Consider the following 54,875-nt stretch of genomic DNA (forward strand, 5'->3'; position numbering starts at 1 on the left):
GATTGGTCAAAATTCGTACGAAAAACTCCAGAGCCCGCTATCAAACTGAATAAATGATTGTGAAAATGATATTGGATTTCAGTTTGGTAGCCTTTAATCCTTTTATTGACAAGATTGTGCTGGAGACTTACTACGTTGGTGATGTCTTCAAATTTTTTATCATTAAATTGACCGGATAGAATAATATACTGGTTGGTTGATAGATCATATTTGGCACCTAAACGGGCGGCGTCGTCATCAATTTTACGTCGAATTCTATTTTGTGCATCTCTGGGATTATTCGAGGGCTTATCGAAGTTTTGCAATAAATTTCCTTGATCCGATGAGCGTGTACGTACTTCAGCCTGGATATTCAATTTAGTGGTTAATGCATGTTGAACGAAGGCATTGAGAATATCATGATTCTGGTCGTTGTTTCTGCGAAACCCATTCGTTTCATAATGAAACTGCCCCAGACTAATTGATGTTCTCTCATTAAATTTTGAGAAAACCAGCTCATTTCCCAGGGTACTATTACTTCCAGCAATGCCTGAAGCGACAAATTGTGGTTTGCTGCGCTCCATCAATGGGGTAAATTCATTAAACCCTGCAGCGGAAGGGCCCGTGCCGGTAATGATATTAAGATCAGCTACAACCAAATGTGGTTGCACGGGATTGATGTTGATCGGTTGTAGCAGTTGTGCTTGCAAGAGCTCACTAACTCTGGCCGCTTCATGTCGTGGAGTATTTGCATATGTATCCGATAAAAACCGGTGTGCCGAATGATTCGTGGGATCGAAGCTCAGTGATTTAGCCGCTTCCATCACAGCACGTCTTTCAAATCCCAAGTTCTCGAAAATTCGTGCCAGGCTGGAGCCACGTGCCGCTTCATCGCGGTCCAGCAGAAACTTGGAACGGTATACCGCGCGGTTATTGTTTAGCTCAATCGATTTCTGAATATCCCGCAAGGCTTCCACCGGGCGATTCTGCGTTTGTTTTTGAATCGCATCATAAAACCATGGAGTTGGGTCTTTAGGGTCGCGTTCTTTAGCGAGATCAAACTGCGTGCTGGCAAGCGGATAGCGCTTTTCCTCAAAGTAGGCTTTACCAAGGTAACTGCGGATTAGAGAATTTGCCGGATCCAAACCGGCAGCATTTTCCAGCTCTATTCGACCTGCTTCCAGCTCCCCTTCGCGAATTAAGGTAAGTCCTAATCCAAGCCGTGGCATGGGATCGGCTTGATCCAATGCGATCGCTCTATGGAAAATTTCTTTCGCGGCTTGAGTGTCGATTTGCAACAAATGAGCGAAACCAAGAATCGTTTGGGTTTTACCCAAATGAGGATTAAGGCTTACCGCTTGGTTGGCTGATTCCAGCGCACGATCGAGATGACCGGTGGACATCTGGAGCTCCGAAAGACGCGCCCAAGCTAAAGCATTCTGGCCATCAAGCAGAATAGTCTCCTCTACGCTGCTTAAAGCTTCTTCAATCTGAAAATCAGCTTGTTGCGCATAGGAGAGCGCTAGCCGCGCTGTAGGTGAATTACGATCAACTTCAACGGCTTGTTGTGCGAGTTGCAATGCTGCTTTTTTATCATTCTGTACAACCGCGATGATTGCTTGTAAAGCATAGGCTGCACTATTATTGGGTTGTAATCGCAAGGCCAGATCGATATCTTTTTTTGCTTCTAGAATGCGACCAAAGGTCAGATAGAGTCCCGCACGGTATGTAAGTAGCTGGGGCGTTAACGCTTCAAAGTCAAGTGCTTTAATTAAAGAAAGTGCTTCAAACATCTTGTCTTGTCGATAGCGTTCCAGCGATTCACGAACATTTGTTTGTAAAACTTGGGGAAGCTGTTGTTCGATGACATGAGTATCGATAATTGTTGGGTAATATAACGCCCATTGCACTGCGTCAATGGGTTTGATATCGATTTTCGCATGTGGTGCTTGACCGATTAGAGCTTGCGCAGTTTCTCCTGGGCTTAGATTAACACTACCTTGCGTATTAAAGAATTTGACATGACCTTCATACACCCAGAGTAAAGCTTCTTGATCATCAACTTTGATGGCAAATTCGGTTCCTTCAGGACCTGCGTTGGCGATGGGGGTAGTAATTTCCAGGCGAGTCGGAGTGCGGCTTAGGAAATGTATGAATCCTTTTAATAGATCAAGCAGCGTGGGCTGATTGGCTGTGATACCTTTTAAGGTTAGAACCGTACCTTCATCGAGGCGGACAAGGATGTTATTGGGTAATCGAATCGAGGCGCGGCTATTATTACCTACTTTGACTCGACTTCCTTCGCATATCACATGATCTTGATTTACTAATTGCCATTCTCCAGTTCCAGCTAAGTCAATCCACAGTTCTCCTTGTATCGAAGTCAATTGAGCGAAAGCTTGATTTGTACATACGTTGACTTGTATTTCTGCAAAACAATTGTGTGGGAAGAAGATAAATAGATTTAGAAAAAAGAAAGATAAAAGTGATTTGAAATTATTTTTATTACGCTGAGTCATTTTTAGGCTTAACTTACTGGTAATATTCCTAGCCACATTAGAGTACGAGTGTAATATTTGCTATTTTACTTGTATTTTCCTAAAAAACTAAAATTAATTATATTGTTAGATATGATTGGAAAACTGCCTAATTAATGGAGGAGTCTTAATTTTATGAAAAATACATTTTGATTGAAACTGAGTAACTTAAAGCGTTTTATAACGAATCAAAGTTACTGGTGAAGCTAGGAACGAAAACTAAGAAAAATATACATGTAGGTGTTAAATTCTTCTGTGATAAAAGTCACAGGCTATTTGTGATGTTTCGCACCTATTATTAGTGCTTAAAACCGGTTTAATTTATGGAAACAGTTGATCTATTAAGAAGTAATGAGCTATTCAGTCATCTTGGGGATGCTGAATTAAAAATGGTGGCTGAACTCACTAAAATTAGAACTGTACCAAAAAATACCCTACTTATCAGTGAAGGCGATATGTCGGATGTCATGTATCTGATTAAAGAAGGGAAAGTGGACGTCATGGTTACCAATGAAAAGGGAGAGCAGTTTGTATTATCGACTTTGAAACAAGGTGAGAATTTTGGTGAATTGTCTCTGTTGGACAATCATCCTCGATCAGCCAGCATCATTACATTAGAAAAAAGTATATTGATTGCGTTACATAAAGAGGATTTTCTTCGCCTTATTGAACATAATCATACGATTGCAAAAGGTGTGATCAACTATCTCTGTCAAAGAATTCGTTTTGTGACCTCGATCGCCCAAAGCATGGCGCTACTCGATGTCTATGGTCGATTATGTAAATTATTACACGATCTCTCGAAACGAGATGAAGGAGGAAAAGGTATCATCGAATCGCCATTGACCAGGCAAGCAATGGCGTTACGTATTGGCTGTAGCAGGGAACATGTAAGCCGGATCTATAATGGCCTTCTAAAAGGTGGCTATCTTATTGAAGAGGAAGATCGAGTTATTATCGATAAAAAGTTACCACCGGCCTGGTAAGGTCTTAAATTCCTCCTTTCTCCATGTGATTGCTTCATAGGTGTTTTTAAAAAACTATTCGATCATTATTTACCTTCTAAAACGAGTGCACCATTCCAATTAGCTGGTTCATTTTGTTGATGTCGCTGTGCATTGGCCAAATAAAATTCGGTCGGCCCATCATTTCCATATTGATCTAAAATACTTTGAAAAATAATGATTGCATTTTTCCATTGACCCTTCTGAAATAGCTGTAAGCCTTCAGAAAAATTTTTATAGAGCGGGTAGTTGGGATGAGTCAACAGCTTGCCTATTCCAATAATTTCAAAAAGCTCTATCGGTTCATCCTTGCCAACTAGATGAAACCTCCCTACTGATCTGGACATAATATTGCTCAAGTCCGTAACGATAAGGCCTGATGCTAGGATACGTGTTTTGAGATATTTGTTAACGCCTTCGATTCGAGAAGCGGTGTTGAGGGTATCACCAAAAGGATTATAAAACAGGGATCCGGCAGATTTGATGCACATTAGATTGATGCTGCCTGCGTTTATGCCGATGCGAGTGGGAAGAGCGCTAATAGACGATGTTTCATTGAATTTATTTACTTCTTTTTGTATTTCTAGTGCAGCAATGCACGCCGCATATCGTTGCGTGGCTGGTGGTTGGTCGATCCAGATAGCCATCATGGCATCGCCTTGGATGTTTGCGATATAACCTTTATTTCCAGCAATCGGCTGCCCTAGCATTTGGTAGTAGGATTTCAGGAGTTGTCTTAGTTCTCCACTTTTTTCAAGTCGTTGTGCTGTTTTGGTATAACCTTGTATATCGGTAGCAAGGCATATGCTTTGCACATTTTGTCGTTCAATCCTTTCTTCCTGGGTATTCCAGAGCTGAGGTAACTGCGGTATCGAGTCAGCCCACTGAGGGAAGATTTTTTTAATAAAATTATAGATAAATTTTCTTTCTTTCAATAAGCCACTTATCTGCAAAAAGAAGTAAATCACGTAACTAGTCAATAACTGCCAAAAAGGAATTACGATTGGCAACCAAATTCCGTTGTTGAATAGATAAATACTGAATCCTGCATAGATGCAAAATGTAACAAAGCTGGATGATAATCCGATTGATCTTCGAAATATTACGAGCTGTAAGCTGGTGACAAAACCAAAGCAGACAATAATCAGGATCGGAGGGAAGGGGGAGGCGATAAATCGATCATCTAACAAATTGGAAAATTGCGTTGCTAAAATCTCCACACCTGACATTCTTCCCGTTTGATCATTAGTAAAAGGTGTGGGAAAAAAATCAACTTTTCCTTGTGCAAAGAGCCTATTTAATTTTCCGATAAATATAATCTTCCCTTGTAGATCATCCGCTTGGCCATTGTAAACTGTTTTATACGATAAAGTTCTGAAGCTTTTGGGAGGTCCATAATAGTTTAGATACCGCGTATCGCTATCACATATTAGCTGCTCTAGTTTGATTTTTAGGCTTGAATTCATAGTTTCACGCAAAGCAAACTGATGGGGATTCGATTTGCAGCTTGCTCTTTGTTCAGCAAGCCAGGCGGAAGCAGCTTGGTTTTGGGGAATAATATTCAGCAATAATCCATTTTTACGAAGGTGATTTATCCAGGCTACCAGTGGCAGGCTTGGATTCTCAGCAAGCGCATCAAAAAACAGCCAGGCTTCTTGGATGCTGGAATGCTGAACATAATCAGGGAGATAAAAGGGCGCGCGATCCAATGCGGCATCGGCAATAACATGAGTGGGAGCGATCTTACGCAAGCCAATCATCAGTGCATCAACTTGATCAGTCTCACCCTCCTTGTTGATGAAAGGTACTCTATACCTATTCGAGCAGTCGTCTCTTCCAGCAAAGATATTTTTGTCATTAGATAACGTAATTTTCTGGATACATTCACTCAGTAATACATTGCCTGCATGCTGCATCGCCGCTGCCATTATCTGATCTTGCTCCGGGAAAGATTGAATGAACTGCAGATCAAAGATGATTAGTTTGGCCGATTGTTTTTGCAGCTCGTTTATCAGCTTTGCATGAAATGGACGCCAGTCAATTAGCTGTTCTTGAGTTATGTTTGAGTGAGTCTCAGAAAAAAAGAACTCAGATGCTTCATCCATTGCCACTATCACGACATCTTCAGGTGGAACGCGAACACCGCGAATCTCGAACAGCTTGTTTAAACCATAGTCGCGGTCAACATCGGTTGCGAGGTGGATAATGCTTCCTGATAGAATTGACAGGAAAGCAATCAAGCTAAATTGTGCTAGCTTATGTAGCATAAATTTACTGATTAATTGATGATACCTTTTAGAGTGTTTCCTTCATTACAGTGGAAAAATGACCAAAGGGAAACAGCGGACAGAATACTCCGCATCTGTTGATAAGTCGATAAGTTTGAAGGGTTTCTCAGTTGCTTGGTTGTAATTTGGAGCTGGAGTCGCTCCCCTTTGAACGGGCACATTGCTTCTCTTTCATGATGGCTATTGCAACTGCTCGATAAGAATTCTGCGCGGTTGCGGTGAAACGTATTAGGCTGGTAAAGTCGGGTCTTGATTTTTACTATCAAGGAGTTTCAAGTGCGAAAAACTCGAATGATTATTACCTGTTTGCTGATTTCTATGTCGGCGATCGCAGCCGATAATGACAACCGGAAAATTCTATCGCTTTCCGAGGCGCAGCGCGGTCACGTGCTGGAAGAAATGCGGGCATTATTGTCGGGTACGCGAAACATACTGGCAGCGCTTGCAACCGATGACATGGTATCGGTTTCCAAGTATGCCCGTCCTTTGGGGCTGGGTATGGCGCATAAAGCTGAGAATCACCTCAAAGGCGTGTTGCCCAAAGAATTCATGCAGCTTGGCATGTCCTTGCATCAGGATTTCGATCAGATTGCCGCAGATGCGGAATCCAAGAAAGATCCCAAGCTTACGCTGCGGCAGTTGAGCGATGCGATGGCCAAGTGCGTTGCCTGCCATGATGCTTATCAAATTCGTGCGACTCCGGTATCTGAACAACCGGCGCAAACCCAGAAACATCAACACCATCATCACGACGACCATCCAAAGTGAGCGCAAACTTCAGATTTTCCCACTGATTGCGTGGTGCTGTGTCGGTGCTATCGGCACTTAATTATCGGGTATTTCCATTGTTTTATTTGGTATATTCTTGACTGCAAATTCAATTGATCGGGAGTCCGTTTATTTTCAATTCCCTTTTAGCCATTTGTTTGGGTGCATCGCTCGGTGCCGTGCTGCGCTGGCTGCTGGGGATGTCGCTTAACGCGTTGTTTCCGGCCATTCCACCCGGTACATTGGCGGCGAATCTGATCGGCGGTTACTTGATCGGCGTTGCGCTCGCTGTCTTTGCTCATCACCCGGGTTTAACGCCTGAATGGCGCTTGTTTGTCATTACCGGTTTTTTGGGTGGGTTGACTACGTTTTCCACGTTTTCCGCTGAAGTTACAGCACTGGTCCAGGAAGGGCGCATACTGTGGGCTGCTGGTGCGATCGGCGTGCATGTGATCGGTTCTTTACTGATGACGATGCTGGGGTTGGCGACTGTGGCCGCGTTTAAAACCGCCTGATTCCAAGGAGGATGCCATGAAGGGCTATCAACTGACTTTCTTCACGCAACAAGACCGCCAACACGATCATCAGCCACTCGGGGAATGGCTGCTGCAATCAGCGATGAAACTGGGTATCGGCGGTGCAACGCTGACGGTTGCAACTCAGGGATTCGGGCATGATCGTAAACTGCACTCGGCGCATTTCTTCGAGCTGGCGGATCAGCCGGTCGAAGTGGCAATGGCTGTCAACGAACAACAGGCGGAACGCATATTCGCGTATCTGAAGCAGGAGGGCGTGAAGGTGTTCTACGTCAAAACACCGATTGAGTTCGGTATCGCCGGGGAATCCTGATGTCGAAGAACGATAGTCAAGTAATTGTGGTTTAACCGTTTGTTACGAGTGTGCGACTGATGGAGCGTCTGACGCTCGAACGGCGGCAAGTCTGGATTTATCTTGCCGCTATGATTGGCGGACTGATGTTGGGTGCTGCTCGGTCTGGCATCGGACCGTATCTGGAGATGTTGCTGTGGCCTGTGTTAACTTGTGCTGCTTTATGCCACTTTCGTGCAAGTGCCGCTGTTGCATGTCCGTGACGTTTTCCGTGACCGGCGTTTCGTGCTTGCCAGTTTGATTGGCAACTTCGTGCTGATTCCATTGGCGATCTGGCTGATGTTGCAATGGTTGCCCGGTGATCCGGTTTTGCGCCTCGGCGTGCTGTTGGTGTTACTGGCGCCTTGTACTGACTGGTTCATTACCTTCACGCAGCTTGGGTGCGGCAACACGGCGCGGGCGATTGCGGTCACGCCGTTGAATCTGCTGGCACAGTTGCTGCTGTTGCCTTTTTATCTGTGGCTGATGCTGCCAGTTGTGGACTTCAACGTAGCGCTGCAAATCGAAGATATGCTGCCCACTGCGCTTGTTCTGATCGGTGTACCGTTGCTGGCTGCAGCATTTACGGAATACTGGATCGAAACAAAACTCGGGCGTTCGGTTTGGCGCGAACAGCTTGGCTGGTGGTCCGTATCTTTGCTCGCGGCGGCGTTGATCGCGCGCTTGCTCACCCGGATGCTGCGGTTGCCGATGAATTCCGGGCGTACGCTGGCACTCAACTTCGGTACGCGCAATTCCTTTGTCGTGTTGCCGTTCGCGCTGGCATTGCCAGCCGGATGGGAAATGACTGCGGTAATCATTGTGTTTCAGTCGCTGGTAGAATTGTTCGGAATGGTGTTTTATCTATGGTGGTTGCCGGATCGCGTATTCAAAGAAACATCCGTCGCCGTGATTGAAAGGGATTGTTCATGAATGCTGTTATTGCTGAGTCTGCATTGACTTGTCCGGTGTGCGGTCATGTCAAGATGGAAATCATGCCTACGGATTTCTGCCAATGGTTCTATGAATGCGAGCAATGTCATACTGTGTTTAAGCCGAAGCCGGGTGATTGTTGTGTCTATTGTTCCTATGGCACGGTGCCATGTCCGTTTATCCAAGCGCGGGGTAAAAGTAGCGGCGGTTGCTGCGGTTAGGCAATGCGTTGTGTTTTTATCAAAAACTCTCAATCAATGAATGATTGCAGGTCGTTTGCTCTCGCACAAAGCTAATAACTTTTCGATGCCGACCGGTTCTTCTTTGAGTAAGGGCACGACGGCGTAGCGCTTGGCGTGAATGGCCGATACCGCTTCGATATCAGCGAGTTCGTTACTCGCGCGTTGACACAAAAGCGGTGACTGAATGGTCGTGGCAGCGATGCTGTTATTCACGATCCAGGCCCACGGTTCGATACCGGCGCGGCGCAGGTCGTTTTGCAGACTTGCGGCCTCCAACACGGGCGTGGTTTCGGCCAAAGTTACCAACAGTATTTTGGTTTGCTTGGGGTTTTGCAGTTGCATCATCGGCGTGGTGTAGTTCGCGATGGAATGACTATCCATTTGTTTGGCGATTTCGCGATGATAAGCGCCGGTGGCATCGAGCAATAACAAGGTGTGGCCGGTCGGTGCGGTATCCATCACCACGAATTGCTTTCCCGCTTCGCGGATCATGCGTGAGAATGCCTGAAATACCGCGATTTCTTCGGTGCAAGGCGAACGCAAATCTTCTTCCAGCAATGCTCTGCCTTTTGCATCCAAATGCGCTCCTTTGGTTTTCAGAATCCGCTGACGGTAACGTTCGGTTTCCACTTGCGGATCAATGCGGTCGACCAGGAGATTATCCATCTCGCCGCTTAGTGTTTCGCTCAAATGTGCGGCCGGATCGGAAGTGGTGAGGTGGACGGATAAGCCTCGGTGCGCCAGATCGGCTGCGATGGCCGCTGCCAGCGTGGTTTTGCCGACACCGCCTTTACCCATCAGCATGATTAAGCCGCAGCCATCTTGGGCAATATCGTCGATCAAACCGGATAAACCGGGGAGCGGCATGGCTTGATGCGTCGTATTGCTATCACCAACGGTGGGTAATTCATCCAGCAGCAACTGCCGTAAAGCGGTCAATCCGACCAGATTGAACGGTTTCAACGCGATGTGATCGCACGGCAAAGGTTTGAGAATTTCCGGGATAGCCGCCAAGGTTTTCTGCTCACACTGGAAAATAGCGGCTGCCAAATCATCTTGCATTGCTTCCGATTGCGGTAATACGCCATTAATGACGAGATATTGATTAGTCAAACCAGTGGCTGTGAGCTCTTCATGTGTGCGTGCTACTTCGCGCAATGTGGTTTGCTGTGCGCGGGCGACCAATACCAGCCGGGTGCGCTGCGGATCAGCGAGCGCGTCCACGGCTGCTTTGTATTGCGCGCGTTGTTTCTCTAAACCGGCAAGCGGACCGAGACAGGACGCGTCGCCTTTGCCTTCCTCAAGGAAATCACTCCATGCACCGGGTAGTTGCAGCAACCGGATGGTATGTCCGGTTGGCGCGGTGTCGAAAATAATATGATCGTAATCCGCGGTCAGCGATGAATCGACCAACAAAGCGGTAAATTCGTCAAAAGCGGCGATTTCGGTGGTACACGCTCCCGACAATTGCTCTTCGATGCCTTTGACCACCGTATCCGGCAGTACACCACGCACCGGATTGACAATGCGATCGCGGTAAACTTGCGCCGCTGCCTGCGGGTCGATTTCCAAAGCGGATAATCCGGGTACTGTGCTGATCGGGATAATGGTATTGCCGATCGTTATGCCAAACACTTGCCCGACATTAGAAGCCGGATCGGTACTGACCAGTAAAACCCGTTGACCGGCATCGGCTAATGTGATGGCCGAAGCGCAAGCCAACGAGGTTTTTCCAACACCGCCTTTACCAGTAAAAAACAGGAAACGCGGTGGTTGATCGAGAAACTTGGTTCGCACCATAAAATTGACTCGGTTTTTCGTTAACAGCAACCACCGCAGCAACTGGATTCTTCCGCTTTTTCCTGTAGCGGGACTCCGGTCCAACGCGCCAGTTCGCTGCGGCTCGGATAACGTCCGGCCAAGGCGACTTCATTGTCGATGAGTATGAGTGGCAACGCTTCCGCACCGGAACGCTCCAGAAAAGCTTTCGCAATGGCATTATCCGCAAAAGCCGTGGGTTGCTGTGCCAGATTGAAACGCTCGATGGCGACATCGTGCTGTTTGAGCCAATCGACATCGGCGGAAAAAGCAGTCAATGCTTGATCAACATCGGTGCCGCAAACACCAGAGCTACAGCATGAGGCCGGATCGAATACTTGGATAGTGGCCATTTTGAATCTCCTTTCAAAGTAAATAAAATCGGATATTGTCTATCAACGATTGTTTTCAATGCAACAAATTTCACTCGAGCTGCGCGGCGTACCGGCACAGCAATTCTCGATCAAATAATGCAATGGCGCATTCATGGTTGCGAAATTTTCCGAATGATCAATGATAACAATCGTGTGTTTTACTCCGAGTCAATCAGAGGGTTGACTTTCGTTCGTATTTCCGCTTCGCTGAGTGTCGGGATGCATAGCTCGATAAAGCGGTAGGCGTAGCCGCGCAGATAATGATTGCGGCGGACTGAAATGAAGGTGGTATTTTTTTCAAACAAGTATTCGCTGTCCAGTTTCACCAGCGTGGAATCCTGGTCGCCGGTAAACGCTACTGAAGCGATGATACCGATTCCTAAGCCCAGCTTCACGTAAGTTTTGATCACATCCGCATCCAGCGCGGACATGGCGATATCAGGTATCAAACCCGCTTTGGCAAAGGTTTGGTCAATGCGCGACCGGCCCGTGAGGCCATGATGATAGGTAATGATCGGGTATTCCGCAATGGCTTCGAGCGTGAGCGGCCGGGCATGCTCCAACGGATGTCCGGCGGGAACGATCACAATGTGCTGCCAGGTATGGAACGGAAAGGAAATCAGATCGACGGCATTTTCCAATGCCTCGGTCGCGATCCCGATATCCGCGCGGCCATCGACCAGCATCGATAAAATGTCACTGGGTTTCGATTCATTCAGAATTAAATGGACTTTTGGGAAAACTTTCTTAAATTCGGTGACGACCGGTGGCAGGATGTATTGCGCTTGCGTGTGCGTGGTGGCAATCGTCAATTGACCTTGATCGTGATTGCTGAATTGCTCCGCCAAGCGTTTAATATTTTTAGTGTCGAATAAAATCCGTTCGACGATGGTAACGAGCTCTTTGCCGGGTTCGGTCAGGCCGACCAGCCGTTTGCCTTTGCGGATGAACAGCTCGATATTCAGCTCGTCTTCCAGATCCTTGATATGCTTACTGACACCCGATTGCGAGGTAAACAGGGCATTTGCAACTTCGGTCAGGTTGTAATTCCGCCGTACGGTTTCATTGATAATGCGCAGTTGTTGAAAATTCATTTTCTTTCTCTCGGGTAAGAATCCAACGACGAAAAGCTGTTAGACCGTGAGAAAAAATCACCGCAATCTTCGACCGGTCCACTCAATGTTCGATATTACTTTGAGAATGGCTTGGAAACAAATCGAACCACAGGGAGTGAATACTTGAGCACCTTTGAGCTGTCAATTTACAGATCCGATAGGGTGAATCCCAATGCAGTTATCATTGGAAATTCCGGTTCATTCAATCAGGTTGCCGGTAAATATCGATCACATGTTAGTGCAAATAAATTTGATCAAAATGTCCGCCGTCGATAAAGTGTGCCTTGTAGGCGTTTTTCCAGCCGCCAAAGGCGTCATTAATGCGGAATAACTCGAGTTTAGGGAATTGATCAGCATACTTTGCAGCGATTTTTTCATTAGTCGGACGAAAAAAATGCTTGGCGGCGATTTCCTGTCCTTCATCGGAATACAGATACTGCAAATAGGCTTCAGCAATTTGGCGGGTACCGTGTTTGTCAACGACGGTGTCGACGACTGCAACCGACGGCTCTGTCAGTATACTTAATGAAGGAATCACGATTTCAAATTTTTCCGTACCATATTCTTTCAGCGCTAAAAATGCTTCGTTCTCCCAAGCGATCAGCACATCGCCGACGCCGCGTTCGGCGAAGGTTGCCGTAGAACCGCGCGCACCGGAATCCAGTACCGGTACATTTTTGTAAAGACTGGTAACAAATTCTTTTGCTTGATCATCGCCGCCAAAGCGCCGTTTGCCGTATTCCCAGGCGGTCAGATAATTCCATTGTGCACCGCCGGAGGTTTTTGGATTCGGTGTGATGACGGTTATTTCGGAATGTGTCAGGTCTTCCCAATCCTTAATGCCTTTCGGATTGCCTTTACGTACCAGGAAGATAATGGTCGATGTGTACGGTGTGCTATTGCGTGCCAGGCGTTGCTGCCAATCTTCCGAGAGCAGCTTGGCTTTCTCGGCAATGGCATTGATATCGCTGGCCAGTGCCAATGTGACGACGTCCGCTTCCAGACCGTCGATGACGGAGCGCGCTTGCTTGCCGGAACCGCCGTGCGATTGTTGAACTTTGACGGCTTCATTGTTTTTGCTTTGCCAGAATTTAGCAAAAGCGGCGTTGAATTCCTGGTAGAGCTCGCGAGTTGTATCGTACGAGACGTTCAGGATGGTTTTTTCCGCCAGCACTTGCCCGCTGATGGTCAGGCTGGTAGTTAGAATGCTGATTGCAAGCCATTGTTTGATGTTCATGCTATTTTCTCCAGTAGAAGATTGGGGTGGTTTATAAAAAACTGATAAGTACCTCAAAGTAGAGGAAATCGGTATTTCCGGAGCGCTGGTCGACGCAGGGATAAACGTGGCCGCCATCGCAGTGCGGGCTTGCAGCAATACGGTTTTTTACGAATTCTCCGGCGGTAAAGTGGGTATAACCTAAGATAGTATTGATGCGAGGGATCGGTTGAAAGCGGATACGTCCTTCAAAAGCATGACCACCAAAATCACCGCTTCTGCCGGTGCGGTCACGATTGAATCCGGGATCCTTGATGGTATTGCTGATGTTACCGTCGAGGATGTCGAACATACGATCGGTGCTGCTGGCTAACCAATAGCCGCCATAACCCAATTCAAATCCCAGTTTCTGGGTCGGCTGAATGTCAAACCGGATTTTCGGTGCTTTCAGGTTTTCATAAATTACATAATGATCGGCGGACCAAGGGCGTGCAAAGCCGAAGAAGCGATCAAAGCGATTATCAACGTTGTCGTTGGGATCTTTGTCGCCGCTGGCGTAACCGTAGAAAAAACCGACTCGGGGTTTCCAGGGGTGATCAAAAGTTTTACCTACTTCAATGGTATAGCCATGAGCATCCTGCCGCCGAGGGCCGTTATAGCCGAGTTGGTGGTTATAGCTGACATCGAAATCGAATAAGCTGCTGATCTTGCCATAAATGCGGAATCCTGGCATGTGAATTTCCCGGTCCAAACGATTGGTGGCGGTAAATCCATTTGGATCAGCAGTTTGTTTTTGTCCCATGTAGTACGTTTGGATGGTGGCGATGTCAGACCATTTGCGCCAGGTACCGATCCCGCCGAAGAACCACAAATGATCATTAGCTTCGTCGAATTTGGTTTGCAGGCGCTTTACTGGTTGCATACCAAATAAATCCAGTTCCCAATCGTTCGCTTCACGGCCCAGATTCAGACGAAAGCCTTCGAACGAATTGGTCGTGTTTCGCCATTCATTACGCGCGATAAAACGCCGGTCGGTCGCTTCATAAGCCATTCGACCAACCCGGAACCGAACCGGGCGATCATTGCCCCGATCATCGGCACCGAGCGCCTTTTTGAAATATAACTCACCGTAAGCATTAATAAGATCGTACTCGTTTCTTTCTTGATCGGTAATCGCGTGCTTATTGTTTACCACCCGGGAGTCTTGGAATTCGACTGCAAAACGAAATGGATCCAGGATGTCTTTTATTCCTATCCATGCACGATTGCGTAAAAAGATCGGATTGTCTTCTCCGCCTTCGATGCGCCGGAGATCGTTGTTACGCCACTCGTAGCGAGTACGATGCTCGAGACCGATATCCAGCCAAGTGATATCCTTGAAAGCCGCAACTCCGATATCGCTTAGACGGCGCACATAACGCGGCGGATCCGACTCCGGATTAGTGGCGTAACTATCGGATCGGCGGTGATAGCTGATTGATTGCATTGCTGCCGGGGGCGTCGCTGGTTTTTGTGCTTGCGGTTCTATAGCCGGTAAATTTTTTTCACCCTCCTTGGCTTTATCCGTTGGTTTGCCAGACTCGGAAGCTTGTCGCTGCGCCAACTGAACAATACTTTTCTGTATGCTTTGAAAGTCTATGATGGACTTTTCATCCGAAGACGCTGCCGCCGGGATGATGGTCGATAAGCCGGCTGCCGCAATAAATAAAGAAGACCAAAGAAACTTCACTGTATGCTCCTAAGTAAACCTTCCGTTTTACCGGTTGAGTTACCGATGTTGTTTTTGCTCTTGTCTCCGACCTTGCGGGTCGGTGTATTGAGCTGATTGCTTTTATATGAAGGTGAAAGTTGTGTCATTACAGCAGTGGTCATAGTGATAAAGGCCGCAAATTTACACATCTTTCCTTATATTAGGAACTAATAGTTTTTCATTTGCTTATCACATTTTTATATAAAGGAGCTATGAAGCGCAATTTCAGCTTTCAGTTGAAATGATCGTTGCTGGAAAGCAGCAGATGTCGCGGATGATGCACCGCGATAAGGGTTGATGCTGCGATTTGGAAATCTGTCGTGATGCGCTGCAGTGACCTTCGGATGGAATGAGAAGATGACAGGTGATTAACAAACAGGGGTACGTGAACGAATGGGATCATCCGGCAACAGTGCAGTTATATCCTGACCGAGCAGTCGGCGCGATAATTTGGCAATTCTGGTGCTGGTGCGGAAATCGCGTGATGTCATGCCATTGCCGTAAACGTCCAGAAATTTTCCATCGATAGGATTGAATAAATGTTCGCGTAAGAAACTTTCTTGGATAAAACCCAGCGCCAATGTGTTTTCCTGGGAATAGGCGTTAGTTGTATAAACATTGGTGGTCAGTTTATTCAATTTGACCCGGTTAAACGCAAAATCAAGAATCAGTAAGGTGGCTTCGAGTGCGATTCCACGCGCGTGATCGCCGGGATTGGGTAACCCTATCAGAAATTCAGCGCGGCGATGCGGGAAGTTAATGTCCACGAGATTCGCGATGCCTAACGGTTGACAGTCATTGCTCCGAAAAATGACCCAATCGGCGGATTTCGTTTGACAGGGATGCAGTTCGTGCGTTTGTTGTAATTTTGCGGCTAGGGCATTGACCGATTGGTTGCGGGGAATATATTGATTGTACTGTGCCATAAAGCCATCATTTTGATGACAGTGGCTGATATACGCGGCGTCTTGCGCCTCAAAACGGCGAAGGTGGAGCTTTTTGCCTTCTAACGGTTCCAGCCAGTTGGAATCGACTTCGGCTAAGTTATGGCGAGCTTGCTTGAAGCTGGGTCTCCACTGTAACGCCTTGCGGAAACAGGTTCTGGCTTCATCAATCCTTCCCAGGCTTTTTAGCGCTTGCCCCAGATTATTGCTGGCTTCGGCATAGTCATCCTGCAATTCGAGTGCTCGTTGATAACAGGGAATGGCGTCAGCGGCATTGTTCATTTTTTGCAGCGCATTACCAAGATTATTGAGCGCATGAGGGTATTGCGGTCGCAGTTGTAATGCCCGGCGGAAGCATTCGGCTGCTCTCTCATTGAGATTCCGGGTCATATAAGCATTGCCCAGAATATTCAGTACTTCAGGTTGGTTGGCGTTAAGTGCCAGCGATTGCTCGCAATAACCGATCGCCGTTTCGATTTGATTCTGTTCCAATAAGGCATTCGCGTAGTTGCCGAAAAAATCCGCCCGTGCAGGCGCTTTGGCAATCGCCTTCCGGAAATAATCATTGGCTTCCTGATAACGCTGCGTTTGCGCGTAAATGATGGCCAATAGGTGCAAGGTGTCAGGTTGGTCCGGAATCGCCGTACAAATCTCGAGACAAGTTGCTTCCGCCTCGGAAAATTGTCCGGATTGCTGGTAGCGGACGGCTTCTTGGAGAGCTTCGGAAAGTTGTCGCATGCTGTTTGGTGAGATCAGTGATTCATACCCAAGCGATGATTTACAACTGGATTGTAACTTAGTTTACTCGAGTAAGCGGTGCGATCTCATCGCGATAACACCGCTTATTATCTGATTATTATACTAAATAATGGGGAAATTGGATCCGGCGATATCAGAGTCTGCCAATCCCGGCGATCCGATGATTACCGGACTGACAATCAGGGTTCCGTCATCAGCAGCCGTCGTGAAATTAAGCGCGGTATCATCACTGATTCCGGCGTAAGCATTTCCGTCCACATCCATAATGGCACCGCTATCGATCAGGACGCTGTAACCGGTGTTGGGAACGAGATCCAGAATCGGATTGATGGTAACTTTGCTGCCGTTAAATGTGATCTGGCTGGAATCATTAGCCGCGATTGTTCTGGTATCGGAACCGTTGGTGATAATGATGTTGCCCGCGCTACCAGCCTGAACCCACTCGTTGAAATACAATTCGATATTTTGGCCAACTTGGAAGTCGGTGTAATCGTCCCAAGGGTTGCTCCAGGATAACCGGGGTTCGGTTGTGATCGTGGAGAAATCAAGTGTGGTATCGTCGTTGATACCGGCGTAAGCATTTCCTTCTGAATCAACGATGGCGCCATTATCAATTTTGATGCTGTAGTGGGTGTCAGGAATCAAATCGGCAATTGGGTTGATGGTTACACCATTGTATCCATCGAAGCTCACTTGACTGGCGTCATTGATGGCGATGGTGCGGGTGTCGGAACCATTGCTGATAATAATATTACCGTTAGCGCCTTGTTTAACTGTTTGGTTGAAATACAACACAATATTCTGGTCGACTTGGAAATCCGTAAAGTCATCCCAAGGATTACTCCAGGACAACTGCGGTTCGGTTGTGATCGTGGAGAAATTCAGGGTCGTGTCGTCACTGATACCGGCATAAATGTTACCGGCTAGATCGGTGATGGCGCCATTATCGATGTGGATGCTGTAATCGGTAAATGGAACCAGATCAGCCAAAGGGTTGATAGTGACCATGCTGCCGTTAAAAGTGACTTGACTGCTGTCACTGATTGCGATGGTGCGCGTATCGGAGCCGTTACTGATAACAATATTGCCGCTAGTGCCAGCCTGTATCCCTTCATCGAAATACAGTTCGATATTTTGATCAATCTGGAAGCCGGTGTAATCATCCCAAGGATTGCTCCAGGATAACCGAGGTTCGCTTGTAACCGTGGAGAAATCAAGCGTGGTATCGTCGTTGATACCGGCATAAGCGTTACCGGTCAGATCGGTGATAGCACCGTTATCGATCTTAATGTTGTAATGCGTATTGGGAATCAGATCGGCTGATGGATTAATGGTGACCTTACCGCCATTGATTGTGACCTGACTGTTGTCATGGATGTCAATGGTGCGTGTGTCGGAGCCGTTGCTGATGACGATGTTGCCGCTGCTGCCAGCCTGAACCGCTTCATTGAAATGCAGTTCAATATTGTGATCAACCTGGAATTCCGTTGCGTTATCCAAAGGATCGCTCCAGGATAGTTGAGGCTCGGTCGTGATCGTGGAGAAGTTGAGTGTCGTATCGTCACTGATGCCAACGTAGGCGTTACCATCCAGATCGGTAATGGCGCCGCTATCGATCTTGATGTGATAATGGGTGCCGGGAATCAGATCCGCTGACGGATTGATAGAAACACCGCCATAACCATTGAATGTGACCTGGCTGGTGTCATTGATGGCGATAGTGCGGGTATCGGAGCCATTGCTAATGACAATATTACCAGTGCTGCCCGCTTGAACCAGTTCGTTGAAGTACAATTCGATATTCTGATCGACTTGAAAATCTGTAGAGTCATCCCAAGGATAACTTCCGGATAATCGAGGTTCGGTGGTGATAGTAAAGAAATCGAGTGTGCTGCTATCGCTGATCCCGGCATAGGCATTGCCATCCAAGTCGGTGATGGCGCCGTTGTCGATCTTAATGCTGTAGTGGGTACCGGGCACCAGATCGGTGAGCGGATTGATGGTGACAATACGATCACCGTCAAAGGTGACCTGGCTGGTGTCATTGATGGCGATGGTGCGGGTATCGGAGCCGTTGCTGATAATGATGTTGCCGTTAGCGCCTTGTTTAACTGTTTGATTGAAATACAGCACGATGTTCTGATCGGCTTGGAAATCCGTGAAGTCATCCCAGGGATTGCTCCACGTTAGCCGCGGCTCGGTTGTGACCGTGGAAAAATCAAGTGTCGTGTTGTCGCTGATTCCGGCATACGCATTACCGGCTAAATCGGTGATAGCGCCGTTGTCGATCTTAACGCTGTAGTGAGTGTTGGGAATCAAATCGGACGATGGGTTGATAATGACACTGCCATAATCACTAAAAGTAACTTGACTGCTGTCATTGATCGCGATAGTGCGGGTATCGGAACCGTTGCTGATGACAATATTGCCGCTGCTGCCAGCCTTAACCATTTCATTGAAAGATAGCTCAATATTGTTGTCAGCCGGGAAATCCGGCGTGTTGTCCCAAGGATTGGTCCAGGATAACCGCGGTTCCGATGAAACTGTAGAAAAATTGAGCACAGTATCGTCGTTGATTCCGGCATACGCATTACCGGTCAAGTCGGTGATGGCGCCGTTATCGATACGGATGCTGTAGTTGGTGTTGGGTATGAGATCGGCAGCGGGATCAATGGTTACCTTGCCGCCATTAAAAGTAACTTGACTGGTATCAGTGATGGGAATGATGCGGGTATCGGAACCATTACTGATGACGATGTTGCCGCTGCTGCCAGCCTGAACCGTTTCATTGAAACTTAGCACAATATTCTGATCAACCGGGAAGTCCGTGTAATCATCCGATGGGTTGCTCCAGGATAGTCGCGGCTCGTTTGTAATCGTGAAGAAATCAAGCGCGGTATCGTCGCTGATACCGGCGTAGGGATTACCGGCCAGGTCGGTAATGGCGCCGCTATCGATCTTGATGTGGTAATGGGTGCCGGGAACCAGATCGGTGGATGGATTAATAGAAACGCCACTATAACCGTCAAAAGTGACTTGACTGGTATCGTTGATCGCGATAGTGCGGGTATCGGAGCCGTTGCTGACGACGATATTGCCAATGCTGCCGGCTTGAATCATTTCATTGAAATACAACTCGATATTCTGATCGGACTGGAAGTCCGTGAAATCATCCCAAGGATTGCTCCAGTAGAGCAGAGGATTCGAAGAAATCGTAGAGAAATTGAGCGTGGTATCGTCGCTGATACCGGCGTAGGGATTACCGGCCAGATCGGTAATGGCACCGCTATCGATCTTAATGCTGTAGGAAGTGTTAGGGATGAGATCAGCCGATGGATTGACTATGACTTGACCGAAATCGCTGAAGGTAATCTGGCTGGCGTCATTGATTGCGATAGTGCGGGTATCGGAGCCGTTGCTGATGACGATATTGCCAATGCCGCCTGGTTTAACGGCTTCATCGAAGTAAAGTTCGATGTTGCTATCAACTTGGAAATCGGTGGCTTCATCTCCAGGGTTACTCCAGTTCAAAAGCGGATCCGAATTGGTCGTTGTAAAACTCGGTGCGTTACTGAATCCACCCCAGGCATTGCCCGAGGTATCCGTGACTGCGCCACTGGCAACCTGAATCTGGTAGGTGGAGCCGGGAATCAAGTCTTCCGTGGGATTGATAGTGACGAAGCCGTAGTTGACCGCGCCGCTGCTAAAGTAGTTGGTAATGGTTACCTGACTGGCGTCATTAATGGCGATGGTGCGGATATCGCTACCATTGCTGATGATAATATCGCCTGATCCTGCCATGATCTCTTCATTGAAGCTGATAGTGATATTGTCATCAAGCTTGAATGACGATCCATCGTATGGCCAGCTCCATGATACTTGTGGTGCAACGGTGTCGGCGATGGTGGTAAAGTTGAAAGCTGAAGGGTCGGTAATACCTGCGAAAGAATTTCCCGATGTATCGTTGATCACGCCGCTTGCAATCTCGACATGATACGTTGTATTCGGCACCAGGTTGGCACTTGGGTTGATGGTGATCTTGCTACCGCTGAACATTACCTGATTGCTGTCATCGACTGCAATTTCGCGAGTATCGGAACCGTTACTGATGATAATGTGACCGGTACCAGGTACAACCGCCTCATCAAAATTCAGAACAATATTATTGTTAACCGAATATGCATCAAAATCATCAAAAGGTTGTGTGGAAATCAGACTGGGCGGTATATTGTCCGAAAGGGAAGGTTCCAACGCGAACTGCAGGGTAGTGCTGATACTCCCGCCATGATCGTCGACAACGTCATAACGAAGTTCAATGTTGCCTTCATAGTTTGCTTCCGGCGTAAAAATCCATCCATCGGCGGTTTCCGTCAATAGACCATGCGTTGCCGTTAGATTGATAATCGATAATGCGTCATTATCCGCATCCGTGAATCCTTGCAGCAGATCGCTGGTAAGAATTTTATAATCGGCATTTTTTGTTCCGGTGGGAAGGATGGCAGCCGTTCCGGTCAGCTCTGGCTCATGATTCAAACCATTGAGTGTGACGGTCGCCTTAGCCCAATTCAGCGGACTATCGCCTTGACCCAGTTTCATGGCGTAAATGAAGGAATCAGTTAAGCTTTCATCAACCGCCAAGTCCTTTAGTTTTGACTGCAGCTCCGGAGTTATGACGTAAGATACTTTGCCGTCCTGAGTAATCGAGATTTGCGCGCCTAACTCACTGTTATCGATCGAATTGACACTGTCTCGATTTAATAAATCGGATGGTTCATTCCATGCACCGCTGCCTTCATCTAACGACCATAGAACTTTGGATTGACCGCCTTGATCGTTTTTCAGGACATCCAAGATGTAACTGCTCCGGTTATTTAAGCTCGAGAAATTATCATTTTGTGCCTTTGAATTTTGCGCAAATGAATTTGGTTCTTCGATCGTTAAATCAGCAGGCATAACATTTTCTCCCCAAAATGTGGCAGTAACTACTTTGTTTAACAGCGATGAGTTAATTTGTTTATATGAGACTGACCAAGCGTACGCTAAGAAAAATGATATTGATGTGAGAAAAATCACGTTTTAAATGAGCTAATTCTCGGAGTTAGTTGATTCAGATTCTGAATTGATTCTGAGGAATATGTCGCTGGTTAAGATGAGGTTGAACAAGATCCTTGGTTGATTCATTCATTAATTTGGATCTGCGTATAAGTATATAAATATTAATTATATTTTCATTAGTGATGAGCAATAATGCGGTTTTCTTTGATACCGGCGAAAGGATTCGAGTAACATTGCCCTCTTATCGTTACTTATATTTCTGAGACCGATTCCGTTCGATATGATGCGCCCGCCGCCGACGATTCAACAATCATTTCCCGAATTAGAGCAAGTCGAGGCGATTGTGCAGGAGGATCATGCTGGCTATTTGCATAGCCGGGTATTGTGCCGGGTGCCACATGGTGAAAGTGCATTGCCGGTTTATGCGCTGACATTGGGTAACCACGATCCGGGAGTGCCCTGTGTAACGTATGTTGCCGGTGTGCATGGGCTGGAACGTATCGGCACGCAAGTCGTCATTGCGTATCTCGAAGGACTGTTGGAGCGGTTGAAATGGGACCGGGTTTTGGCTGATATGCTGCAGCGGGTTCGGATTCATTTTCTGCCGATCGTCAATCCCGCCGGGATGTTAAACAACACGCGCGCGAATGGACAAGGAGTTGATTTAATGCGTAACGCGCCGGTTGATAGTCATGAAAAGACCATCTGGCTGGCTGGCGGACACCGGATTTCACCCGCTTTGCCGTGGTACCGCGGCAAAAGCAATGAACCGATGCAAGCTGAGGCGCAAGCATTATGCGATTTTATCGCGCAGCAAGTGTTTCCCGCACCGTTCAGCCTCGTGCTCGATTGCCACTCCGGTTTCGGTTTTCGCAATCAAATCTGGTTTCCATATGCACGAAGCCGGTTGGAACCGATCAAGCACCTGAAGGAAGTTTGTTATTTGCGCAGCTTATTTATGCAAACCTACCCGCATCAGGATTACCTGTTCGAGCCGCAATCGCAGCATTATCTGGTGCACGGCGATCTGTGGGATTTTCTGTATTTGCAGTCGTTGGAACAGAGCAATGTTTTTCTGCCGCTGACATTGGAAATGGGTTCGTGGCGCTGGATTCGCAAGAATCCGCTGCAATTGCGGCAATTGCTCGGGTTGTATCATCCGATCAAACCGCACCGGCTTAACCGGGTGTTAAGAAGCCATTTGATTCTGATGGAATTTTTATTGCACGCTACCTTGTCGTACCAACACTGGTTCGATCGCGGCGATGCGGCGCAGTTGGAGCAACAAGCGCTGGCATTATGGTATTCATGAATCGTTCGCCGCATTTCGTGTTGCTTCGCGGTTTGTGGCGTGAAGCGCGGCATTGGGGTGAATTCTCTATTCATTTACAGCAACAATTTCCCGGCGCGTTGATCAGCACGCCGGATATTCCCGGTAATGGTATGCGCTATCAGGAAGCCAGTCCAAGCACCATTGCCGGTATGACTGAAGCACTGCGTCAGCAGGTCGATTTAAGTCAACCGATCCGGCTGATTGCGTTGTCGATGGGCGGCATGATCGCCATCGACTGGATGACCCGCTATTCCGCGGAAATCGAAGCAGCCGTATTGATCAACACCAGCGCCAGACCGCTGTCGCCGTTTTACCACCGCCTGCGCTGGATGGCTTATCCGCAGGTTCTGCCTCTGATCTTTCGTTCCGCTGCGCAAAGGGAAGCGGACATTCTGCGATTGACTTCCAATCGCCATCCACACGATACAAAACTGCTCGAATCCTGGCAGCACTGGCAACGACAAAATCCGGTCTCGCCAGCCAACGCGAGAAACCAACTGCTCGCCGCCATGAAATTTTCAGTGACCACAAAACCGCAACAACCGCTGCTTGCCGTCACCAGCCGAGCGGACCGGCTGGTGGATTACCGTTGTAGCCAAAGACTGGCGAAAACCTGGAATGCTGATTATGTGGAACACGAATCCGCCGGGCATGACTTGCCGTTGGATGAGCCGGCGTGGTTGGTTGAAATTATTCAGCGATGGTTTGCTGCGGCAGTTGACTAATTAATCGCCCCGGATTTTCCGGGGATTCTTTGTCTTGAGTCAAGCTGTATCGGCTTGTCCCTCCAGTATGCCCGGTTTATTTCGCTTTCAATGCTAACGGATTTAGTGTCAGTTGCTGATAGTAATTCACCCACGAAGCGTATTTCTCCGGCATCGCCCAGACACGGTAGTGCAGACGCGACATGATGACCGGATCACTCAACAATACCAGACGGCGATCGTAGTTGAGTTTATCAGGGGTTTCATTCAGCGTCTGTTCAACGTGACGATCGCGGGCAACCTCAAGCACTTTGCTCTCGCGGTGGCGCGCGGTGGCTATCGCCGTCGCCAGCGCGTTGAATGATGGATGAAACACGGCATGCATAAAGCCATCGCCCAGCGTGCGGTTGCGATTCATCACCAGATAGTTGTTTGTATCCACCAGCACCTGAGGCGGCGAATATTCTTCCGGAATCAGGAACAGTTTCCAGCGTTTGGCGCGCAGGCCAACAGATGAGCGGCTGGAAATAACCGACACAAGCGGTGACAGAATCAGCGAGAAGACGATAGGTGCCAGCCAGAACAAGAAGCGCAGATCAAGCCACGCCATTCCGACGGCCCATACCAGCCCCAGCAGTAGTTGAGAACCATGACGCCTAAAGGCTTCACTCCACGGGGTGGAATCATCGTCACGTTGCGGCGAGTTCCACACCACTTCCCAGCCAAGGAACGCGCTGACCACGAATACGGTGTGGAATAGCATACGCACCGGCGCCAGCAGCACCGAGAAAAGTACCTCTAATAGCAGGGAGGTCGTGACGCGAATGAATCCGCCGTACTCTTTCGTTCCCTTGCACCAAATAAGCAGAATACTCAGCAACTTGGGTAGAAACAGTAGCATCATGGTCGAGGCTAACAACGCGATCGCCAGTTCCGGCCGCCACCGCGGCCACACCGGAAAAAGCTGGTACGGTTGCAGGAAGTATTGTGGTTCCGTGAGCGTATGCACCACCTGCAGCGCGGTGGAGAGCGCAAGGAACATAAACCACAGCGGTGCCGAAAGATAGGACATGACGCCGGTCAGGAACACCGCGCGGTGTACCGGATGCATGCCTTTCACCAGGAACAGGCGGAAGTTCATCAGGTTGCCGTGACACCAGCGGCGGTCGCGCTTAAGTTCATCCAGCAGGTTCGGCGGCAGTTCTTCATAAGAACCCGGCAGATCGTAAGCGATCCAAACTCCCCACCCCGCACGGCGCATTAACGCCGCTTCCACGAAGTCGTGAGAGAGAATGGAACCTGCGAAAGAACCCTCACCCGGCAGCGGCGCCAATGCACAGTGTTCAATAAACGGTTTCACACGGATGATGGCGTTGTGGCCCCAGTAATGTGATTCCCCTAATTGCCAGAAGTGCAGGCCGGCAGTAAACAACGGTCCGTAAACGCGTGTCGCAAACTGCTGGCAACGTGCGTAGAGGGTATTCATGCCTGAGGCTTTCGGCGACGACTGAATGATGCCGGCATTCGGGTTAGCCTCCATCAAGCGTACCAGATTGGTCAGACATTCTCCTGACATCACCGAGTCAGCATCCAGTACCACCATGTAGCTGTATTGGTTGCCCCAGCGGCGGCAGAAATCGTCAATATTGCCGCTCTTACGCTTCACGCGGCGGCGACGGCGGCGATAGAAGACCCGGCCTTCGCCCTGAACCTCTGCAATCAGCTCTATCCACGCTTTCTGTTCCGCAACACAGATATCAGGGTTGTAGCTGTCGCTCAGAATATAGACATCAAAGTGCTGTTGTTGACCTGTCGCTTTCACTGACTCCCAGGTCGCACGCAATCCGGCGAATACGCGATTCACGTCTTCGTTGCAGATAGGCATAATCAACGCCGTACGGTGCTTAGGATTGAGTGGCACATCCCTTGCCGCCGATGCGGAAATACTGTATTTGTCTTTACCGATCAGTAGTTGCAAAAAGCCCATCAGTGCCGTCCAGAAGCCGGCGGATATCCAGCAGAAGAGAATAGCGAAAAGGATCAAAATGCCGCTTTGCAGGATATAAGGCAGCAGCTGCATAAATGATACCCACATATCCTGGTCAACCATATCGACCGGATTGATTAGCGCCCAACCTTGGTAAGGAAGGATGGTTTTCATATACCAAGTCGCAACCACGGTTTGCGACAACGTCAGCAGCAGCAAAATGTAGCGGCGGATGGTGCCGGCGGTGCGCCATTGCTGTTCGTGAGTTTGCTCCTCCTTCGTCAGCCGCGACACATAGCGCGGCGTGATATCGCGTCCGCGCAGATGATCCCAGAACCGGCTAATCGGATTGATGCGCCACGGTTCCGGTAACATCGATGAACGCGTCGTTTTGGGCATCGTCTCGAGTTGCGTGCGTTCTTCGCTGTCGTTATGCAGTTGCCCGTCAACCAGAGAATCAGGCCAGCTCTGCTCAAGTCGCGCTTTCACAGACCCCAGCGGCGAATCATCTTCACGCACATAGTGATGATGTTCAGGATCCAGCGCCTCATGAAGGGCGTGAATATTCATTGCCGGCAACGCCGCTTTCTCAGCGTCAGTCAGCGGCAACGCGTCAATATACTGAGTTACCTTATTCATCAGCAGGTAACTGATAGCTCCAGGTTTCACTCAGCATCTGGTCACCGCTGATTAGCGCAGCGCGCATCTCAGTGATTTTCTTTACATCTTTCACTTTTACACGCAGCATCAAACGCCAGCCTTTAATGACCGGATTGTAACGCACGCTGCTCTCGACAATTTCACCATTGTCGTCAATACTGGCCTGAGCCGCAACAGGCGTATCCTGCGGCAACTTCTTCATCTCCGTGCCGGTGAAATCGACGACGAAAGCGATTGTGCCATCAGGCCGGCGAATCAGATTAGACTGTTTTACATCACCCGTTGAGCGGAGAGTCTGCACGACGTACGCATTATCCGGTGTATGCAGTTTGTCTTCATCGCGACTGAAGGTGATGGCGTATTTGAAATTCATCTCTTGACCAATTTCCGGCAGTTGATCCGGCGTCCAGAAAGCGACGATGTTGTCGTTGGTTTCGTCGTTGGTTGGAATTTCCACCAATTCGACTCTGCCTTTGCCCCATTCCCCTTTCGGCGTTATCCACGCGCTCGGACGCAGATCGTAACGGTCATCCAAATCTTCAAAACGCAAGAATTGACGGCCACGTTGCAGCAGACCAAAGCCCTGCGGGTTTTCCATGAAGAAACTACTGATGGCCAGATATTTCGGATTGCTCAGTGGACGCCAGATCCACTCTCCATTACCGGTGTGAATGGCGAGGCCGTTAGAATCATGTAACTCAGGACGGAAATTCGTCGCCGGAGAAGGCTGGTTAGAGCCAAACAGGAACATGCTCGTCAATGGTGCAACGCCCAGCTTGCCGATCTTATCGCGCAGATAGATTTTCGATTGAACGTCGATCACGATATCGCGGCCCATGAGGATCATGACAAAGCGGTAAGCGCCCGTCGCGCGCGGAGAGTCGAGTAGTGCATAGATTGTCAGGCGCTTGTCAGCCGGTTTAGGCCGCTCGATCCAGAATTCCCGGAACCGGGGAAACTCTTCGCCGGAAGGCAGAGCGGTGTCGATAGCCAGGCCGCGTGCGGAAAGACCATAAACCTGGCCTGCACCTATCACGCGAAAATAGCTGGCGCCGAGCATACTGAGAATTTCGTCGTTTTTATTTTTGCTATTGATCGGATACAGTACCTTGAAGCCGGCAAAACCAAGCTCTTTCACCGTGTCTTTGTCATGCTGGACATCGCCAAAATTGAAATAATCAGAACTGTATTTGATTTTATGTACTGATGTGGCGGTTACTTCATTAATTTCGACGGGCGTATCGAAGTACATGCCCTGGTGGTAAAACTCAAGTTTGAATGGAGTCTTCAGGCTGCTCCAGTAAGCTTTATCATGATTAAACTGAATCTGCTGATAATCCGCATATTTCATGTCGCGGAATACGGAGGGCAAGTTGCTTTTCGGCGTTTCATAGCTTTTGCCGGCTAATAATTGAGCCTGTTTTGCGACATCATCGATGGTAAAGGCCCAAGCCGACGAGGTATACAGGATCAGCATCACTGCCGTGCCCAACCAATACATTTTTATCATTTGTATCTTATATTTCATCGTGTTACCTCTTATGCACTTATATATCGGTCCAATTCGTTTTAATGAAAGCTCAAGTAATCCGGCAACAGAATTCCCATTTTGTTCATCGCGTTACTCATGGGTTAAGCAAATGGAAGTATGAGGTATGCTGATTCTCATGGAGTCCGAAGTTTCATAAAATGAAGACATGAAATGGAGGACGAAGATGGACACCTAAATGGGATTTTTTGGCCAGAAGCGTAATTTGTTATGTATTCCTTCCACAACTCCAAACCGTGACTTCAGTCCTTGGGCTGCGTATCTCAAATTGGTGAATGCATTAAGTTTGTAATAACGACCAGAGACCTTTGCACGGTGTCATGAGCGGTACGAGAATAAGGCAAAAATTTGCGAAAAGCGGAGTTTACACGGGGTAAATGAGCATTTTCGCAAATTTTTAACGCAATTACCGTGCCGCGTAGTAACCGTGCAAAGGTTTCAACCAATGTCATCATCCTGTCACACTGATTCACTATCGTATCCAGTATGCAATTTTCATAATGGAGTCATTGGATGCTGGATGTCGATGCGATGTTAAAGGGTTATTTTCCGGAAGCGGATGTGCAGAGCGATAAGCCGCTGATGAAAGCGGCGTCTTCGCTACTGAAGCGCGTACTGCATCAGGATGAGATCAATCGTTTTATCGAGACGCACCGGCATTTGGAAGGATTGGAGTTCAACGATGCGGTGCTGGAGCATTTCAATTTTTCATTTCAGGTTTCAAGTAAAGACCGGGCACGGATTCCGGATCAGCGCCGGGTATTGATCGTAGCCAATCATCCGCTCGGTTCACTGGATGGACTGGCCTTGCTGAAACTGGTATCGGAAATCCGTACCGATGTGAAAATCGTTGCGACCAGTTTGTTAAATTGTATCGATCCGTTGAGAAGCTTGTTGTTATCGGTTGATAATTTTTCTAAAGTTACAAAGCATCGCGACAGCATGAACCAGATTGTGGCTGCGCTGGAAGCGGAACAAGCGGTGATTGTGTTTCCTACCGGAGAAGTGTCGCGTATTTCGCCGCTTGGCGTACGCGATGGTAAATGGAAATCCGGTTTTGTGTCGTTGGCTAAGAAAACCAATGCGCCGATTGTGCCGGTGCACATCGGTGGTAAGAATTCCGCGGTGTTCTATGGGCTATCGAGTATCTACAAGCCGCTCGGCACGATGATGCTGGTCAACGAGATGTTCAACAAGCAAGGCGGTGAGATTCCGTTCCGCATCGGTAAACCGATTCCGTGGGAATCGATCGCAGCGATGGATTTGCCGAAAAAAGACGTGGCCAAGCTGATGCGCAAGCAGATCTATTTACTCGGCAAGAAAAAGAAAAAAGAGTTATTCAAGCCCATTGAGAATATTATTCATCCGGTCCGCACCAAGCAGATTCGCAAGGAACTGAAAGCATCGCAGTTGATCGGTAAAACGCAGGACGGCAAGCACATTTATCTGTTCGATTATTTGCCTAATTCCAGCGTGATGCGCGAAATAGGCCGATTGCGCGAGTTGTCGTTCCGCCAAGTGCAGGAAGGTACCGGTAACGCGCTGGATATCGATGGTTATGATCGCTACTACCGTCACCTGATTTTGTGGGATGAAGATGAGTTGGAAATCATCGGTTCGTACCGTATCGGTGAAGCGGCGGAAATTCTCAAAGCACGCGGAGCGGATGGTTTATATACGCACAGTTTGTTCAAGTTCAGTGATAATTTTTTGCCTTATTTGCATCAATCGATCGAGCTGGGGCGCAGTTTTATCCAGCCCCGGTATCAAAATAAACGCAGTCTGGATTACTTGTGGTATGGCATTGGCGCTTATTTGCACCGGCATCCGGGAATACGTTATCTGACCGGACCAGTGTCGATGAGCATCGCACTGCCGAAACCGGATCAGCAGGTTATCGCCAGTTTTTATGACACGTTATTTGGTAGTAATACACAATTAGTGGAGCCGAGATTACCGTTTGAATTCGGTATCGCAACAGATTTTGCAAAATACGATCGCGTTAACGATGAAGCGGAATATAAACAGGCGGTTGCATTGTTGAAAGAGAAACTCGGTGCATCCGGTGTCAAAGTGCCGGTGTTATATAAACAATACGTCGAATTGTGCGAGCCGGGTGGGTGCGAGTTTTTGGGATTCAATATCGATCCGCAATTTTCAAGCTGTGTCGATGCGCTGATTCTGGTGCATATCGATGCCATTAAGGAAAAGAAATTCCAGCGATATATCGGCTGTCATGCGGAGGGCGCGGGGCAGCGTCATTCGGCTTAATCCATGGTGTTTCGGTCGTTTCGTGGAATCGGTAATGGTGGCCGGGTTTAGTCAAAACTCAAGCCGGTTTCTTCCATGAATGCAATCAGTTCTTTCAGGACTTTCTGAATGTGAGTCGCATCCAGTCCGATGGATTTGGCGATGCGTTCAACTGCCGCGTCATCTTTGTTTACGTTGAAGATGCCGTACCCGGCACGTTTTGCCAGCAAGTTTCCTAAAGCGACCGCCAGTAACTCACGGGTAACCGTATCCGCTTGCTCGATGGCTTCGTGAAATTGCGCGACAACCACGATTTCAGCAGGCAATTTCCAGATTTCAAGGAGCTTACGGCCAAAAAGTCCATGGTGTTTTTCCAGGAAATCATCCAGTGCTTTCTTCGAAGCAGGCGGTTCGATTGCATTCCGGATTTGCAATTCCGAAATGACCTGTATCAGAAACAGTTTGCCGATATCGTGCATCAGGCCCATGAAGAACACTTCTCTCGGTTTCGAGAACTTTGCCAGCCCCGCAATCAAGTATGACGCATGCGCGCAGGCGACACCGTGCTTCCATAGATTTTTGAGGGTTTCCTGGTATTTCGGATTTCGCGCCATATACAAAGCACGGTTCGCGATAATGTCTACGAATTCTTTTGAAGTGTTGAGACCCAGAATATTGATTGCTTGTTCGATGGTGCTACTCTGGCGAAGTCCGCCATAACGCGGTGAATTGGCAACACTGATTAGTTTGGCGCTGATGACCATGTCTTTTTTCAGAAGTGTTGCGATTTCATCCATGCCGGCATTTTTTCGTACCAGTTCTTCTAATTCATAGCTAATGCTCGGGAAACAAGGTAAATTTATTTCTCCGTTATTCAATCGCTTGGCGATTTCCTGCAGCATGGATGCACGTTGCTGCTGGCTGTTCGACTGTGCCTTGGCAGTTACTGGCGATGTTGGCGTGGAGGCTTCTTTTTCTTTCAATTGTCCTTCCAGAATTGCAACCCGCGCTTTAAGCGCCATGATGGTATGTTTCAATTCTTGCTGGTCATTATAGGAAAAAATCATTTCCCGTACGGCCATTTCCAGTACGGAATAAAGCTTTTCGGTTTTGACGCAGTAATTGAAGGCGCCGATGCGACGTGCTTCGATGGCGCATTGAGGATCATCCGGCGGGGAGATAAGGAGTACCGGAATATAGTGGTGACTGCATATCTCCATTAGAAAATCGAGTCCCTGTGCTTGGGTGAAATTAACATCGAGAACAATCGCGTCAATTTTTTCGAGACTCAAGGGGTTGTTATCCCATGATGACATTAAATGCAACATACAGCTATTGCGCAACACTTCCTGAATGGCTTCGAGCTCATTACGTTGACTATTACAAATCAGAACACGATTCATCGACATTCCTCAAACTTATTTTTATTAGATCGGATACTTTCTTTGAGTAGCAGTAAGAACTCTCAAATTTAAAGAAAGCTCCGAGAAGTTGGCGCGTTCGATCATATTGCGTTGGAATCAGGCTTCAAGACGCACTCACTGTTTTCGTAAACTACGTTTTCAGCTTTTCTTAATTATCGTTCGCTACTTTTCCTAGAGCTTTTTTATGTTTTATTACCATGGCTTATTCGGACAGATTGTAAAAAACTTTACGTAAGAATTTACATGTTTTCCGATATTTATAGAACTCGATAGATCTGTATTGGGGAACCGAGGGCGATGGAAATGCTAGATAATTTGGTACTCACGATGAGAAAAGACTCAGCGTTTTCCTAATAAAATGTGGGATAAATCGGTATCGCCGGGATGAACGGGGGCAGACTTAAGGTTAAGCTACCAACGCTGCTGAGATTGTGACTTTATACTTTCTCAATTTTTTATTGCATATTTTTTATGTATCTAAGAATCAAGAAGATCTTTCCTAATTTTTTCTCTTCGCTCATTACGATTGTTTAGATCCGATAGACGCCCGGAATTTTCGCAGTGACGTAATCATCCGTAAGTCGGTACAATAGCGACAAGCGGCGAAATATCATCGTCTTATTGTGATTAATGAACATGTCGACTCTATCCCTAGATCCCTCTCAGTTACGTATTGCCATCGACCCGGCTTCTTTTGGATTTCGGGATACGTCGGTACTGCTGCAGCATCCATTATCCTGGATCGGACAGGAACGCGCGGAACGGGCGGCACGTTTTGGATTAAACATGATGCAACCGGACTATCATTTGTTCGTGCTTGGAGAAGAAGGATCAGGGCGATCCTCTTTACTGCATCAAATGATGCAAACGACAGCATTAAATCTACCCGTGCCGCCGGATTTATGCTATCTGCATAACTTCATTGCGCCTGAAAAGCCACTGGCTTTGAGGTTACCTGCGGGTCAAGGCCGTGTGTTGCGACAATCGCTGCTGCAATTGACCAAGTCATTGCAGACAGAAATTACCCAATGCCTTGGCGGGCAGGATTTCAAGCTTAAAAGTGAACGCGCCGAAAAGAAATTTAAGCTGGAAACAAACCAAGCGTACAACAAGTTGGATAAATTTGCCGAATCGCTACACTTTGCGATTCATCGTGAAGATGAGCAAATTGTTTTTACTTTATTGGACGAAAAAGGCGAGATTCTGACGGCGGAAAATATGTTGAAGCTGCCTAAGGCACGCCGGACCGCGCTCGAACAATCCGAACAAGCGTTGCGGGATGCGATTCTGCTGTATTTTGAAGACTTCAAACGCATTGAAAAAGAGCAGGATCAAGCGTTGAATGCGTTACGGCAGCGTATTGTGCAACCGATTGTTAATCAGGCATTAAAGCAAGTACAAAACGACTTGCAAAAACAGTTCGAGCAGCAAGACCGGCTGCGAAGTTATTTTGAGCAAATGGAGTCGGATATTCTTGCCAACTTAGCACTGTTTGAGTCGGATAATAGCGATGAAGAGCGGTGGCAAACGGAATTAAGTCAATTTTTTTCGCACTATCAAATCAACTTGGTGGTGGATAATGCGGACGCGTGCGGTGCGCCGGTCCTTATTGAGGATAATCCGTCCACTTATGCTTTGTTTGGCAGCATCGACTATCAATTTGAGAATGGTAAGCTGAAGACCGATTTCATGCGCATCCGGGCGGGTAATTTATTGAAAGCGCATGGCGGCTTTTTGATGTTGCATCTCAATGACCTATTGACCGATGGCCAGCTATGGGTCAAGTTGCGGCGATTTTTGCGCAGTAAACGATTGCAAATCGAAGAACCGGGATCGGCCTGGGCTTCCAATGCTCCACCATCGCTCGAACCTGAAGCGGTGGGGGTGAACGTAAAAATCGTCCTGATCGGATCACGTGATCAATACTACGATTTACAAGAAGCTGATCCGGAATTCATGCGCCGTTTCCGTGTAAAAGTGGATTTTTCCGGGAGTTTTATTGCCAGCCCGGAAACTTATCAGGCATCGGCGGTTTTTGTCTCTCATGTATGCGATGATGCGAAATTACCGCATTTTTCCGCCGCAGCGGTTGCGTGCTTGCTTGAAGAATCGCATCGGGAAGTCGAAGATCAAAAACGCCAAAGTGCGATTTTTGCCCGATCTGAAATGCTGATTTTGGAAAGTGCAGTGAGATGCAATGTCCGTCGTGGTCATTTGGTGGAAGTGATGGATATCGCAGCGGCATTGCAAGCGCGTTTGCAACGGCATAATTATCCGGATTTGCGTTTGCAGGAAGCCATTTTGGAAGGTGAAATCACGATTGCGTTAACAGGATCGGAAATTGGGCAGTTGAATGCATTGACGCAAATTGATTTGGGCGATCATAGTTTTGGTACACCGGTGCGAGTAACCGCGCGTACCTTTGCCGGAGAAGATGGTGTGCTCAATATCGCCCGCGAAGTCGATATGTCCGGTCCGATTCATGACAAAGGCATGCTGATCCTGCAAAACTATCTGACCGGTTTATTTGCGCATATGGCGCCGCTGGCGCTCAGTGCCTCGATCGTGTTTGAGCAGGAATATACCAGTATTGAAGGCGATTCGGCTTCGTGCGCGGAGCTTTATGCATTATTGTCGTCGCTGGCGGAGGTGCCGCTGAAACAAGGTATTGCGGTTACAGGGGCATTGAATCAATACGGTGAAGTGCTGCCGGTAGGCGGCATCAACGACAAAATCGAAGGTTTTTTCAAACTGTGCGAAAAAACAGGTCTGACCGGTGAACAAGGTGTGTTGATTCCCGCCCAAAACCGTCAACACTTGATGCTGGATCGCGCCGTGATCGAAGCTGTGACACAGGGTTTATTTGCGATTCACACAATGACGCATGTGGTGCAAGGATTGGAATTGCTGACAGGTTTACCGGCAGGAAATATGGAAACAGCACGTACGCATGGCTATTCGTCAGATACGGTATTGGGGGATGCGCAGAAAACATTGTTGACTTTCCGCCGTGCTTGCCAGTTAACGCAGCATCCTAAAACCGAGCACCGGCGGTTGCCATCACGATTGGATAAATAGAACTAACCTGTATCAGATAAAGAAGCTCAAAAATTTTTCGCACCAATCAGCGAGATCGCCGATATGAAAACTTCCGTGGAAACGATTAGTCAGCAACGCTATCGCGATGTCCGTAAAGTCACGCTGATCGGCTCGTTACTCGATTTTGTGTTGGGGGTTGCGAAAATTCTGGTTGGTTGGCTGGCCAACTCACAAGCATTGATCGCTGACGGCATTCACTCGTTTTCCGATCTATTGACCGATTTTATGGTGCTATATGCCGCCAAGTATTCCCATCAAGCCGCCGATGAGACACATCCGTATGGTCACGGACGAATTGAAACAGTGGCAACCGTCAGTCTTGGGTTGGTATTGATCGGAATCGGCACTGGTATTGCCTACGACGCCGTGCAACGGCTCAATGAGTCGGATGTGCTGCTGGAATTCAGCAATCTTGCGATACTGGTTGCAATCCTGTCGATCATTTCCAAAGAATGGATTTATCGTTACACGATTGCAGCCGCACGCCGGTTGCGCTCCGAAATGTTGATGGCGAATGCTTGGCACAGCCGCTCCGATGCATTTTCATCGATCGTGGTATTGATCGGTATTGCCGGTGTCATGCTGGGACACGCGTATCTCGATGCGGTGGCGGCGATCATTGTGGCGGCGATGATCGCTAAAATTGGTTTGGGTCTGGTGCATTCCAGCACGCAGGAATTAATCGACGCAGCCTTGGATCCGGATAAAGTTTCCGCTATCCGCGAGCATATCTATGCAATTAACGGCGTACGTTCGATTCATACGCTCAGAACCCGGAAAAGCGCCGGTAATGCGTTTGTCGACGTACATATTCAGGTCGATCCCCGCTTAAGCGTATCGGAAGGCCATCAAATCGGCGATGCGGTGCGGCAACGCTTGCTCGGACAAGTCGATGAAATCTTCGATGTGATCATTCATATCGATCCGGAAAATGACGAAACCAGTTCACCAAATAGCGATTTGCCACCGCGTGAGCAGATTATTCAAGAACTCAAACAGCACTGGCCGCAATTACCGGCAGCGGCTGTTGAAGCGGTCACATTGCATTATTTAGCCGGACGGATTGATGTGGTCATCGATCTGCCGATCAGCATCTTGCAAACTATTGATCAGGCAGAGGGACTGGTGCGGGAGCTGAAACAGGCGGTTGCGAGTCTGCCCGGCATTGGTGGCGTGCAGGTGCGGTTTAAGGTTTGAAGATCATCAGAAATTCTTCAGGGTTATTTGCAATCTGCTGACAACCGGGTGTTACAACGATAGCAACAAGTGAGTAACTGCAATTCACTCAAAATTGCATGCAATATTTGTTGTTGAATTGATTACAGTATCTTTTTCTATTCGATCGGTGACATATTTAGCCAAATCTTCAGCCGGTAATGGTTTGCTGAAGAAGTAGCCTTGAATTAGCTCACAGTCGTGTTTTTTCAGAAAGTCTAATTGTGTCTGTGTTTCAACACCCTCGGCGACTATTTTTTTGCTCAGTGCGTGCGCCATAGCGGCAATGGTGGCGGCAATAGTACCGCCGCTTTCGTCGTTCTGAATTTTGCGCACAAAAGATATATCGATCTTTAATGTGTCGAAAGGCAGTTGTTCTAAGTAAGACATGGAAGAATAACCCGTTCCAAAATCATCGATTGATAGTTGTACACCGAGTTGTTTCAGTTGATGCAATACTTTTAAAACTGCCTCGGTATCGTCCATCAATACACTTTCGGTGATTTCCAATTCAAGGCAATGTGCTGGCATGGCATTTTCTTTTAGAGCTGTTTCAACGGATTGCAGAAAATTGGGATGGCAAAATTGTTTGACGGATACATTGACAGCGACATACTCAAGCGAGATTCCTTGGTTGAGCCATTGACGGTATTGCGAACAGGCTTCCGCTAATATAATTTGACCGATTTCTGCGATCAATCCGGTATCCTCGGCGATATGAATGAAATATCCGGGGGCGATCAGACCATTGGTTGGATGATTCCAGCGCACCAAAGCCTCAACACCGCGAGGAAGGTTTGTTCTGGGGTCGATTTGCGGCTGATAATGTAGTACGAATTGCTTTTCGGAAATTGCGCGGCGGAGTTCTCTTTCAATGGTTGCGCGCTTGAGGACTTCATCATTCATGCTTTCTTCAAAGAAAATATGCTGGCTGCCCCCCTTTGCTTTGGCGCGATACATGGCGATATCCGAATTACGCATCAATTCCTCGATATTCTTGCCATCTTGAGGATAGATAGCGATACCGATACTTGCCGCGATAATATTTTCTTCACCTCTAATAAAGAACGGTTCTGCCAATGCATTGATGATGTGTTTTGCAATGAATGTGGCTTGATGCTCTGAGGTAAGCTGATTGATGAGAATGGCAAATTCATCACCGCCGAGGCGGGCTACCGTATCGCTTTCCCGTAGACATTGTTGTAGCCGCTTGCCTGCATCGCACAACAATTGATCGCCAATCGAATGTCCAAAACTGTCGTTGACTTTCTTGAAACGATCCAAATCAAGATAAAGTATTGCTAACTTTCCTTCAGCGCGTTGTGCTTGTGCAATTTCTTTTTGTAGCTGTTCAATAAAGAGGAAGCGATTGGGTAGGCCAGTCAGAGCATCGATTCGTGCTTGCCGAACGAGTAATTCTTCGCGGTTCTTGGTGAAAAGCGCTACAGCAATACGATCAGCATAATCCTGGATATATTTGATAGTGTCAATTTGCCAATTTCCATCAATCCGGGGTTGCAATGCGATAAAACCAACCATTTGATCTTTCCAATTCAATGGAAGAATGTAAACATTCTGCGATATCTTTGTTGTTTTCTCTATCCCGAATTGTTGCCCCATAATTCCGTAATCAATCCAGACGCCCTTGGAATGATGGATTAACAATTGGCGAGCCGTGTCTTGCAATATCCCGGTTTGGACCAAAAGTTGTTTTTGTTTTTCATCGATTCGATAAATACGCATCTGTTGCGATTCGTTGTCGTTGATGACCGCAATACTTGCTGAGCGGATGTCGGTTGAATGTTGTAAATGTTTGAGCACATCTTCGGCAATTTTTTCGATATTCAGAGTGGATAGGATTTCACGATCGATCTCAGATAATGCGGCGAGTATTTCAAACTGATTTCCCAGTTTCTCGCTCATGATATTAAAAGACGATGCCAATTCACCAAATTCATCGGAGCTTGCTATGGTCACTTTGGTGGTGAAATCATGACCACCGAGACGACGGGTTCCATCGATCAGTTGTTCCAGCGGCACAAGTACTCGCCGGATTTGAATCATGCTAAACAGCAAAATTAAAAGTATCGAAAGAATAACGCTGCTCCAGAAAATCATATTGAATTTATTAAGAGAATTCAGCGCTTCTGTTTCCGGTTGAGAAGCTACAATCAGCCAGCGCGGCGTATGAAATTTTGCCTGAAGGAATATTTCATGATAGTTGGCGAGATAATTTTTGTCGTTTTCTTGCCAGATAAATTCTCCTTTGGTACCCCGAGTGTGCGCATTAATATTTTCTGAGCTTGGGTAAGGTTGTGAATGTGTGCAGAATATTTTGGTGTTACTTTCACTGTAGACGCACAGGTTGGTATCAAATACAAAAGTATCGATATCTCCCCATAAGTAATCCGGAACAATTTCTGCGATGAGCAGAGCGGTATCGCGAGTGGACGGTTGTTGCGCCAGCACCATGAAAATTCTGGCTTTCCCGTTTTGTTGTTGCGTCAATAATAGCGGCTTGCCACTCGATAAATGTTGCATTGCCGAGGCGCTTAATGACTCGATTCCGATATCTTTATTTTCGTAGGGTGTTACTGCGGGGCTGCTGGGTGATTGTAAGGCAAGGTGATGGAACCGATTTCTAAGCCGTACCTCAAGTTCTGTGGATAGCGGATCTTGGGAGATGTGCTGCGAGATTTCTTTTAATTCTTGATTGAGTAGTAGCAATCTGTCGTAGATGGAAGTTTTGTAGATGTTGCTGGTGGCATCCAGGCGGGTATGCGCTTGGGTAACCAACAGTTTGTTTGATTCCCAGTAAGCTAAGAAAGCTAAAAACAAAACAGGCAGAAAAGCAGCCAGCATGAAGAAAAGCAACATTCGGCGAGCGACTTTGCTGCGAAGAAATTTTTTTTCTAGCTTAATCATCTTATTGACCTAATACTTGGACGCTAACCCGATATATCGCCCGTTATTGGCTCTGACAATATCATCGCGGCTTGCTTTTGCCGTAAGTGGTGAAACGCTGTTTCCATCTTTACCCATGCTGTACAAATCGAAATCCGAGTTAATCGGAACCAAGTTGTGATCTTTACGTGCTTTACCCGTTATTCCTTTTATATTGGGATCGGATAAATTTAGGTATTGATAGGGATTTCCCCATGGATCCAAAAGATTTTGCGCACCAATTTCATTAAGAGAAGGCGGGAATTTGCCATTGCTGCTCTGATAACTTTCCAAAAGCTGTTCTATGTGCTTGATATCGACTATTGCCTGAATAGCTTTGACTTTATCGATATAGTCGCTGTAAGTGGGTACCGCAATAGCGGCAAGTACACCGATAATCGCTATGGTCACCAGTAATTCAACGAGCGTGAATGCGCGTTGCGAAAAGAGAATCTCTTGACGCTTGGTTTGAGAACAGTTGTCGAAAAAATGTTCAACTGAAAATTTTAAGTATCGGATGCTGGAATGCTTCATTTAGAACCTGCAGGGACTTTATCGCTAGTAGGATCTAATTACGGCTGGATGTAGGAAATCCTGAAGGTTTTTCGTGATGCGCGCATGGTTTGTTGAAAACGGTGACGATTGAGTGGTCGTAAGTCAAGGGCCGGTAATTGTCAGGTAGCATTAAGGAAAATGGATTTAATAGTTTGATTGATCTGCACGATTTTTATACATATTCGTCTTTCAATCTGCAAAATAAAATATCGAAGTAGGACAAATTTAGTACTTTATCAGGACAAATGAAAATTCGAACTGATTGGTTAGAAGATAAACTTAGGACGATATGGAAAAAGGCTTTTTCCATAGGTAAGTAAGTTATGAATAACGATCAGGCAAAGGGTTTTTCATATGCTATCGGGCGGCCGAATTGATTCGCCGAATTCGAAGTCTATGCAAGATTGATGGATGCGATATCCGTCTGGTCAATCATGTTTTGAAAAAATGGGAGTTAAAATGAAACTAAAAACAATATTTTTATCGCTGGGATTACTTTCCGCAACCGGTGCCGTGGCGGCGCCGGTGCAATGGGTTGGAAATGGTCACTGGTATGAATTTGTATCAACTCCGCTCAGCTTCGGCGATGCGGTGGCGGATGCAGCGACGCATACCTACCTCGGTTTGGGAGGGCATCTGGTTACTGTTACTTCGGCTGACGAGAATGCCTTTGTACACGGACTCACAGGTGGTGCTGCTGCCTGGTTGGGTGCCAGCGATGCGGTAGTGGAGGGTGAATGGCGCTGGGTGAGCGGGCCGGAAGCGGGCCAGCTGCTGACATATACCAACTGGGGACCAGGAGAACCTAACAATGCTGGGAACGAGGATTTTGCAGTTTACAACAATCCATGGGGCGGCGGACTTTGGAACGACCGTCCAGATGCAGGAATTGCCTATATTGTCGAATATAGCGCACCGGTTCCGGAACCTGAGACATATGCTATGTTGCTGGTGGGTTTGGGGATAATCGGTTTTGCCGGTCGCCGGTTAAGAAAAAACAGTTAATTTTTCTAACTGAAAAAAGCCCCGCTGCTTTTGGCAGCGGGGCTTTTTATTGTCAATGTGAATCAACAGAGCAAAGAGGCCGGTTGTAATACTACACAACCGGCCAGTTATCACATCAATCTGGGTTTATTGTCTTACGATTTATTTTCCTTGTTACGGCGCAATGGAATTTTACGGATCAAAGGAATACAGAATAATCCAAGCAGTAGACCAATCAGCATCATGCCATACGTTTGTAGATTATCGTTCGTGAATTGCGTAATTTGTCTGACCATTTTGCTTTGTTCGGCCTTGTCCGAGAGTGTCGGCAAATTTTCCGCTTCGTAAGTATCGTTGATATTGTAGGGTGTTAATCCTGGAATGCCGGGTATATCCGTGCCGCCATTTCCAACGACCAATTGTGCTTTCATGCCTTTTTCCATGTGATGGGAAATGTCGCAGTGAACAAGGTAGGTATCATCGCCGCCGGGAACAATAATCGTGCCGGATACTGTTTTGGGACCGGTGACTTCCAGGTGAAACATACCGTATTTGTACAGATACTTAGGTAGGCCGTGCATCATGAATTGATGGCGGATATTGTCTTCATTCATGAAATGAAACGTGACTTTGGCGCACGGCTTGACACGCCACTCTTGCTGATCGAAAGCGAAGGCTGTTCCGGGGAATTTTGCGGAATATTTTCTGCCGGCGCGGACGGTAATTTCCACTTCTTCGGAAATGCTGCGGCAACTGCTCGGTAATGTATCCAGATTTTGCCCCATGATCATGGTGCCTTCATGATCCATGATGTGATCATGATCCATGTGGTGATGGTGATGCATGTCGCCGTGATCCATCGCATGGGTATCGTGCGTGGAATGATCAACGTCATGGTCATGCTCATGGTCGCTGTGATCCATTTGGGAGTGATCAATTGCGGCACCGCTGTCCTGACTCATGTCGTGACCGCTATGATCATGCGCGTCATGACTCATATCATGTCCACTATGATCGTGCTGAGCATGATCCTGTTCGCTTGATTCGGTTTGTTGCTGAGCCAATACGCTTGTACTTAAAGTGAAAATACCGGCGATTAAGAAAGTAAGTGTTGTGGTCTTAGTCATTATTGATTACTCCCTTTGGGGCTTTTTAGACGTGAGATCGTTGCAACAGCACCTTGTTTGATTTGTTCCCGCTTGGCGAAAATCAAGTAGATCAGAAGTCCTGCCAGCAGACCGATGAATGCATAGATCAGTGAGGTTTGCGCCGCAGGCGTCAATCCTTCACGTTCACCCGGTGAGCCAAGGCTTGACCATTCGTCAAGATCCTGCCAGATCGGGTATCTTCCTTCGTAATATTCCTTGGTGAAATATGCACTTAAGTCAATGCCAAAATGACTGACTTTGGGCATACCGCTGCCATTCAAGAAAGATTTATACACGATAGAACTCATGCTGCCGCCCTCGGCCATACCGTTGGTAGTAATTCCTTTTTCACGATGATCGTGAATCAACCAATCGCCTTCGCCATAACTATGTTTGCCGTCATCAATGGTTTCCAGCTTCAAGTCAAGTCGTTGCGCCGGTGCGATGTCAAACACGTCGCGCATGATTTGCGCCACCGGATTATGCTCGACACCATCGTAATGTGTGATCGTGGCATGATGGCCATGTGTATGGACGGCGATTAACTCGCCGCCGCTGTTCAACATGCGTAGCTTAATCTTTTGATCCTGTTCTACGATGATCAGCGATTCCCTGAGCGTGTACGGGAACGATAAGCCATTCAGCGTATAGTAATCTTCAGTGGAGTCGGTAGCGTCGTAACGCTGATTCATGTCGCGGGCGATCAATCTGGGGTCGTTGTATTTTTTAATGATATCGCCAAGCTCTTTATCCATGGCGTGATAGTGCAGATCATATTCCTGATCGTATTGCTCTTTAACAGCAACGGATGGGTGACGGACTTGGCCAGCACCAATATTCAGGGTTTGCAGCCAATTATTCGGTCGGTTTTCTTCGATGACGATCATGCCGCCCAATCCCATGGCAAGATGGGTATGCGTTTGCACGTGGCAGTGATAGAACATGGTACCTGGCTGACGCGCTTGGAATTGATAAACACGGCGCTCACCGGGCATCAATTCCCTTTCGCTGGTTTGCGGTACGCCGTCTTGACCGCCATGTTCCCCATGCATGAATGGATGATCGACACCGTGCAGGTGGATACTATGCGGGAAATAGTGAGTGTTTTCCAGTACGATTTGTACAATATCGCCTACTTCAACGCGGATGACAGGGGAAGGAAGCCGTAACAGCGGGTTAGCTCTGACGCTCTCGAAATTCTCGGTTGACATGCCACTGGTTTTGGGTGCAAATACCCATGCACCGGGTTGTATCCCGGGCGCAATGTCAAATGTTGGCACCAATCCTGGGAAATCGGGCGATTTGCCGTTTAATTCCATGATTTCCAGTTTGATGATAATCCGGTCCGGATCGCCATCGCCATCCAGATCGTCGGTTTTGATGATGGCATCCGGCGACAAGCCGGTCTTCATCAGGGTGTCCATCGAAATGTTATTGGTACCTTTGACCGCAGCTGCAATCCACGCAGGGTTATCAGGACTGCAACCGGGTGACGCGGCGATTTTCACACCCTCAATTTCCTGCGCTTCACGCCAAGCTGGTGAAATGATCGGATCGCATGGTTCCTCGATGGTTAATGCCGCTCGATCAACTTTTACGGTTTTGGGCAACTTCAGGGATGCTTGCGCGGTAATTGCTGTCGACATGAAGAAAGTCAATAGGGCAATAAATATATGGTTAAGCATATCAACGCACCTTTAGAAATAATCTAATTACAATAAAATAATTAACAAATGGGTTGTGAGATTCTTTAACGAGTTACCAGTTCCAATAGCCGGGATTTATTGCTAAGGACAATTTTGAAGGGATAAGCTTTGTTCAGTATCGTATTCGCAAGCGGGCAAAACTACGAAGAATTCTTTTCTTCACATGTGCAACACTTCATCATCCATCATGCTATCGTCATGGGTTATTATACAGAACCCTATTATGCTTTTGTGGTTTTCCATTGGTGAATTGATATTAAATTTTAATGTCCGAAGAAAATTTTCAGGTGAAGAATCATCATCTTTATATTACTGGAGCTCATTGGGAATGTTTGCATGCAGTCCGGTCAATTCCGAGTAAATACGCAACTTCTCTTGGTTGCAGCTTGCTCATATTATTATTGTCCGCTTGTGGAACAAACGACTCAAATCAGCCATCGGTACGCCAAGATTCTGCGATACCGGTAACCTATATCAGTGCGCAACCGGTTAATATTCCGGTGAGCCTCGAAACAATCGCACAAGCAGAAGGCGCGAAAGAGATAGAGATCCGTCCGCGGGTAAATGGGATTATCCTCAAGCGCCTGTATGCAGAAGGGGCTGCGGTGGAAGCCGGTCAATCACTCTATCTGATTGATCCGGAGCCTTTCCGGAACGCTTTGGCTGAGGCCAGAGCGGAATTGCGTGAACAAGATGTGCAAGTCATGCGTGCGCGAAGTGAGGAACTGCGTCAACGGCAACTATTGGCGCAGAACTTCGTCAGCCAGCGGGCTTATGATTTGGCAGCGGCGGATTTGGCGTTAGCGGTGGCTGGCTTGCAAGCGGCGAAAGCTCGTGCCCAGCAAGCGGAGCTTAATTTATCGTATACCACTGTCACGGCGCCCATTCAGGGCGTTACGGGCCGATCGCTTTTCTCTGAAGGTGCATTGGTGTCGGCTAATAGCAGCGTGTTGACTACACTGGCGCAATTGTCGCCAATCTGGGTGCGATTCAGTTTCTCGGATAATGAATTGACGAAATTCGGCGGGCATTTGCATAGCAACAATGTCCGGAAAGTGGTCATGATTTTACCGGATGGTTCCGAGTATCAGCAGGAGGGAACCATTAATTTTGCCGCCAGTAAAATCGATCCGCTGCTGGGTACGCAACAATTGCGCGCTACTTTCGATAATACCGATCAACGGATTCTGCCGGGGCAATTTGCTCGTGTCCGTGTGATTGCAGGGGAATCCAGAGCAGTTTTTGTGGTGCCGCAAATTGCAGTATTGACTTCCGATCTTGGGCGGTATGTTTATGTAATTGATGAAGCGAATGCGGTTATGCAGCGACCGGTAACCGTAGGGGATTGGATCGGCAAAGATTGGATCATTATGGATGGATTGAAATCCGGAGATCGCATTGTAGTTGATAATCTCATCAAATTGGCGCCTGGAAAAAATGTGATTCCGCAGTTACGGGAGAGCGCATCTTCATAACTTATGTTCATGCGCGTGTGGAAGGTTATCAACCAAAATGCCATTATGGTTTGATATAAAAACGGCCCCTGATAATAAACAGGAGCCGTTTGGAAATTAATCAGTCTATTATTTCTGACCGGAAGGAGCGCCTAATCTGTCGCCTGATTCATCTTTATACAGGCTAGGCGGATATTGACCCGGTTTACCTTCGCCAGGTTCTTTGCCGCATGCGGTCAATGTAAATGTAAAAGTTAAGAGAACAGCAGCTAAAAGTATGTATTTCATGAGAATCTCCTTTGTTATTAAAATAAAAATGTTTATCAACAAATTTAATGTCACGTTGAAACTTCATCAGCTACAAGCCATATCTCCTAAAATCTTCTTCTGTAACCCTGAATGAGTCTTTTTCTAGTAAAAAGATATTGTCATAGAAAATCATCTGCTTATGCAACCTGTTGATCTCCTAAATTAGAGAGACATGGTTTCAAATCGAATAAGAAAACGACTTATTCATATTAAGCATAACATTAAAAAAAAAAGGATGGAATTGTTAATGCATCGGATAACCGTATATTCCTCGTAGAAAATGGGGTGAAATTCGTGGAATTTTGCGAAGTTGCCGGAGATTTTGTTCACTAAACACCTAATTAGTGATTTATCCTTGGTACTTTGATAAGTGATTGAGTGGACCAAAATTTCATTTACTACATGCTTCGGGTTACAAAAACTATCGCTTTCTCCTAACCGATTGCTTCCCGGTAAGCGTCAAAGCAGCGTGCGCGTGCGGTAGCGTGGTCCACCATCGGTGCGGGGTAGGTGAAAGTATGCCAGTCGTGCACCCAGGTTTGGATGTATTCGAAATGTTGATCGAATTTCTCGATTTGCGTGGTCGGATTGAAAATTCTGAAGTAAGGGGCCGCGTCGGCACCGCAGCCTGCAACCCACTGCCAGTTCCCGATGTTGCTTGCCATGTCATAGTCCAGTAATTGCCGAGCGAAATAAGCCTCACCCCAGCGCCAGTCGATCAGCAAGTGCTTGCACAGAAAGCTGGCGGTGACCATACGGATGCGGTTGTGCATCGAACCGGTGGCATTGAGCTGGCGCATACCGGCGTCGACCAACGGGTAACCGGTGGTACCCTCGCACCAGCGTTGGAATTCCGCTGCATCGTTGCGCCATCGGATGCGATCGTATTGCGGTTTGAAGCTTTTATATGCTGTTTGCGGAAAATGCCAGAGAATCTGACTGAAGAATTCCCGCCAGATCAGTTCATTGCAAAAGCTATCACTGATATTGAGCGTCTGCTGCACAATTTGGCGGATGCTGACGGTACCGAAGCGCAAATGCGGCGCCAACTGAGACGTGCCTTGCCGTGCCGGAAAGTCCCTGTCCGCGGCATAGCGTTGCAGTTTGCCGATATTGAGCTGATAAGGTGGAACCGAAATTGCAGAACGGATGAAGCCGATATCGGCCAGCGTTACATTGGGGAGTGACGGACGTTTGACGAACCCGGATAATCGCTCGATGCTCGGATTCATCGCTAATGCAACGTCATTCAGCAACGACCGCCATTTGCGCATATATGGGGTATACACGCTATAAGGATTGCCATCTTCCTTGACGACCTCGTTCTTTTCAAACACCACCTGGTCTTTATAACTATAAAACGCCACCGATTGCGTACTGAGCCATTGCCGCACGGCATCGTCGCGTTCACGTGCATAAGGTTCGTAATCATGGTTGGTGTAAACCGCAGTAACCGGGTATAGATGCAAGATGCGTTCGAGAACCTCCAGTGGCTTGCCATAATAGATCGCAAGCGAACGGTCATACTTGTGCTCGAGTTGCGCGCGCAACGCTTGCAGGGTATCGAAAATAAACGTGACGCGTGCGTCGTCTTGGGGTAATCCGGTCAGGATATTGGTATCAAAAATGAACACCGGTAACACGGCATGTCCGGATGCCAGCGCCTGCGCTAAGCCGGCGTTATCGTGCAACCTTAAATCGCGCCGGAACCAAAAGACAACGAGCGGTATGGTCATACGCTGCGAGAAAGTAATTAATGCTGCCGGTACAAATTGGCTAATGCCGTTGGTAAGTCATGGAATTTGAATTGAAAGCCAAATTCTTCCAATAACCGTTTTGGCGCAATGCGATAACTGTTCAATGCTAGCGCCGCCGCTTCGCCTAACGCCAATTTCAGAATAAACGTCGGTGTCGGGAAAAATGCCGGACGCTGCAACGCTTGACCTAATGCCGCGGTGAATTCCCGATAGCGTACCGGATTGGGCGCCACGGCATTGATCGGGCCTTGATAACGCGAATCCAGCGCGGCGGCAATGTAAATTGATACGATATCGTCGATGTGTATCCACGGTAGCCATTGCTGGCCGTTGCCGACCGGTCCCCCTAATCCCAGCTTGAATAGCGGCAGCAGCTTGCGCAGCATACCGCCATCGCCGAGTACCACACCGGTGCGGATGCTGGCCCGGCGAACGCCGTTGCTTTCGATTCTTGCCGCCTCTTGCTCCCAGTCATGGCAAATCGATTGCATGAAACCGAGCTGTTCCGGCACGGCATACGACTCATCGTAGCATTCGTCGCCGATACCGGGATAAATTCCGATTGCCGAACCGCAGACGAAAGTATGCAAGCTGTCCGGTGCGGCAGCAACCAGTTTGCGGGTGCTAAGGATACGCGAGGCGTAAATTTCATGCTTGCGTGCTTGGGTCCAACGGCCTTCGCCCAGATTTTCACCCATCAGATTGATGATAATCTGACAATCCTTTATTGCTTCAGAAGGGACATCCTGCGTGGCATAATCCCAACCGTACGCCGGTACGCCGAGTATTTCACCGGCTCTCCGGGCGTTGCGGCTGAGCACGGTGATGATATGATGCCCCTGCCGCAAGCGCCGCACCAACTGCCGGCCAATGAATCCCGTTGCGCCTGTGATCAGTATGTTCATATCTAATTTTCAGTTATAGGTTAAAGATTATTTCAGGATATACCCATTTGTCCGGGAATGCCGGTTCCCGTCGGCCGTATCAATAGGCTGCTATTGACCGATCGCATCCACGAGGAACGTGTTTCCGCATTGCGATTTATCTTGCGCCGGCGCATTCGTTAGCAATTTCTCCAGATCGATACCGGGCGCCAGATCGATACTAAGACTGATCTGAACTTCTACCAACATATTTTTATCGCAAATCAGCTTAATGCGATCTTTGGCAGCCGGCCCCAGTACCGCCGTGGCGCGGTTGATAAAGTCTTCGGTGCGGACCTGCTGGCCGATTCTGCGGTTCATGAAATACGCCATGCCGGCATCGTTAAACTGTCGCGCCAAATCGGCGGACAAATCAAAGAATTCTTCCATCGGCCATTTTGTCTGACACGTGCCATGTTTATGCCATTCGTGCCGCTCCAGACAAGAGCCGGCGGTTACGCTCGGCATCACTTCCGCTAATGAAATACGGGAATCGTCATCCAACTGAACAGCCGGGTAATCGCAGAATTCAGGTTTCTGGCTTTTAATGTCGCCGCAAAATCCATAATTCTTCTGACAGCCATCCTTGTTAGGCCACAAGCCGTGCAACGTGAAATGTCTGGCCTGATAAACTTTGGGGTCGGTAATTTTACATTCTTTCTTATCCGGTTTGGTTTCACAGAAGGCCGGTTGCCATGTCAACGCCAGCACATAACTATCGGCCTGACCGGCGGTATTGCAACTGCCGCCACCACCGCCACCACCACCACCACCGCTAAGCTCCGCTTCCCCGCAGCTTGCGCTGACCCAGCGTTCTTGCGGATTGGCCGTAGGAACAACCACGCGATACCAACTGGGATTATTTGCCGTCAGGACTTCGGTAATCGCATATTTGTTTCCGGTCAGAATTTTTGCATTATCCGGGTTGGTCGATTTATTTTTTGATACGAAAGCCGGGCAGGCTTGCTGTGCGGTGAATTCACCGGATGCTTTTTCCGCCCATGCAGGTTGAAAGAAGCTGAACGTTACAATGATCAATAAAACTTGAAAAACCGTGTTTTTTCTGAGAACTGTCATGATTTTCTCCTTTATTGCCAAGGATGGATTGAACGGCTGGAACAATGCCGGGTTATTATGCGGCATGCGCTACTTGCGGGCTATGGTTTTTATCACACGGTGGCAACGTCATGATATTGGATATCGTACGAATCGCATCGCGCCGACACTAGCCAAAGAAACCGCTTGCCGCTACACTCGGTTTCCATGACGACTCCGTCGAACTTTCCCCCCTCGAATCGCTCCTTGCTTAAGCAAGAATGGCGCAGCTTGTTGCTTGCCATCGGTTTTTTTACACGTATTCCGGTACCCGCGCTTCCTGATTTTCAGGAACAGGAGCTGAATTTGGCCGCCAAGTATTTTCCTTTGGTGGGCATTATTGTAGGCGCTTTTGCAGCCATTGTTTACATGCTTGCCGGCAAAGTGTTACCGCAAGATATTGCGGTATTGCTCAGCATGGTCGCTACTTTATGGCTCACCGGTGCTTTTCACGAAGATGGACTGACGGATGCGATCGATGGTCTTGGAGGCGGCTGGGAAAAGGAACACGTATTGCAAATCATGCAAGATTCCCGGATTGGCAGCTATGGCGCGGTGAGCATTGTTATGGCATTGTTGTTGAAATTTACCGCATTGACCCATTTCACGCCTGCGCTGATACCGGTCTTGTTGATCGCGGGCCATAGTTTGAGCCGTTTTTGTGCGGTGATGGTCATGGCAACGCAATGCTATGTGAAATATTCCGGAAAATCCAAACCTATTGCGACCCGCATATCGCCGGTTCATCTCGGTGTTGCCGCTTTATTCGGTTTATTGCCGCTGCTTTGGCTGCCGTCTTCCTGGTATTGGGGCATGGTGCCGGTGATGATTGTCTGGGTGTGGTTCAGCCTGATTCTGAATAAGCGCATCGGCGGCTACACTGGCGATTGTTTAGGCGCCATGCAACAGTTGACCGAAATTGCTTTCTATCTGGGTGTGTTGGCTTGCTTTGCGATTTAATAAAGTCTCTACAGATAGGGCAAATCTTACTCAAGCCCCCGTAGTTTTGCCGTGACCTCTGGTGAGATAAGCTTCCGATTGCATTTCCGTCAAGCGTGAAACAGTGCGTTCAAATTCAAAACCGATGTCGCCGCCGGCGTACAGTTCCGGCAATGGTACGGCAGCGGAGCAAAGGAATTTGACGCCGTGTTCATACAATGCATCGATCAGATGGATAAAACGCCGGGCTTCGTCGTTGTTATTTTCAGTGAACTGCGGAATTGCAACCATGATCACGGTGTGATAAGTGCGGGCGATAGCCAAATAATCGGCGGTGCCGAGCGGGTTGGCGCAGAGCCGTTTAAACGAGAAAACCGCGACGCCGCGCGCCGCCTTGGGTACGAATAATGACCGTCCCTGCACATTGAGTGTTTCACTCGGCACCTTATCGCGATCTTTAATTTGGCGGTCGGTTAAACGAAAGAAAATCGCCGATAATTGCGAACTGGTTTCTTCGTTGATCGGGAAATAATAGGTTTGCGCCCCCTGCAGACGATCGTAGCGATAATCGGTTGGGCCTTGCAGCGGAATGATTTCCAGCTTTTCCTTTACTTGCTCGATAAATGGCAGGAACCGCTGGCGGTTCAGGCCGTTTTTATAGAGCTCATCCGGTGGCCGGTTTGATGTCGCGACCACGATCACACCTTGTGTAAACAACTCTTTGAACAACCGCGTGAGCACCATGGCATCGGCGATGTCGGTTACCTGGAGTTCGTCGAAACAGAGCAATCGCGCTTCCTGGATGATTTTTCGGGCGATGAACGGCATCGGATCGTCATCATTGGCGCGCCCGCCTTGCTGTACTTTTTCGCGTGCGGAAAGCTCGTGCCAAGTTTTGAGCCGGTTGTGAACATCGAGCATGAATTCGTGAAAATGCACGCGCCGTTTGGATGCGATCGGCGCTGTGGCATAAAACAAATCCATCAGCATCGATTTGCCGCGCCCGACACCGCCGTAGAGATAAATGCCCTTCGGAACCGGTTTGTCGTGGTTCAGCCAGCCAAACAAAACGGTGGACCAGTTTGATTTGGAGCGTTCGCCGCGCGGGCTGTCAAGCGGTAAATCAAATAGTTCCAGGTGTAAGCGCTCAAGTGCATCGACCGCATTGGCTTGATCGGCGTCGGGTTTCAGCTCGGCGTTTTGTATCAACGCCTGGTATTCAATTTTTGGACTGGTTGTATGAGGAACATGAGACATGATGAGTTGCTGCTATGAATCAGTAGTGGAGAATTTCGCTTGCCCGGCGAGCCAGACCAGAATCAACACCGGCAAACCCAAAATGGCCGTGGCTATGAAAAAGTTTTCGTAACCGTAAGCATCGACAAATTGCCCGCTGAAACCCGCGATAAACTTAGGCAGCAGCAACATGACCGAACTGAATAACGCGTATTGGGTCGCCGAGTAGGCTGAGTTGGTCAAGCCCGACAGATAGGCAATGAATGCGCAGGATGCAATGCCGGCGGAAAGATTATCGGCGGAGATGGTGAAAATCAATCCGCTGACATCGTGGCCACGTCCTGCAAGCCAGACAAATAACAAATTGGTTGCGGCGGATAATACCGCACCGAGAAACAAGGTGCGCATGATGCCGATTTTTGCGGTGAGCACGCCGCCGATAGCGGCGCCGACGATGGTCATGATGACGCCGTAAACTTTGGAAATCGTGGCGACTTCGTCTTTGCTGTAGCCCATATCGACGTAAAACGGGTTACTCATGACGCCCATGACGACATCGGAAATACGGTAAATCGCGATCAAACCGAGGATCAGCAATGCTTTCCGGCCATGCCGTGTTAGAAAATCGCGGAACGGCGCGATCAGTGCGCCGTATAACCAAACCAGCAATGCTTTAACGCGAACGGGCATGACCCAATGTGCCAAGGCGCGTTGCGCGATTTGTTCATTTTCGGAAACAGTACGGCTGTAAGGCACATCCGGTTCGCGGATGATGAGTGTAGTCACAATACCGACCGCCATGCTCGCCGCCATGATTAGATAAGCGAAGCGCCACGGCGCATGATCGTACACATCGGCGCTGACATCGACCGCCGCCGCAATCCACAATACTCCGGCGGAAGCCAGAATCATCGCGACGCGATAACCGGCTTGATAAGTGGCCGCCATCGCGCCTTGCAGTTCCAATGCGACCGCTTCGATGCGATAGGCATCCAGCGCGATATCCTGCGTGGCTGATGCAAACGCTACGGCCAATGCGAAAAACACCAAATGCTGAAGATTCATAACCGGGTCGGTCATGGCCATCCCCACCAAGGCGCTAGCGATAACGATTTGCGATAGCAGCAGCCATGCTCGCCGCCGTCCCAAAAGACCAGTCAATAACGGTAGCGATAGCCGGTCGACCAATGGCGACCATAGCCATTTGACGCTGTACGCCAAACCGATCCAACTCAAATGACCGATGGTGGTGCGATCGATACCCGCTTCGCGCAGCCAGAACGACAACGTACCCATGATCAGCAGCAGCGGTAATCCGGCGGAAAAACCCAGCGATAGCATGCCAAGCACGCGCGGATGGGTATAAACCCGCAACGCCTGCAACCAACCGGAGGATGTCGAAGCGGTCATAGCGTATGGTCGTAATCAACAATCAGCGGCGCATGATCGGAGAAGCGCTCGTCTTTGAAGATCGAAACGCTCCGTGCGGTTTGTGCAATCGCCGGTGTGGCGATTTGGTAATCGATGCGCCACCCGACATTTTTCGCCCAAGCCTGTCCGCGATTCGACCACCAAGTGTATTGCTCGGGATCGCTGTTCAGGCGGCGGAACACATCGACAAAACCGATTTGATCGAACACATGCGTCAGCCAGGCGCGCTCTTCCGGCAGGAATCCCGAGTTTTTCTGATTCGAGCGCCAGTTTTTCAAGTCGATTTGCTGGTGCGCGATATTCCAGTCACCGCATAAAATAATTTGGCGTCCGCTGGCCATCAGGGTTTGCAACACCGGGAGGAAATGTTCCATGAAATAGAATTTTGCTGCTTGCCGGTGTTCGCCGCTCGAACCGGACGGCAGATAAATCGATACGATGCTCAAATCGCCGAAATCCGCTTGCAGAAATCGTCCTTCGGCATCGATGTCGGTGATGCCGATGCCTTCGACGACACGATCCGGTTGCTTGCGCGTATAAATACCGACACCGCTGTAGCCTTTCTGCCCGGCACAGTGGAAATAGCCGTGATAATCATCCGGCGCTTGCATCTCGGCGGAAAGATCGAGCAACTGCGCTTTCAATTCCTGCACGCATACGACATCCGCGGTTTGCTTGGCCAGCCAAGGGAGAAAACCTTTTTTCGCGGCGGCGCGAATGCCGTTTAAGTTCAGCGTTATAATTTGCATCTTCTTTTTATTATTGAGAGTGATCCTGGTTATGTCCGATTTCCGGCAAGCGTTTATTCAATTCGCCATCGAACGCAACGTGCTGTGCTTCGGTGAATTCAAAACCAAAGCAGGGCGCTTGTCGCCGTATTTTTTCAACGCCGGGTTATTCAATGATGGCGAATCCTTACACAAACTCGGGCAATTTTACGCCAAAGCGATCATGGATGCCGAGCTTCCGTTCGATACTTTGTTCGGTCCGGCTTACAAAGGCATCCCGCTGGTCAGCACCATTGCGATTGCGCTGGCCGAAATGGACAAAAACTATCCGTTTTGTTTCAACCGCAAGGAAGCCAAAGACCACGGCGAAGGCGGCGTGTTGGTCGGCGCGCCGATGCGAGGTCGCGTGTTGATCGTCGACGACGTGATTTCCGCCGGCACCTCGGTGCGCGAATCGGTCGAATTGATCAAAGCCGCGGGTGCAATACCCGGCGGTGTCGTGATCGCGCTTGATCGCATGGAACGCGGCACCGGTGAGCGCTCGGCGGTGCAGGAAGTGCAACAGATGCACGGCTTGACGGTCACGCCGATCATCGATCTGGATGATTTGGTCGCCTATTTGCACCATCACCCGGAACTGTCGCAACATTTGCATGCGGTGCAGCAGTATCGGGATCGGTATGGCGTGAATTATTAACCTTTATTCAGCCCACCACGAAAAGACGATTCACGAAAATTTTATGTAACAGAATGATCGTCACATCCGGTAACCGTTCAGGATTACGGTAAGCGTGAGCAGTTTGGATGTTATCATTGCGTGAATTTATGTGACCGATTTGCAGAAAGGTAATAACAATGAATTCAAAAAAAATGATCGAAGAAATTACTGCGCTTCCAGTAGAAGAGCGCGTGATGATCGTCGATTCTCTGCTTCGCAGTCTCAATCAACCTGAATCCGAAATTGATAAAAAATGGATAGCAACCGCTCGCCAGCGCTTGATGGAAATGCGTGCCGGATCTGTTGGTGCCGCGATACCGGGTAACGAAGTCTTTGATAGGATCTGGCAGCGTTTTCAAGAATAAATGACTGGTTTCACTCTGATGCGGAAAGCGAATTTAACCAAGCGATCGACTATTACGAGGAGATTGAAACCGGACTTGGTTATGATTTTGCCATCGAAGTATATGCAACGATTCAACGCTCGCTTATTTATCCGAACGCATGGCCTGTTTTGGAAGGTGATATCCGGCGTTGCCTGGTCAGGCGCTTCCCGTACGGTGTTTTGTATTCGCTTGAACCTAATGGATTGTTCATTCCGGCCATCATGAACTTGCATCGCGATCCGGATTATTGGAAGCATCGCAAATAAGTATCTGTTCAATCTTCCGTTCCGGTGCAGTGTCTCGCGGTTATCGCGCCTTACTTTTGCTGGGTCTTTGGCAGAGTGGATCAGTCAAGCTTCATCCATCATACAGCTTTATGCAGCGCCGCAAAGCGGTGTTCGATTTTTGTCGAAGATCGCCGGGTTTGATCCGAAATAACCGCAGAACATGCTGCCGCAGTCCCCACGAATCGGCAAAACGCACATGATTGATCCAGCCTTGCACGCTGGCGTCGAATTCCGCAAAAGATAGTTCATTGTCGCAGTAGGCTTGATAACGCTGCCGCAGACTGCGAGCCGCGTGCGTAACTTTGCGCGATTTCACTTGCACGGCCTGACGGTCACGCCGATCATCGATCTGGATGATTTGGTCGCCTATTTGCACCATCACCCGGAACTGTCGCAACATTTGCAT

42 protein-coding genes (1 of these 42 only partly in view) are annotated in these 54,875 nt (G+C 48.1%); 18 read left to right on the plus strand and 24 right to left on the minus strand.

Going from position 1 to position 54,875, the window contains the following annotated elements; genetic code table 11:
• Positions 1-2,498, minus strand: the 5' portion of a protein-coding gene (locus KF839_RS09135) for a TonB-dependent receptor domain-containing protein (RefSeq protein WP_292917529.1). The gene continues 895 nt to the left of window position 1, outside the view; only the first 2,498 of its 3,393 coding nucleotides appear in the window; the start codon lies at positions 2,496-2,498; its stop codon lies off the left edge, out of view.
• Positions 2,499-2,839: 341 nt separating this feature from the next.
• Between KF839_RS09135 and KF839_RS09140 the strand changes: the two genes are divergently transcribed.
• Positions 2,840-3,502, plus strand: coding sequence for a Crp/Fnr family transcriptional regulator (locus KF839_RS09140; protein ID WP_292917530.1), 663 nt, complete (start codon positions 2,840-2,842; stop codon positions 3,500-3,502).
• A 65-nt stretch (positions 3,503-3,567) separates the two neighbouring features.
• Here KF839_RS09140 and KF839_RS09145 read toward each other — a convergent pair whose 3' ends face one another.
• Positions 3,568-5,787 carry a CHASE2 domain-containing protein gene (locus KF839_RS09145; RefSeq protein WP_292917531.1) on the minus strand — a complete coding sequence of 740 codons (2,220 nt, stop codon included), beginning with the start codon at positions 5,785-5,787 and terminating at the stop codon, positions 3,568-3,570.
• A gap of 297 nt (positions 5,788-6,084) precedes the next feature.
• Here KF839_RS09145 and KF839_RS09150 point away from each other — a divergent pair, with 297 nt between their 5' ends.
• The 6 genes from KF839_RS09150 (at position 6,085) to KF839_RS09175 (ending at position 8,597) form a co-directional block, all read left to right on the plus strand.
• Positions 6,085-6,576, plus strand: a complete 492-nt coding sequence (locus KF839_RS09150; RefSeq protein WP_292917532.1) for a hypothetical protein — start codon at positions 6,085-6,087, stop codon at positions 6,574-6,576.
• A 113-nt stretch (positions 6,577-6,689) separates the two neighbouring features.
• Positions 6,690-7,091 carry a fluoride efflux transporter CrcB gene (gene crcB, locus KF839_RS09155; RefSeq protein WP_416362360.1) on the plus strand — a complete coding sequence of 134 codons (402 nt, stop codon included), beginning with the start codon at positions 6,690-6,692 and terminating at the stop codon, positions 7,089-7,091.
• Positions 7,092-7,107: 16 nt separating this feature from the next.
• The gene (locus tag KF839_RS09160) at positions 7,108-7,425 is read left to right on the plus strand and encodes a DUF190 domain-containing protein (RefSeq protein WP_292917533.1); all 318 of its coding nucleotides are present in this window, start codon (positions 7,108-7,110) and stop codon (positions 7,423-7,425) included.
• A gap of 59 nt (positions 7,426-7,484) precedes the next feature.
• On the plus strand, positions 7,485-7,667 hold the full coding sequence (locus KF839_RS09165) for a hypothetical protein (protein ID WP_292917534.1): 183 nt from the start codon (positions 7,485-7,487) through the stop codon (positions 7,665-7,667).
• On the plus strand, positions 7,645-8,376 hold the full coding sequence (locus tag KF839_RS09170) for an arsenic resistance protein (RefSeq protein WP_292917535.1): 732 nt from the start codon (positions 7,645-7,647) through the stop codon (positions 8,374-8,376). Before KF839_RS09165 ends, KF839_RS09170 begins: the two co-directional genes overlap by 23 nt.
• Positions 8,373-8,597, plus strand: coding sequence for a GDCCVxC domain-containing (seleno)protein (locus KF839_RS09175; RefSeq protein ID WP_292917536.1), 225 nt, complete (start codon positions 8,373-8,375; stop codon positions 8,595-8,597). Before KF839_RS09170 ends, KF839_RS09175 begins: the two co-directional genes overlap by 4 nt.
• Positions 8,598-8,630: 33 nt before the next feature.
• On the opposite strand, the gene arsA is transcribed toward KF839_RS09175, so the two are convergent.
• The 7 genes from arsA to KF839_RS09210 form a co-directional block, all read right to left on the minus strand.
• Positions 8,631-10,418, minus strand: coding sequence for an arsenical pump-driving ATPase (gene arsA / locus KF839_RS09180; RefSeq protein ID WP_292917537.1), 1,788 nt, complete (start codon positions 10,416-10,418; stop codon positions 8,631-8,633).
• Positions 10,419-10,438: 20 nt separating this feature from the next.
• Positions 10,439-10,789 (minus strand): arsenite efflux transporter metallochaperone ArsD, encoded by a 351-nt coding sequence (arsD, locus tag KF839_RS09185; protein ID WP_292917538.1) that lies wholly within the window; start codon positions 10,787-10,789, stop codon positions 10,439-10,441.
• Positions 10,790-10,968: 179 nt separating this feature from the next.
• Positions 10,969-11,904, minus strand: a complete 936-nt coding sequence (locus tag KF839_RS09190) for a CysB family HTH-type transcriptional regulator (RefSeq protein WP_292917539.1) — start codon at positions 11,902-11,904, stop codon at positions 10,969-10,971.
• Positions 11,905-12,160: 256 nt separating this feature from the next.
• On the minus strand, positions 12,161-13,162 hold the full coding sequence (locus KF839_RS09195) for a sulfate ABC transporter substrate-binding protein (RefSeq protein ID WP_292917540.1): 1,002 nt from the start codon (positions 13,160-13,162) through the stop codon (positions 12,161-12,163).
• A gap of 31 nt (positions 13,163-13,193) precedes the next feature.
• Positions 13,194-14,870 carry an alginate export family protein gene (locus tag KF839_RS09200; protein WP_292917541.1) on the minus strand — a complete coding sequence of 559 codons (1,677 nt, stop codon included), beginning with the start codon at positions 14,868-14,870 and terminating at the stop codon, positions 13,194-13,196.
• A gap of 389 nt (positions 14,871-15,259) precedes the next feature.
• Positions 15,260-16,573, minus strand: a complete 1,314-nt coding sequence (locus KF839_RS09205) for a GNAT family N-acetyltransferase (protein WP_292917542.1) — start codon at positions 16,571-16,573, stop codon at positions 15,260-15,262.
• A gap of 123 nt (positions 16,574-16,696) precedes the next feature.
• Positions 16,697-21,547 (minus strand): Ig-like domain-containing protein, encoded by a 4,851-nt coding sequence (locus KF839_RS09210; RefSeq protein WP_292917543.1) that lies wholly within the window; start codon positions 21,545-21,547, stop codon positions 16,697-16,699.
• Positions 21,548-21,929: 382 nt separating this feature from the next.
• Between KF839_RS09210 and KF839_RS09215 the strand changes: the two genes are divergently transcribed.
• Positions 21,930-22,961: a M14 family zinc carboxypeptidase gene (locus tag KF839_RS09215; RefSeq protein ID WP_292917544.1), complete on the plus strand. Its 1,032-nt coding sequence runs from the start codon at positions 21,930-21,932 to the stop codon at positions 22,959-22,961.
• Entirely contained in the window at positions 22,958-23,707 is a 750-nt protein-coding gene (locus KF839_RS09220) for an alpha/beta fold hydrolase (protein WP_292917545.1), read from the plus strand. Before KF839_RS09215 ends, KF839_RS09220 begins: the two co-directional genes overlap by 4 nt.
• A 76-nt stretch (positions 23,708-23,783) precedes the next feature.
• On the opposite strand, the gene mdoH is transcribed toward KF839_RS09220, so the two are convergent.
• Entirely contained in the window at positions 23,784-26,312 is a 2,529-nt protein-coding gene (gene mdoH, locus KF839_RS09225; RefSeq protein ID WP_292917546.1) for a glucans biosynthesis glucosyltransferase MdoH, read from the minus strand.
• Positions 26,305-27,843, minus strand: coding sequence for a glucans biosynthesis protein MdoG (gene mdoG / locus KF839_RS09230; RefSeq protein WP_416362361.1), 1,539 nt, complete (start codon positions 27,841-27,843; stop codon positions 26,305-26,307). The genes mdoH and mdoG overlap by 8 nt, the downstream gene beginning before the upstream one ends.
• A gap of 552 nt (positions 27,844-28,395) precedes the next feature.
• Between mdoG and olsF the strand changes: the two genes are divergently transcribed.
• Positions 28,396-30,153 (plus strand): bifunctional ornithine lipid synthase OlsF, encoded by a 1,758-nt coding sequence (gene olsF, locus KF839_RS09235; RefSeq protein WP_292917548.1) that lies wholly within the window; start codon positions 28,396-28,398, stop codon positions 30,151-30,153.
• Positions 30,154-30,200: 47 nt separating this feature from the next.
• Here olsF and KF839_RS09240 read toward each other — a convergent pair whose 3' ends face one another.
• Positions 30,201-31,535: an HDOD domain-containing protein gene (locus tag KF839_RS09240; RefSeq protein ID WP_292917549.1), complete on the minus strand. Its 1,335-nt coding sequence runs from the start codon at positions 31,533-31,535 to the stop codon at positions 30,201-30,203.
• Positions 31,536-32,192: 657 nt separating this feature from the next.
• Between KF839_RS09240 and KF839_RS09245 the strand changes: the two genes are divergently transcribed.
• Together KF839_RS09245 and KF839_RS09250 are read left to right on the plus strand one after the other, a co-directional pair.
• Entirely contained in the window at positions 32,193-34,634 is a 2,442-nt protein-coding gene (locus KF839_RS09245; RefSeq protein ID WP_292917550.1) for a Lon protease family protein, read from the plus strand.
• 63 nt (positions 34,635-34,697) lie between these two features.
• Complete coding sequence (locus tag KF839_RS09250) at positions 34,698-35,852, plus strand: cation diffusion facilitator family transporter (protein WP_292917551.1); 1,155 nt, start codon at positions 34,698-34,700, stop codon at positions 35,850-35,852.
• 84 nt (positions 35,853-35,936) lie between these two features.
• Here the strand turns inward: KF839_RS09250 and KF839_RS09255 are convergent, their stop codons facing one another.
• Together KF839_RS09255 and KF839_RS09260 are read right to left on the minus strand one after the other, a co-directional pair.
• Positions 35,937-38,795 (minus strand): EAL domain-containing protein, encoded by a 2,859-nt coding sequence (locus tag KF839_RS09255; protein WP_292917552.1) that lies wholly within the window; start codon positions 38,793-38,795, stop codon positions 35,937-35,939.
• 9 nt (positions 38,796-38,804) lie between these two features.
• Positions 38,805-39,347: a type II secretion system protein gene (locus KF839_RS09260; RefSeq protein WP_292917553.1), complete on the minus strand. Its 543-nt coding sequence runs from the start codon at positions 39,345-39,347 to the stop codon at positions 38,805-38,807.
• 480 nt (positions 39,348-39,827) lie between these two features.
• Between KF839_RS09260 and KF839_RS09265 the strand changes: the two genes are divergently transcribed.
• Entirely contained in the window at positions 39,828-40,373 is a 546-nt protein-coding gene (locus KF839_RS09265; RefSeq protein ID WP_292917554.1) for a C-type lectin domain-containing protein, read from the plus strand.
• 134 nt (positions 40,374-40,507) lie between these two features.
• Here the strand turns inward: KF839_RS09265 and KF839_RS09270 are convergent, their stop codons facing one another.
• Entirely contained in the window at positions 40,508-41,479 is a 972-nt protein-coding gene (locus tag KF839_RS09270; RefSeq protein WP_292917555.1) for a cupredoxin domain-containing protein, read from the minus strand.
• A complete protein-coding gene (locus KF839_RS09275; protein ID WP_292917556.1) occupies positions 41,479-43,185 on the minus strand; it encodes a multicopper oxidase domain-containing protein in 1,707 nt (568 codons plus the stop codon). Before KF839_RS09275 ends, KF839_RS09270 begins: the two co-directional genes overlap by 1 nt.
• 287 nt (positions 43,186-43,472) lie before the next feature.
• Between KF839_RS09275 and KF839_RS09280 the strand changes: the two genes are divergently transcribed.
• Positions 43,473-44,681, plus strand: coding sequence for an efflux RND transporter periplasmic adaptor subunit (locus tag KF839_RS09280; protein ID WP_292917557.1), 1,209 nt, complete (start codon positions 43,473-43,475; stop codon positions 44,679-44,681).
• A 108-nt stretch (positions 44,682-44,789) separates the two neighbouring features.
• Here the strand turns inward: KF839_RS09280 and KF839_RS09285 are convergent, their stop codons facing one another.
• The 4 genes from KF839_RS09285 to KF839_RS09300 all read right to left on the minus strand — a co-directional run bounded on the left by KF839_RS09285 (position 44,790) and on the right by KF839_RS09300 (position 48,726).
• The gene (locus KF839_RS09285) at positions 44,790-44,948 is read right to left on the minus strand and encodes a hypothetical protein (RefSeq protein ID WP_292917558.1); all 159 of its coding nucleotides are present in this window, start codon (positions 44,946-44,948) and stop codon (positions 44,790-44,792) included.
• Positions 44,949-45,403: 455 nt separating this feature from the next.
• The gene (locus tag KF839_RS09290) at positions 45,404-46,705 is read right to left on the minus strand and encodes a cryptochrome/photolyase family protein (protein ID WP_292917559.1); all 1,302 of its coding nucleotides are present in this window, start codon (positions 46,703-46,705) and stop codon (positions 45,404-45,406) included.
• Between the two features lie 17 nt (positions 46,706-46,722).
• Positions 46,723-47,631, minus strand: a complete 909-nt coding sequence (locus KF839_RS09295; RefSeq protein WP_292917560.1) for a TIGR01777 family oxidoreductase — start codon at positions 47,629-47,631, stop codon at positions 46,723-46,725.
• A gap of 90 nt (positions 47,632-47,721) precedes the next feature.
• Positions 47,722-48,726: a ribonuclease T2 family protein gene (locus KF839_RS09300; RefSeq protein ID WP_292917561.1), complete on the minus strand. Its 1,005-nt coding sequence runs from the start codon at positions 48,724-48,726 to the stop codon at positions 47,722-47,724.
• Here KF839_RS09300 and KF839_RS09305 point away from each other — a divergent pair.
• Positions 48,725-48,916, plus strand: coding sequence for a hypothetical protein (locus KF839_RS09305; protein ID WP_292917562.1), 192 nt, complete (start codon positions 48,725-48,727; stop codon positions 48,914-48,916). The genes KF839_RS09300 and KF839_RS09305 overlap by 2 nt on opposite strands.
• 35 nt (positions 48,917-48,951) lie before the next feature.
• Positions 48,952-49,704: an adenosylcobinamide-GDP ribazoletransferase gene (locus KF839_RS09310; protein ID WP_323802059.1), complete on the plus strand. Its 753-nt coding sequence runs from the start codon at positions 48,952-48,954 to the stop codon at positions 49,702-49,704.
• A 30-nt stretch (positions 49,705-49,734) separates the two neighbouring features.
• Here the strand turns inward: KF839_RS09310 and zapE are convergent, their stop codons facing one another.
• The 3 genes from zapE to KF839_RS09325 are packed head-to-tail and all read right to left on the minus strand — an operon-like array spanning position 49,735 to position 53,099.
• Positions 49,735-50,940: a cell division protein ZapE gene (gene zapE, locus KF839_RS09315; protein ID WP_292917564.1), complete on the minus strand. Its 1,206-nt coding sequence runs from the start codon at positions 50,938-50,940 to the stop codon at positions 49,735-49,737.
• A gap of 12 nt (positions 50,941-50,952) precedes the next feature.
• Positions 50,953-52,329: an AmpG family muropeptide MFS transporter gene (locus KF839_RS09320; RefSeq protein WP_292917565.1), complete on the minus strand. Its 1,377-nt coding sequence runs from the start codon at positions 52,327-52,329 to the stop codon at positions 50,953-50,955.
• Positions 52,326-53,099: an exodeoxyribonuclease III gene (locus KF839_RS09325; RefSeq protein ID WP_292917566.1), complete on the minus strand. Its 774-nt coding sequence runs from the start codon at positions 53,097-53,099 to the stop codon at positions 52,326-52,328. The genes KF839_RS09320 and KF839_RS09325 overlap by 4 nt, the downstream gene beginning before the upstream one ends.
• A 31-nt stretch (positions 53,100-53,130) precedes the next feature.
• On the opposite strand from KF839_RS09325, the gene pyrE reads away from it, so the two are divergent.
• Together pyrE and KF839_RS09335 are read left to right on the plus strand one after the other, a co-directional pair.
• Positions 53,131-53,775 (plus strand): orotate phosphoribosyltransferase, encoded by a 645-nt coding sequence (gene pyrE / locus KF839_RS09330; RefSeq protein ID WP_292917567.1) that lies wholly within the window; start codon positions 53,131-53,133, stop codon positions 53,773-53,775.
• A gap of 158 nt (positions 53,776-53,933) precedes the next feature.
• On the plus strand, positions 53,934-54,161 hold the full coding sequence (locus KF839_RS09335; RefSeq protein ID WP_292917568.1) for an addiction module protein: 228 nt from the start codon (positions 53,934-53,936) through the stop codon (positions 54,159-54,161).
• Positions 54,162-54,539: 378 nt separating this feature from the next.
• Here the strand turns inward: KF839_RS09335 and KF839_RS09340 are convergent.
• On the minus strand, positions 54,540-54,875 hold a 336-nt coding region (locus tag KF839_RS09340; protein WP_292917569.1), incomplete at its 5' end, for a hypothetical protein.

The sequence above is a fragment of the Nitrosomonas sp. genome (assembly GCF_019635155.1).
GTDB lineage: Bacteria > Pseudomonadota > Gammaproteobacteria > Burkholderiales > Nitrosomonadaceae > Nitrosomonas.

Excerpts from the sequence above, each read along its gene's own strand:
- zapE (WP_292917564.1), bottom strand. The coding sequence starts at position 50,940 with ATGTCTCATGTTCCTCATACAACCAGTCCAAAAATTGAATACCAGGCG.
- arsA (WP_292917537.1), bottom strand. The coding sequence starts at position 10,418 with ATGGTGCGAACCAAGTTTCTCGATCAACCACCGCGTTTCCTGTTTTTT.
- KF839_RS09270 (WP_292917555.1), bottom strand. The coding sequence starts at position 41,479 with ATGACTAAGACCACAACACTTACTTTCTTAATCGCCGGTATTTTCACT.
- KF839_RS09260 (WP_292917553.1), bottom strand. The coding sequence starts at position 39,347 with ATGAAGCATTCCAGCATCCGATACTTAAAATTTTCAGTTGAACATTTT.
- KF839_RS09245 (WP_292917550.1), top strand. The coding sequence starts at position 32,193 with ATGTCGACTCTATCCCTAGATCCCTCTCAGTTACGTATTGCCATCGAC.
- KF839_RS09160 (WP_292917533.1), top strand. The coding sequence starts at position 7,108 with ATGAAGGGCTATCAACTGACTTTCTTCACGCAACAAGACCGCCAACAC.
- KF839_RS09290 (WP_292917559.1), bottom strand. The coding sequence starts at position 46,705 with ATGACCATACCGCTCGTTGTCTTTTGGTTCCGGCGCGATTTAAGGTTG.
- KF839_RS09265 (WP_292917554.1), top strand. The coding sequence starts at position 39,828 with ATGAAACTAAAAACAATATTTTTATCGCTGGGATTACTTTCCGCAACC.
- KF839_RS09255 (WP_292917552.1), bottom strand. The coding sequence starts at position 38,795 with ATGATTAAGCTAGAAAAAAAATTTCTTCGCAGCAAAGTCGCTCGCCGA.
- KF839_RS09280 (WP_292917557.1), top strand. The coding sequence starts at position 43,473 with ATGTCCGAAGAAAATTTTCAGGTGAAGAATCATCATCTTTATATTACT.
- pyrE (WP_292917567.1), top strand. The coding sequence starts at position 53,131 with ATGTCCGATTTCCGGCAAGCGTTTATTCAATTCGCCATCGAACGCAAC.
- KF839_RS09300 (WP_292917561.1), bottom strand. The coding sequence starts at position 48,726 with ATGACAGTTCTCAGAAAAAACACGGTTTTTCAAGTTTTATTGATCATT.
- KF839_RS09220 (WP_292917545.1), top strand. The coding sequence starts at position 22,958 with ATGAATCGTTCGCCGCATTTCGTGTTGCTTCGCGGTTTGTGGCGTGAA.
- KF839_RS09320 (WP_292917565.1), bottom strand. The coding sequence starts at position 52,329 with ATGACCGCTTCGACATCCTCCGGTTGGTTGCAGGCGTTGCGGGTTTAT.
- KF839_RS09165 (WP_292917534.1), top strand. The coding sequence starts at position 7,485 with ATGGAGCGTCTGACGCTCGAACGGCGGCAAGTCTGGATTTATCTTGCC.
- KF839_RS09240 (WP_292917549.1), bottom strand. The coding sequence starts at position 31,535 with ATGAATCGTGTTCTGATTTGTAATAGTCAACGTAATGAGCTCGAAGCC.
- KF839_RS09325 (WP_292917566.1), bottom strand. The coding sequence starts at position 53,099 with ATGCAAATTATAACGCTGAACTTAAACGGCATTCGCGCCGCCGCGAAA.
- mdoG (WP_416362361.1), bottom strand. The coding sequence starts at position 27,843 with ATGATAAAAATGTATTGGTTGGGCACGGCAGTGATGCTGATCCTGTAT.
- arsD (WP_292917538.1), bottom strand. The coding sequence starts at position 10,789 with ATGGCCACTATCCAAGTATTCGATCCGGCCTCATGCTGTAGCTCTGGT.
- KF839_RS09175 (WP_292917536.1), top strand. The coding sequence starts at position 8,373 with ATGAATGCTGTTATTGCTGAGTCTGCATTGACTTGTCCGGTGTGCGGT.
- KF839_RS09335 (WP_292917568.1), top strand. The coding sequence starts at position 53,934 with ATGAATTCAAAAAAAATGATCGAAGAAATTACTGCGCTTCCAGTAGAA.
- KF839_RS09205 (WP_292917542.1), bottom strand. The coding sequence starts at position 16,573 with ATGCGACAACTTTCCGAAGCTCTCCAAGAAGCCGTCCGCTACCAGCAA.
- KF839_RS09285 (WP_292917558.1), bottom strand. The coding sequence starts at position 44,948 with ATGAAATACATACTTTTAGCTGCTGTTCTCTTAACTTTTACATTTACA.
- KF839_RS09215 (WP_292917544.1), top strand. The coding sequence starts at position 21,930 with ATGATGCGCCCGCCGCCGACGATTCAACAATCATTTCCCGAATTAGAG.
- KF839_RS09295 (WP_292917560.1), bottom strand. The coding sequence starts at position 47,631 with ATGAACATACTGATCACAGGCGCAACGGGATTCATTGGCCGGCAGTTG.
- KF839_RS09305 (WP_292917562.1), top strand. The coding sequence starts at position 48,725 with ATGATTTTCTCCTTTATTGCCAAGGATGGATTGAACGGCTGGAACAAT.
- KF839_RS09195 (WP_292917540.1), bottom strand. The coding sequence starts at position 13,162 with ATGAACATCAAACAATGGCTTGCAATCAGCATTCTAACTACCAGCCTG.
- KF839_RS09210 (WP_292917543.1), bottom strand. The coding sequence starts at position 21,547 with ATGCCTGCTGATTTAACGATCGAAGAACCAAATTCATTTGCGCAAAAT.
- KF839_RS09275 (WP_292917556.1), bottom strand. The coding sequence starts at position 43,185 with ATGCTTAACCATATATTTATTGCCCTATTGACTTTCTTCATGTCGACA.
- mdoH (WP_292917546.1), bottom strand. The coding sequence starts at position 26,312 with ATGAATAAGGTAACTCAGTATATTGACGCGTTGCCGCTGACTGACGCT.
- KF839_RS09145 (WP_292917531.1), bottom strand. The coding sequence starts at position 5,787 with ATGCTACATAAGCTAGCACAATTTAGCTTGATTGCTTTCCTGTCAATT.
- KF839_RS09190 (WP_292917539.1), bottom strand. The coding sequence starts at position 11,904 with ATGAATTTTCAACAACTGCGCATTATCAATGAAACCGTACGGCGGAAT.
- KF839_RS09140 (WP_292917530.1), top strand. The coding sequence starts at position 2,840 with ATGGAAACAGTTGATCTATTAAGAAGTAATGAGCTATTCAGTCATCTT.
- KF839_RS09250 (WP_292917551.1), top strand. The coding sequence starts at position 34,698 with ATGAAAACTTCCGTGGAAACGATTAGTCAGCAACGCTATCGCGATGTC.
- olsF (WP_292917548.1), top strand. The coding sequence starts at position 28,396 with ATGCTGGATGTCGATGCGATGTTAAAGGGTTATTTTCCGGAAGCGGAT.